The 57671-nt window shown below is 71.7% G+C and carries 50 protein-coding genes (1 of these 50 cut by a window edge); 31 read left to right on the top strand and 19 right to left on the bottom strand.

Annotated elements, in window-relative coordinates; all coding sequences use genetic code 11:
• The 3 genes in view from P3G67_RS14560 to P3G67_RS14550 are tightly spaced (each overlapping or abutting the next) and all read left to right on the top strand, a layout consistent with a single transcriptional unit that may run on beyond the window.
• A protein-coding gene (locus P3G67_RS14560) for a segregation and condensation protein A (protein WP_276093855.1) crosses the window boundary here: on the top strand, positions 1-412 show its final stretch. Its footprint begins 743 nt before the window's first position; the window shows 412 of its 1155 coding nt (coding positions 744-1155); its start codon lies off the left edge, out of view; its stop codon occupies positions 410-412.
• A complete protein-coding gene (scpB, locus tag P3G67_RS14555) occupies positions 405-1046 on the top strand; it encodes an SMC-Scp complex subunit ScpB (RefSeq protein ID WP_276093854.1) in 642 nt (213 codons plus the stop codon). Before P3G67_RS14560 ends, scpB begins: the two co-directional genes overlap by 8 nt.
• The gene (locus P3G67_RS14550; protein ID WP_276093853.1) at positions 1046-2071 is read left to right on the top strand and encodes a pseudouridine synthase; all 1026 of its coding nucleotides are present in this window, start codon (positions 1046-1048) and stop codon (positions 2069-2071) included. Before scpB ends, P3G67_RS14550 begins: the two co-directional genes overlap by 1 nt.
• A gap of 82 nt (positions 2072-2153) precedes the next feature.
• On the opposite strand, the gene P3G67_RS14545 is transcribed toward P3G67_RS14550, so the two are convergent.
• Positions 2154-2516, bottom strand: coding sequence for a DUF952 domain-containing protein (locus P3G67_RS14545; RefSeq protein ID WP_276093852.1), 363 nt, complete (start codon positions 2514-2516; stop codon positions 2154-2156).
• 88 nt (positions 2517-2604) lie between these two features.
• On the opposite strand from P3G67_RS14545, the gene P3G67_RS14540 reads away from it, so the two are divergent.
• The 4 genes from P3G67_RS14540 (at position 2605) to der (ending at position 6617) form a co-directional block, all read left to right on the top strand.
• Entirely contained in the window at positions 2605-3690 is a 1086-nt protein-coding gene (locus P3G67_RS14540; RefSeq protein ID WP_276093851.1) for a prephenate dehydrogenase, read from the top strand.
• An 86-nt stretch (positions 3691-3776) separates the two neighbouring features.
• Positions 3777-4460 (top strand): (d)CMP kinase, encoded by a 684-nt coding sequence (gene cmk / locus P3G67_RS14535; protein WP_276093850.1) that lies wholly within the window; start codon positions 3777-3779, stop codon positions 4458-4460.
• Between the two features lie 68 nt (positions 4461-4528).
• Positions 4529-5116 (top strand): lysophospholipid acyltransferase family protein, encoded by a 588-nt coding sequence (locus tag P3G67_RS14530; RefSeq protein WP_276093878.1) that lies wholly within the window; start codon positions 4529-4531, stop codon positions 5114-5116.
• Positions 5117-5159: 43 nt separating this feature from the next.
• Positions 5160-6617 (top strand): ribosome biogenesis GTPase Der, encoded by a 1458-nt coding sequence (gene der / locus P3G67_RS14525; RefSeq protein ID WP_269856157.1) that lies wholly within the window; start codon positions 5160-5162, stop codon positions 6615-6617.
• 27 nt (positions 6618-6644) lie between these two features.
• On the opposite strand, the gene P3G67_RS14520 is transcribed toward der, so the two are convergent.
• Both P3G67_RS14520 and P3G67_RS14515 read right to left on the bottom strand, forming a co-directional pair.
• Positions 6645-6977 carry a hypothetical protein gene (locus P3G67_RS14520; RefSeq protein ID WP_276093849.1) on the bottom strand — a complete coding sequence of 111 codons (333 nt, stop codon included), beginning with the start codon at positions 6975-6977 and terminating at the stop codon, positions 6645-6647.
• Between the two features lie 157 nt (positions 6978-7134).
• Entirely contained in the window at positions 7135-7938 is an 804-nt protein-coding gene (locus tag P3G67_RS14515) for a hypothetical protein (RefSeq protein ID WP_269856159.1), read from the bottom strand.
• A gap of 509 nt (positions 7939-8447) precedes the next feature.
• On the opposite strand from P3G67_RS14515, the gene P3G67_RS14510 reads away from it, so the two are divergent.
• The 4 genes from P3G67_RS14510 to P3G67_RS14495 all read left to right on the top strand — a co-directional run bounded on the left by P3G67_RS14510 (position 8448) and on the right by P3G67_RS14495 (position 11899).
• Positions 8448-9140 (top strand): transglycosylase family protein, encoded by a 693-nt coding sequence (locus P3G67_RS14510; RefSeq protein ID WP_276093848.1) that lies wholly within the window; start codon positions 8448-8450, stop codon positions 9138-9140.
• 292 nt (positions 9141-9432) lie between these two features.
• The gene (exaC, locus tag P3G67_RS14505) at positions 9433-10956 is read left to right on the top strand and encodes an acetaldehyde dehydrogenase ExaC (RefSeq protein ID WP_276093847.1); all 1524 of its coding nucleotides are present in this window, start codon (positions 9433-9435) and stop codon (positions 10954-10956) included.
• Entirely contained in the window at positions 10956-11366 is a 411-nt protein-coding gene (locus P3G67_RS14500; protein WP_276093846.1) for a DUF779 domain-containing protein, read from the top strand. Before exaC ends, P3G67_RS14500 begins: the two co-directional genes overlap by 1 nt.
• A gap of 317 nt (positions 11367-11683) precedes the next feature.
• Positions 11684-11899, top strand: coding sequence for an I78 family peptidase inhibitor (locus tag P3G67_RS14495; RefSeq protein WP_269856163.1), 216 nt, complete (start codon positions 11684-11686; stop codon positions 11897-11899).
• A gap of 83 nt (positions 11900-11982) precedes the next feature.
• Here the strand turns inward: P3G67_RS14495 and P3G67_RS14490 are convergent, their stop codons facing one another.
• Complete coding sequence (locus P3G67_RS14490) at positions 11983-13023, bottom strand: phosphatase PAP2 family protein (protein WP_391858256.1); 1041 nt, start codon at positions 13021-13023, stop codon at positions 11983-11985.
• Positions 13024-13565: 542 nt separating this feature from the next.
• Here P3G67_RS14490 and P3G67_RS14485 point away from each other — a divergent pair.
• Together P3G67_RS14485 and P3G67_RS14480 are read left to right on the top strand one after the other, a co-directional pair.
• On the top strand, positions 13566-15206 hold the full coding sequence (locus tag P3G67_RS14485) for an MFS transporter (protein WP_276093844.1): 1641 nt from the start codon (positions 13566-13568) through the stop codon (positions 15204-15206).
• Positions 15207-15266: 60 nt separating this feature from the next.
• A complete protein-coding gene (locus P3G67_RS14480; protein ID WP_276093843.1) occupies positions 15267-16502 on the top strand; it encodes an acyl-CoA dehydrogenase family protein in 1236 nt (411 codons plus the stop codon).
• A gap of 203 nt (positions 16503-16705) precedes the next feature.
• Here the strand turns inward: P3G67_RS14480 and P3G67_RS14475 are convergent, their stop codons facing one another.
• The gene (locus tag P3G67_RS14475; protein ID WP_276093842.1) at positions 16706-17149 is read right to left on the bottom strand and encodes a cell division protein SepF; all 444 of its coding nucleotides are present in this window, start codon (positions 17147-17149) and stop codon (positions 16706-16708) included.
• A 422-nt stretch (positions 17150-17571) separates the two neighbouring features.
• Here P3G67_RS14475 and P3G67_RS14470 point away from each other — a divergent pair, with 422 nt between their 5' ends.
• The 9 genes from P3G67_RS14470 (at position 17572) to P3G67_RS14430 (ending at position 28943) form a co-directional block, all read left to right on the top strand.
• Positions 17572-18837: a DUF5685 family protein gene (locus tag P3G67_RS14470; protein ID WP_276093877.1), complete on the top strand. Its 1266-nt coding sequence runs from the start codon at positions 17572-17574 to the stop codon at positions 18835-18837.
• A gap of 398 nt (positions 18838-19235) precedes the next feature.
• Complete coding sequence (locus tag P3G67_RS14465; protein WP_276093841.1) at positions 19236-21200, top strand: FAD/NAD(P)-binding protein; 1965 nt, start codon at positions 19236-19238, stop codon at positions 21198-21200.
• Between the two features lie 78 nt (positions 21201-21278).
• Positions 21279-22301: an LLM class flavin-dependent oxidoreductase gene (locus tag P3G67_RS14460; protein WP_276093840.1), complete on the top strand. Its 1023-nt coding sequence runs from the start codon at positions 21279-21281 to the stop codon at positions 22299-22301.
• A complete protein-coding gene (locus P3G67_RS14455) occupies positions 22298-23635 on the top strand; it encodes an NtaA/DmoA family FMN-dependent monooxygenase (RefSeq protein ID WP_276093839.1) in 1338 nt (445 codons plus the stop codon). The genes P3G67_RS14460 and P3G67_RS14455 overlap by 4 nt, the downstream gene beginning before the upstream one ends.
• Positions 23636-23796: 161 nt before the next feature.
• Positions 23797-24888, top strand: a complete 1092-nt coding sequence (locus P3G67_RS14450) for a S1 family peptidase (protein ID WP_276093838.1) — start codon at positions 23797-23799, stop codon at positions 24886-24888.
• 154 nt (positions 24889-25042) lie between these two features.
• Entirely contained in the window at positions 25043-26020 is a 978-nt protein-coding gene (locus P3G67_RS14445) for a slipin family protein (RefSeq protein WP_269856173.1), read from the top strand.
• A gap of 334 nt (positions 26021-26354) precedes the next feature.
• Positions 26355-27428: a S1 family peptidase gene (locus P3G67_RS14440; RefSeq protein ID WP_276093837.1), complete on the top strand. Its 1074-nt coding sequence runs from the start codon at positions 26355-26357 to the stop codon at positions 27426-27428.
• A 182-nt stretch (positions 27429-27610) separates the two neighbouring features.
• Entirely contained in the window at positions 27611-28327 is a 717-nt protein-coding gene (locus tag P3G67_RS14435) for a molybdopterin-dependent oxidoreductase (protein ID WP_276093836.1), read from the top strand.
• The gene (locus P3G67_RS14430; protein WP_276093835.1) at positions 28311-28943 is read left to right on the top strand and encodes a cytochrome b/b6 domain-containing protein; all 633 of its coding nucleotides are present in this window, start codon (positions 28311-28313) and stop codon (positions 28941-28943) included. The genes P3G67_RS14435 and P3G67_RS14430 overlap by 17 nt, the downstream gene beginning before the upstream one ends.
• On the opposite strand, the gene P3G67_RS14425 is transcribed toward P3G67_RS14430, so the two are convergent.
• Together P3G67_RS14425 and P3G67_RS14420 are read right to left on the bottom strand one after the other, a co-directional pair.
• On the bottom strand, positions 28917-29417 hold the full coding sequence (locus P3G67_RS14425) for a GNAT family N-acetyltransferase (protein WP_276093834.1): 501 nt from the start codon (positions 29415-29417) through the stop codon (positions 28917-28919). The two genes, P3G67_RS14430 and P3G67_RS14425, sit on opposite strands and share 27 nt — an antisense overlap.
• Before the next feature lie 53 nt (positions 29418-29470).
• Positions 29471-29977 (bottom strand): GNAT family N-acetyltransferase, encoded by a 507-nt coding sequence (locus P3G67_RS14420; RefSeq protein WP_276093833.1) that lies wholly within the window; start codon positions 29975-29977, stop codon positions 29471-29473.
• Positions 29978-30193: 216 nt separating this feature from the next.
• Here P3G67_RS14420 and P3G67_RS14415 point away from each other — a divergent pair, with 216 nt between their 5' ends.
• The 3 genes from P3G67_RS14415 (at position 30194) to P3G67_RS14405 (ending at position 35773) form a co-directional block, all read left to right on the top strand.
• Complete coding sequence (locus P3G67_RS14415; RefSeq protein WP_276093832.1) at positions 30194-33622, top strand: DNA polymerase III subunit alpha; 3429 nt, start codon at positions 30194-30196, stop codon at positions 33620-33622.
• Positions 33619-34710 carry a DNA polymerase Y family protein gene (locus P3G67_RS14410; RefSeq protein WP_276093831.1) on the top strand — a complete coding sequence of 364 codons (1092 nt, stop codon included), beginning with the start codon at positions 33619-33621 and terminating at the stop codon, positions 34708-34710. The genes P3G67_RS14415 and P3G67_RS14410 overlap by 4 nt, the downstream gene beginning before the upstream one ends.
• 205 nt (positions 34711-34915) lie before the next feature.
• Positions 34916-35773: an esterase/lipase family protein gene (locus P3G67_RS14405; RefSeq protein ID WP_276093830.1), complete on the top strand. Its 858-nt coding sequence runs from the start codon at positions 34916-34918 to the stop codon at positions 35771-35773.
• A 40-nt stretch (positions 35774-35813) separates the two neighbouring features.
• Here the strand turns inward: P3G67_RS14405 and P3G67_RS14400 are convergent, their stop codons facing one another.
• Entirely contained in the window at positions 35814-36731 is a 918-nt protein-coding gene (locus tag P3G67_RS14400) for a lytic polysaccharide monooxygenase auxiliary activity family 9 protein (protein ID WP_276093829.1), read from the bottom strand.
• 321 nt (positions 36732-37052) lie between these two features.
• On the opposite strand from P3G67_RS14400, the gene P3G67_RS14395 reads away from it, so the two are divergent.
• From P3G67_RS14395 to P3G67_RS14385, 3 genes are read left to right on the top strand one after another with little or no spacing between them, the layout of a single operon-like run.
• The gene (locus P3G67_RS14395) at positions 37053-38558 is read left to right on the top strand and encodes a carboxyl transferase domain-containing protein (RefSeq protein ID WP_276093828.1); all 1506 of its coding nucleotides are present in this window, start codon (positions 37053-37055) and stop codon (positions 38556-38558) included.
• Between the two features lie 48 nt (positions 38559-38606).
• Positions 38607-39626, top strand: a complete 1020-nt coding sequence (locus P3G67_RS14390) for an NUDIX domain-containing protein (protein ID WP_276093827.1) — start codon at positions 38607-38609, stop codon at positions 39624-39626.
• Positions 39623-39994, top strand: coding sequence for a GntR family transcriptional regulator (locus P3G67_RS14385; protein WP_269856184.1), 372 nt, complete (start codon positions 39623-39625; stop codon positions 39992-39994). Before P3G67_RS14390 ends, P3G67_RS14385 begins: the two co-directional genes overlap by 4 nt.
• Before the next feature lie 6 nt (positions 39995-40000).
• Here P3G67_RS14385 and P3G67_RS14380 read toward each other — a convergent pair whose 3' ends face one another.
• Together P3G67_RS14380 and P3G67_RS14375 are read right to left on the bottom strand one after the other, a co-directional pair.
• On the bottom strand, positions 40001-41413 hold the full coding sequence (locus P3G67_RS14380; protein ID WP_276093826.1) for a CoA transferase: 1413 nt from the start codon (positions 41411-41413) through the stop codon (positions 40001-40003).
• Positions 41414-41448: 35 nt separating this feature from the next.
• A complete protein-coding gene (locus P3G67_RS14375; RefSeq protein WP_391858255.1) occupies positions 41449-42579 on the bottom strand; it encodes a DUF5925 domain-containing protein in 1131 nt (376 codons plus the stop codon).
• A gap of 197 nt (positions 42580-42776) precedes the next feature.
• Between P3G67_RS14375 and P3G67_RS14370 the strand changes: the two genes are divergently transcribed.
• Positions 42777-44084: a xylan 1,4-beta-xylosidase gene (locus P3G67_RS14370; protein ID WP_449343251.1), complete on the top strand. Its 1308-nt coding sequence runs from the start codon at positions 42777-42779 to the stop codon at positions 44082-44084.
• A gap of 14 nt (positions 44085-44098) precedes the next feature.
• Here the strand turns inward: P3G67_RS14370 and P3G67_RS14365 are convergent, their stop codons facing one another.
• From P3G67_RS14365 to P3G67_RS14340, 6 genes are all read right to left on the bottom strand, one after another.
• The gene (locus P3G67_RS14365) at positions 44099-47761 is read right to left on the bottom strand and encodes a lipopolysaccharide biosynthesis protein (protein WP_276093823.1); all 3663 of its coding nucleotides are present in this window, start codon (positions 47759-47761) and stop codon (positions 44099-44101) included.
• Positions 47754-48566 carry a polysaccharide deacetylase family protein gene (locus tag P3G67_RS14360; protein WP_276093822.1) on the bottom strand — a complete coding sequence of 271 codons (813 nt, stop codon included), beginning with the start codon at positions 48564-48566 and terminating at the stop codon, positions 47754-47756. The genes P3G67_RS14365 and P3G67_RS14360 overlap by 8 nt, the downstream gene beginning before the upstream one ends.
• Entirely contained in the window at positions 48563-49615 is a 1053-nt protein-coding gene (locus P3G67_RS14355) for a glycosyltransferase family 2 protein (RefSeq protein ID WP_276093821.1), read from the bottom strand. Before P3G67_RS14355 ends, P3G67_RS14360 begins: the two co-directional genes overlap by 4 nt.
• Positions 49612-50460 carry a glycosyltransferase family 2 protein gene (locus tag P3G67_RS14350; RefSeq protein WP_276093820.1) on the bottom strand — a complete coding sequence of 283 codons (849 nt, stop codon included), beginning with the start codon at positions 50458-50460 and terminating at the stop codon, positions 49612-49614. Before P3G67_RS14350 ends, P3G67_RS14355 begins: the two co-directional genes overlap by 4 nt.
• Before the next feature lie 550 nt (positions 50461-51010).
• Positions 51011-52111 (bottom strand): GNAT family N-acetyltransferase, encoded by a 1101-nt coding sequence (locus P3G67_RS14345; protein ID WP_276093819.1) that lies wholly within the window; start codon positions 52109-52111, stop codon positions 51011-51013.
• The gene (locus P3G67_RS14340) at positions 52108-52482 is read right to left on the bottom strand and encodes a hypothetical protein (RefSeq protein WP_276093818.1); all 375 of its coding nucleotides are present in this window, start codon (positions 52480-52482) and stop codon (positions 52108-52110) included. The genes P3G67_RS14345 and P3G67_RS14340 overlap by 4 nt, the downstream gene beginning before the upstream one ends.
• Before the next feature lie 175 nt (positions 52483-52657).
• Between P3G67_RS14340 and P3G67_RS14335 the strand changes: the two genes are divergently transcribed.
• Together P3G67_RS14335 and P3G67_RS14330 are read left to right on the top strand one after the other, a co-directional pair.
• Positions 52658-53455, top strand: a complete 798-nt coding sequence (locus tag P3G67_RS14335; protein ID WP_276093817.1) for an SGNH/GDSL hydrolase family protein — start codon at positions 52658-52660, stop codon at positions 53453-53455.
• A 163-nt stretch (positions 53456-53618) separates the two neighbouring features.
• Positions 53619-53879, top strand: a complete 261-nt coding sequence (locus P3G67_RS14330) for a hypothetical protein (protein ID WP_269856194.1) — start codon at positions 53619-53621, stop codon at positions 53877-53879.
• Positions 53880-54197: 318 nt separating this feature from the next.
• On the opposite strand, the gene P3G67_RS14325 is transcribed toward P3G67_RS14330, so the two are convergent.
• From P3G67_RS14325 to hmgA, 3 genes are all read right to left on the bottom strand, one after another.
• The gene (locus P3G67_RS14325; protein WP_276093816.1) at positions 54198-55409 is read right to left on the bottom strand and encodes a type ISP restriction/modification enzyme; all 1212 of its coding nucleotides are present in this window, start codon (positions 55407-55409) and stop codon (positions 54198-54200) included.
• A gap of 88 nt (positions 55410-55497) precedes the next feature.
• Positions 55498-56247, bottom strand: coding sequence for a GntR family transcriptional regulator (locus P3G67_RS14320; protein WP_269856196.1), 750 nt, complete (start codon positions 56245-56247; stop codon positions 55498-55500).
• A 32-nt stretch (positions 56248-56279) separates the two neighbouring features.
• Positions 56280-57626 carry a homogentisate 1,2-dioxygenase gene (gene hmgA, locus P3G67_RS14315; RefSeq protein WP_276093815.1) on the bottom strand — a complete coding sequence of 449 codons (1347 nt, stop codon included), beginning with the start codon at positions 57624-57626 and terminating at the stop codon, positions 56280-56282.
• Positions 57627-57671 lie beyond the last annotated feature (45 nt).

The raw sequence follows: 57671 nt of genomic DNA, 5'->3' as shown, positions 1-57671 counted from the left end.
CCACGCGGAGCTGCTGCCCGAAGTGGCCCTCAGCATCGGCCCGGAGGGCTTCGCCAAGCTGGCCGTCAAGGCGATGCAGCCCAAGCCCCGGCCCACGGTGTACGTCGAGCACATCCACGCGCCGTTGGTCAGCGTGCGCGAACAGGCGGACATCGTCATCGCCCGGCTGCGCGAGCTGGGCGCCGCGTCGTTTCGGGAACTGACCGTCGACGCCGCCGACACCCTCACCGTGGTCGCACGCTTCCTCGCGCTGCTGGAGCTGTACCGGGAGAAGGCGGTCGCCCTGGAGCAGGAGCAGGCGCTGGGCGTCCTCCAGGTCCGCTGGACCGGCGGCGAGGGCACCGGACAGCCGCTGGTCACCGACGAGTTCGACCAGGAACCGGGGGTAGGGAAGGATGGCCGCGATGACTGAGCAGCACGAGGCGCCCGCGGCACCGCCGTCCGTCGCCGACCTCGCCGTGAAGCCGGCGCTTGAGGCGGTGCTGATGGTGGTGGACGAGCCCGCCACCGAGGAGCACCTGGCCAAGGTGCTGGAACGGCCGCGCCGCGAGGTCGCCGACGCGCTGCGCGAGCTGTCCGACGAGTACGCACGTGACCGGCGCGGCTTCGAACTGCGGCTGGTCGCGGGCGGTTGGCGGTTCTACACCCGGCCCGAGTTCGCGCCCGCGGTGGAGAAGTTCGTGCTCGACGGCCAGCAGGCCCGGCTCACCCAGGCCGCGCTGGAGACCCTCGCGGTGGTCGCGTACCGCCAGCCGGTCAGCCGCTCCCGGGTCTCCGCGGTGCGCGGGGTCAACTGCGACGGCGTGATGCGCACCCTGCTCCAGCGCGGTCTGGTGGAGGAGGCTGGGACGGAACCCGAGACAGGTGCGATCCTGTACAGGACGACGAACTACTTCCTGGAGCGGATGGGCCTGCGCGGCCTCGACGAGCTGCCCGAGCTCGCTCCGTTCCTCCCGGAGGCGGACGCCGTCGAAGCGGAGTCCCAGGAGGGGGTTCCGTCGTTCGACCCGGACGCACCCGACACGACCTCGAGTACGGAACACTGATGCGAAGCAGCGGCAGGAACAGCGGAAACCGGAACTACCGGGGAGCGGGCAACCAGCGCGACGACAAGTCCAAGCGCGCCGGTCGCCCCCGTCCCGAGGAGCGCCGCTACGACGTGGGCGGGAACGGTACCGCCGGATCCGGCAAGCAGGGCGGTAAGCCCGGCGCCGGCAAGAAGGCCGCCCAGGGCCGCAGGAGCGCCCCGGCCCGGCCGCGCGAGTACGACGCCCAGATCGAGGAGCGCAACCGCGCCCGGCACGACAAGCCGCAGCTGAAGCTGCCCAAGACCTTCCCCGGCGCCGAGCAGGAGGGTGAGCGGCTGCAGAAGGTGCTGGCCCGCGCGGGCATGGGCTCCCGCCGCGCCTGCGAGGAGCTGATCGAGCAGCGCCGGGTGGAGGTCAACGGCAGGATCGTGACCGAGCAGGGCCTGCGCGTCGACCCGGACAAGGACGAGGTCAAGGTCGACGGGCTCACCGTGGCCACCCAGGCGTACCTGTTCTTCGCGCTCAACAAGCCCGCCGGCGTGGTCTCCACCATGGAGGACCCGGACGGCCGCCAGTGCCTCGGCGACTACGTCACCAACCGCGAGACCCGGCTGTTCCACGTCGGCCGACTGGACACCGAGACCGAGGGCATCATCCTGCTCACCAACCACGGTGAGCTGGCCAACCGCCTGACCCACCCGCGCTACGGCGTCACCAAGACCTACCTCGCCGCCATCCAGGGCCCGCTCCCGCGCGACCTGGGCCGGCGGCTGAAGGAAGGCATCGAGCTGGAGGACGGCTACGCCCGCGCCGACAGCTTCCGGGTCGTGGAGAACACCGGCAAGAACTACCTGGTCGAGGTCGCGCTGCACGAGGGCCGCAAGCACATCGTGCGCCGCATGCTCGCCGAGGCGGGCTTCCCCGTCGACAAGCTGGTGCGCACCCGCTTCGGCCCGATCGCGCTCGGCGACCAGAAGTCCGGCTGGCTGCGCCGGCTGACCAACACCGAGGTCGGCATGCTGATGAACGAGGTCGGCCTGTAGGACGCCTCCGGGGCGCGCCGGGCCGCGGGTTCGCCCCGCAGCCAAGCCGCGCCCCGGCGAAGGACCGGCCGAGCCCGTCCGGCTAGGACCAGAGCTTGAGGCTGAGGGCCCGGCCTTCGGCGTCCCGTTCCACCTCCAGCATTCCGGCGACCGCGGTGCGGTTGATCCGGCCGTACACGTGCGGGAAGAGGACCGCGGGCGCGGTGCCCGGCGGGGGCGTCCCCGCCGGTGGCTCCCAGCGCACCGGGGAGTCCAGCGCGTCCTCGTCGATCAGCAGCACCATCAGCGGCCCGACCGCGTCCCGGTAGAACGAGTCGGCCACCGCCAGCGCCGTGGACTCGTCGGGCGAGCAGTGCACGAAGCCGTCCTCGGCGAGGGTCGGCGGCGCGTACGGCCGCTCCGGGACGCGCAGCCAGTCGTCCAGCGGGACCACATGGAAGATCATGCGCACCGTTCTACCGGACGCGGCGCCCGAAGCCCGCGTGGGTAGGACCGAAACGACCCCCGGAACGGCGCAGTGGAAAAATGGCGCCATGCGAACCGCCGCCGTCATCGGCACCGGACTGATCGGCACCTCCGCCGCCCTGGCCCTGGCCAGCCGTGGGGTCACCGTCCACCTCAGCGACCACAACCCGGACGCCGCCCGTACCGCCGCCGCGCTCGGCGCCGGAACCACCGACGCACCGCAGGGACCGGTGGACCTGGCGATCATCGCGGTACCTCCGGCGCACGTCGCCACGACGCTCGCCGAGGCGCAGCGTGCCGGGCTGGCCCGCGGCTACCTCGACGTGGCCAGCGTCAAGGGCGGCCCGCGGCGCGATCTGGAGGCGCTCGGATGCGACCTGTCGCAGTACATCGGCACGCATCCGATGGCGGGCCGGGAGCGGTCGGGACCGCTCGCGGCGACCCCGGACCTGTTCGAGGGCCGCCCGTGGGTGCTGACCCCGACCCGCGGCACCGACACCGAGGTGCTCAACCTGGCCCTGGAACTGGTCGCGCTGTGCCGTGCGGTGCCGGTGGTGATGGACGCCGACGCGCACGACCGCGCCGTGGCGCTGGTCTCGCACACCCCGCAGCTGCTGTCCAGCATGGTCGCGGCCCGCCTTGAGCACGCCGACGAGTCCGCGGTGCGGCTGTGCGGCCAGGGCATCCGCGATGTGACCCGGATCGCCGCCTCCGAGCCCGGGATGTGGGTGGACATCCTCTCCGCCAACCCCGGGCCGGTCGCCGATGTGCTCGCCGAGGTCGCGGCCGACCTCGGGGAGACGGTGGAGGCGCTGCGTTCCCTCCAGTCGGCCGACGAGGCCAAGCGGCAGGACGGCGCGGCGGGCATCGAGCGGGTGCTGCGGCGCGGCAACGCCGGACGGGTACGGGTGCCCGGCAAGCACGGCGCGGCGCCCACGGTGTACGAGTCAGTGGTGGTCCTCATCGGCGACCAGCCCGGCGAACTGGCCCGGGTGTTCGCCGACGCGGGCGCGGCCGGGGTCAACATCGAGGACGTGCGCGTGGAGCACGCCACCGGCCAGCAGACGGGTCTGCTGCAACTCATGGTGGAGCCGAAGGCGGTGCCGGTGCTCACCGCCGCGCTGCGCGAGCGCGGCTGGTCGATCAGGCAGTAGGCCGACGGGACGGCACCGCCCGCGCGGCCGGTAACCTTGTCGTTGGCGTTCTGCTCCCACCCGTGCACGAGGAAGGTCCCCCAGCTGTGGAAACTCCGGTGATCGTCGCCATCGACGGCCCGTCCGGCACGGGTAAGTCGAGCACGTCCAAGGCGGTCGCGGCCAAGCTGGGCCTGAGCTACCTGGACACCGGCGCCCAGTACCGGGCGATGACGTGGTGGATGCTGAGCAACGGCATAGACGTCGACAACGCGGCCGAGGTGGCCACCGCCGCCGACAAGCCCACCATCGTCTCCGGCACGGACCCGTCCGCCCCGACCATCACGGTCGACGGCACGGACGCCGCGGGCCCGATCCGCACCCAGGAGGTCACCGCGGCGGTCAGCGCGGTCAGTGCGGTGCCCGAGGTGCGCGCCCGCCTCGTGGAGCTCCAGCGTTCGGCCGCCGCCGCGGCGCCGAACGGGATCGTGGTGGAGGGCCGGGACATCGGTACCACGGTGCTGCCCGACGCCACCGTGAAGATCTTCCTGACCGCCTCCGCCCAGGCGCGCGCGGCCCGGCGCAACGGCGAGCTGAACGGCAAGGAGGCGGCCGACCTCGCCGCCACCCAGGCCGCGCTGGTCAAGCGGGACGCGGCCGACTCCGGCCGTAAGACCTCGCCGCTGGCCAAGGCGGACGACGCGATCGAGGTCGACACCACGGACCTCACCCTCGACCAGGTCATCGAGTGCATCGTCACCCTGATCGAGGAGAAGCGAGCGGCTCGGTGACGCGCACGCACGGCGTGACCCCCGGTCCCCGCGGCGCGGCCGTCGGCCGCGGGATCGGCATCGGCCTGATGAACGGCGGCTGGCGGCCCCGGGTGCTCGGCGCCTGGCGGTTCCCGGCCAGCGGTCCGGTCATCCTCGCGGGCAACCACGCCCACAACGTCGACGGCCCGATGCTGATCGGCACCGCGCCGCGGCCGGTGCACTTCCTGGTCAAGCAGGAGGCGTTCGTCGGCCCGCTGGGTCTGTTCCTGCGGGGCATCGGTCAGCTTCCGGTGGACCGCGGCCGCGCCGACCGGGCCGCGATCAGCGCGGCGCTCGGTGTGCTGGAGCGCGGTGGGGTGCTGGGGATCTTCCCCGAGGGCACCCGCGGCGCCGGCGACTTCGCCGAACTGCGGTCCGGGCTGGCCTACTTCGCGGTGCGCACCGGCGCGCCGGTGGTACCGGCGGCGGTGCTCGGCAGCGCACGCGCCGGACGGCTCATCCCGGCGCTGCCGCCGCTGCGCAGCCGGATCGACGTGGTCTTCGGTGACCCGTTCGATCCGACCGACGGAACCGGGCGCCGTACCCGCAGCGCGCTGGACACCGCCACCGCCCGCATCCAGAAGCAGCTGACCGCCCATCTGGAATACGCCAGGCGCGCCACCGGGCGCGACTGAGGAACCCCGAACACTTCGCTGACGGATGACGAGGAAAGACTTCATGGACACCACAGACGAGTACGGCGAGCACGGCGCGCTCGGCGACGCCGAGTACGCCGAGTTCATGGAGCTGGCGGCGGAGGAGGGCTTCGACCTCGAAGAGGTGGCCGACGACCTGGCGGCGGCCGGGCACGGCCCGCTGCCGGTGCTGGCCGTGGTCGGCCGCCCCAACGTGGGCAAGTCGACCCTGGTCAACCGGATCATCGGGCGCCGAGAAGCGGTGGTCGAGGACCGCCCGGGCGTCACCCGGGACCGGGTCACCTACGAGGCGCACTGGAACGGCCGCCGCTTCAAGATCGTCGACACCGGTGGCTGGGAGCAGGACGTCCTCGGCATCGACGCCTCGGTCGCCGCGCAGGCCGAGTTCGCCATCGAGGCCGCCGACGCGGTGGTGTTCGTGGTCGACTCCACCGTGGGCGCCACCGACACCGACGAGGCGGTGGTCAAGCTGCTGCGCCGGGCGGGCAAGCCGGTCGTGCTGTGCGCCAACAAGGTCGACGGCCCTTCGGGTGAGGCGGACGCGGCCATGCTGTGGTCGCTCGGCCTCGGTGAGCCGTACCCGGTCTCCTCACTGCACGGCCGCGGCACCGGTGACCTGCTGGACGCGGTGCTGGAGGTGCTGCCACAGGCGCCCGCGCAGACCTTCGGCGAGGCGCTCGGGGGGCCGCGCCGGGTGGCGCTGATCGGTAGGCCGAACGTCGGCAAGTCCTCGCTGCTGAACAAGGTCGCGGGCGAGGAGCGGGTGGTCGTCAACGAACTCGCGGGCACCACCCGCGACCCGGTGGACGAGCTGATCCAACTCGGCGGCAAGACCTGGAAGTTCGTGGACACCGCGGGTATCCGCCGCCGTGTCCACCTCACCGAGGGCGCCGACTACTACGCCTCGCTGCGCACCGCCGCGGCCCTGGAGAAGGCCGAGGTGGCGGTCATCCTGGTCGACGCCAGCGAGACGCTCTCCGTGCAGGACACCAGGATCGTCTCGATGGCGGTCGACGCGGGCCGGGCCTGTGTGATCGCCTACAACAAGTGGGACCAGCTGGACGAGGAGCGCCGGTACTACCTGGAGCGGGAGATCGAGCAGGACCTGGTGCAGGTCCAGTGGGCGCCCCGGGTGAACGTTTCAGCGCTCACCGGGCGCCATATGGAAAAGCTCGTTCCGGCGATCGAGACCGCGCTCGCGGGCTGGGAGACCCGGATTCCCACCGGCCGTCTCAACGCCTTCCTGGGCGAGCTGGTCGCCGCGCATCCGCACCCGATCCGCGGCGGCAAGCAGCCGCGCATCCTGTTCGGCACGCAGGCCGGGACCAAGCCGCCGCGGTTCGTACTGTTCGCCTCCGGCTTCCTGGAGGCGGGCTACCGCCGCTTCATCGAGCGCCGGTTGCGCGAGGAGTTCGGCTTCGAGGGCACCCCGATCCAGATCTCGGTGCGGGTGCGCGAGAAGCGCGGGCGCAAGAAGTAGCCGCCCCCCGCGATGCGCGGGCGCCGTTCAGCGCCCGCGCATCCGGTTGTCGTACGGGGCGATGGCCCCGGACGGGTTGGACTGCCCCGGAGGCAGCGCGGCGGGCAGTTGACCGCGGTAGCGGCCGTAGGTCTGAGTGATGGCCCGCTGTTCGTGCTGCGGCCAGGGGCGGCCGTCGTCGAACTGGAGTTCCTCCTCGCCGGTGCGGTCGCCTGGCAGCGCCCGGAACATCCGTCGGTACTCGGAGTACAGCGCGTCGTAGATCGGGGTGGCCGAGCCCGCGAGCGAGTCGTGCGGCGAGCGCATCGGCGGGATGTGGCTCTGGTACGGGACTCGGGAGAAGGTGTCATAGGTGTGCACGTATGTGCCAACGATTCCCGTACGTCCGAGATGCGGGCCGTACGGGGCGAAATGACCCTTCCCTAGGCAAAAGTCGTATGACGAGGGCCAATCGGGCACGACGAAGGCCGGAGTACCCCCGAACGGGGTACTCCGGCCTTGGTGGCGATCGGCTGGCTCAGGTACCGGCGAGCGGCATCGTGCCGCCGACCAGCCGACCGGTGCTCGCCGCCCGGTCCAGCGCGTCGCGCAACAGGTCCTCGCGCGGCTGGCGGCCGATGGTGCCGGCCGGCGCGGCGTAGACGAACACCTTGTTGCTGCGGTTGGCCGCGCTGCGCCAGCCCTCGCTGACCGGCAGCGGCTGGTGCGCCTGCCACCAGGCTGAGGCGTTGGCGGCGTTGGGGCTGCCCTGGAGGACGGCGTGCAGCTTGCCCATCGCCATCAGCACGGACCAGCCGGCCAGCTCGGGCGGCGGGATCTCCAGGTTGCCGACCGGGTGGAAGCCCGCCTCGCCGAGCAGGACCAGGAACTCGTCGTGGGACGAGTTGCCCGGGCGGGCCACCGGGCTGGTGGGCTCGACCACCAGCGCCGGGTGCAGGTTGTCCTGGCAGAGCACCAGACCGCAGGTGATGCCCAGGACGGCCTGCTCCTCAGGGGTCGGCTGGACTGAGGCGGGCGGCTGCTGCGGCGGCTCGGTGGCGGTGGTCTCGCCGGTGATGCTGCGCACGGCGACCTGTAGCTGCTCCTCGGAGACCGGTACGACCTGCGACGGGATGCATCTGGCGTGCGCGAAGGCGAGCACCGCGGTCTCCTCGCCGACGAACAGCACCGTGCTGGTGCGTTCATGGTCGGTGTTGCCGGGGGTGCGGCAGGAGGTGCAGTCGTACGGGCCAGGTGCGTTCTCGCCTGACGCCAGGCGGGCGGCCTCCTCGTCGCCGATCTCGGCGCGTACATCGTCGCTGACATCGAGCATGGGCGGCACGGGGTGACTCCTCGGGGGTGCGTTCGGCGCGAGCCCGGAGTTTCCCGGCTCGCAGTGACAACGGGCCATCTGTGGCAGGGGTCACGCGCGGACTGGGGCGGGTTCAACTAGTCGTATGCGTAGGGTGATCGGCCTCCCGGAATCCCTTACTCCGTGTAGATCTTGTGACGTTGTACACGCTTGTGAACGCGTGAAGAACCTCACAGGAAGGTTGCGTTCCGCTGTGCGGTATCGGGATGAAACGCCATCAAAGGGGTGCGAAACAAGGCCTGTTACCTCTGGTAACCGCCAACTGGCCTGGGCAGAACGGGCATTGGTTGATATCAGCGGCTTGTGCTCCCTAGATTCGGCGGCCGTGTGCACAGAGCACCGCCCGGGCAGTCCGCACGGAGGACGACCGCGTCAGCGCGGTCAGCGGACGGGCGGGACGGGCACGGGGCGCGAACGCGTCCGGTGGACGTCCCGTTGGCACGACAGGGGGAAGCCCGGGTCCGTTGAGAAGGGGATTCATGTCCGGACATCCGGAGCGCCGCAAGCACGCAGTGACGTCCAACACCGCGACCGGGCTGCGCCGCAGGGCGCGGGCCGCCATGTTCGCGGGGGCGGCTGTCGTGGCACCCCTGGCCGCGGTCGCGGTCAGCGCGGGGCAGGCGCAGGCCGCCGACTCTGGTGTGTGGGACCGCATCGCGAGCTGTGAGAGCGGCGGCGACTGGCACATCAACACCGGCAACGGCTACTTCGGCGGCCTTCAGTTCAGCGCCAGCACCTGGGCCGCCTACGGCGGTACGAACTACGCGCCGAACGCCAGCGAGGCCAGCCGCTCGGAGCAGATCGCGGTCGCCAGCAGGGTGCAGGCCGCACAGGGCTGGGGCGCCTGGCCGGTCTGCTCGTCCCAGGCCGGGGCGTACGGCGGCGCGCCCACCGAGTCGGCGCCGCGGTCCAGCGGCGCGAGCCACACCAGCGGCCACAAGGCCTACAAGCCGGCGCCCACCGAGCGCGGCGAGGAAGCGCCGAGCACCACCAGGTCCGCCACCCGCACCGCCGAGTCGGGCCACGGCGACTACACCGTCGCCTCCGGCGACACGCTCAGCGGCATCGCGGCGGCCCACGGCACCACGTGGCAGCACCTGTACGCCGCCAACAAGAAGGCCATCGGCGACAACCCGAACCTGATCATGCCGGGAGAGCGCCTCAACGTCTGATCCGTCCGGCTGGAATCGCCACATCCGCTCGCCGTCGCGGGGTACGAACCCACCGCGACGGCGAGCGACTTGTCTGCCGGGGTCCTGCGGCGCCGTACCGCCCCCGGGGACGGTACGGCGCTCAACTCCCGTAGCGCCGCCGGTCGTCGGCGAACCGTCCCTTGGCGCGATCCGTACCAGCTCATGGCCGAGGCGGCGGACCGGGGGTAGCGTGCGGTCGACCCAGGAACGTCGCTCCATCCAGGAACGTCCGGGCCGCCCCGCGCGCCCGAACCCCCAAGGAGGCAGCCGTATGACGGTCTATCAGGCACCTGGCACACCCGGCAGCGCCGTCACCTTCCGCTCCCGGTACGAGAACTGGATCGGCGGCGAGTGGACCGCCCCCGCCGCCGGCCAGTACTTCGAGAACCCGACCCCGGTCACCGGACAGACGTTCACCGAGGTCGCCCGCTCCACCGCCGCCGACATCGAACTCGCCCTGGACGCCGCCCACTCGGCGGCGCCCGCCTGGGCCCGTACCGCACCGGCGGAGCGGGCCGCGGTGCTCGGGAGGATCGCCGACCGGATCGAGCAGAACCTGACCCAGCTCGCGGTCGCCGAGGTGTGGGACAACGGCAAGCCGATCCGGGAGGCGCTCGCCGCCGATCTTCCGCTGGCCGCGGACCACTTCCGGTACTTCGCCAGCGCCATCCGGACGCAGGAGGGCTCGATCGCGCAGCTGGACGACGACACCGTGGCCTACCACTTCCACGAACCGCTGGGCGTGGTCGGCCAGATCATCCCGTGGAACTTCCCGATCCTGATGGCCGCCTGGAAGCTGGCGCCCGCGCTCGCGGCGGGCAACGCGGTGGTGCTCAAGCCCGCGGAGCAGACCCCGGCCTCGGTGCTGGTGCTGATCGAGCTGATCCAGGACCTGCTGCCGCCTGGGGTGGTCAACGTCGTCAACGGCTTCGGCGTCGAGGCGGGCAAGCCGCTGGCCGCCAACTCCCGGGTGGCCAAGGTGGCTTTCACCGGGGAGACCACCACCGGCCGCCTGATCATGCAGTACGCGAGCCAGAACATCATCCCGGTCACCCTGGAACTGGGCGGCAAGAGCCCCAACATCTTCTTCGCGGACGTGGCGCGCGAGCCGGACGAGTTCTACGACAAGGCGCTGGAGGGCTTCACCATGTTCGCCCTCAACCAGGGCGAGGTGTGCACCTGCCCGTCCCGGGCGCTGATCCAGGAGGCGTTCTACGACAGCTTCCTCAGCGACTGCCTGGAGCGGACCCGCTCCATCCGGCAGGGCAACCCGCTGGACACCGACACCATGGTGGGCGCCCAGGCCAGCAACGACCAGCTGGAGAAGATCCTCTCCTACGTCGACATCGGCGCCGCCGAGGGCGCCAAGCTGCTCGTCGGCGGCGAACGCGTCGACCTCGGCGGTGAGCTCTCCGGCGGCTACTACATGGCGCCGACGATCTTCGAGGGCCAGAACAGCATGCGGATCTTCCAGGAGGAGATCTTCGGCCCGGTCGTCGCGGTCACCCCCTTCGAGGGCTTCGACGAGGCGATCTCGCTCGCCAACGACACGCTGTACGGACTGGGCGCGGGCGTGTGGACCAGGGACGGCAACACCGCGTACCGGGCGGGCCGCGCCATCCAGGCCGGCCGGGTGTGGACCAACTGCTACCACGCCTACCCCGCGCACGCGGCCTTCGGCGGCTACAAGAACTCCGGCATCGGCCGGGAGGGCCACAAGATGATGCTGGACCACTACCAGCAGACCAAGAACCTGCTGGTGAGCTACGCCCCGCAGGGGCTCGGGCTGTTCTGATGGGCACGGCCAAGGCGTGCCGGGTCGGGTGCACCGAGGAGGCGGCGCGGCTGCTGCGCCGCCTCGCGGAGTCGCACGGCCCGTTGATGTTCCACCAGTCGGGCGGCTGCTGCGACGGCAGTTCGCCGATGTGCTACCCGGCGGGGGAGTTCCTCGTCGGGGACGCCGATGTGCACCTGGGGGACCTCGATGTGCCCGGCACGGTCCCGGTGCCGGTCTGGATGGCGCGGGACCAGTTCGCGTACTGGAGCCACACGCATCTGACGATCGACGTGGTGCCGGGGCGCGGCAGCGGGTTCTCGTTGGAGGCGCCCACCGGCCACCGCTTCCTGATCCGGTCGCGGCTGCTGACCGATGAGGAGCTTGCCGCGCTGGGCGGGCGGCCTGCCCAGGGCCGGTCCGCGTTGTGAACACGTGAACAGCGAGGGGGCGGTGTGGAGGAATAGTGGGTTCCGTTCCAGCCATTCCGCTTGGTGTTGGCGATTAACTCCGCATGCGGTTCTGAAATTGCGTGGCCGGTGCTGGAAACAGCCTTCCGGATAAACCGGCTGGCCGGTGCACGGATGATTTCTGGCGGGCGTGGCGGTGTTTTTCGCGGAGGGCGCGGCGGCGCTGAGTGAGGGTTGCTGGGGCGGCAAACACCGCGGCGCGCACTGTGACAGAAGCGTGACGATGCCACCGGCCCGCCCCTCGGCGGCGCCCGCCGAGGGGCCGTACGGTGGCGGACATGGCACCCTCACCGACCCCCGGTCCGGTCCCCGAGGACGACCTCGGCCAGTACGTCGGCATGCCCGCGCAGGAGGCCGAGCGCACCGCCGCCCGGCACGGCTGGACGACGGTACGGGCGTTGCCGCCGGACGCGGTGATCACCCTGGAGTACCTCGCCGGGCGGCTGAACCTCACGGTCCAGGACGGCGTGGTGACCCGCTGCTGGGCGGGCTGAACCCGAACACGCCGACGGCCCGCGGGGGAGTTGTGCGTACCGCTCCCCGCGGGCCGTCGACCTCTCGCGCTGTTCCTTTCGGCTCAGCCCTGGTTGCCCCGGCCGCGATGGGTGGCCGGGTGGGCCGCCCGTTCGACGTGCGGTGGGCGGCGGTTGCCGGGCGCGGGGACCGTCGCCCGGTCAAGGCGCGCGATGTGGCCGCGCATGCCGTGGTGCGCCGCCCTGGAGGCCGTGGCGGTCGCGGTGGCGGTGGCGGCGGTGGGGCGGGCGGGGGCGCCCGCGCCGACCGGCTGGAGCAGCGGGGCGTCGTCCGCGGCGTCGCGCGGCGGGATGACGCCGGAGCGGGCGGCGATCGGCGAGACCGTGACCGGCGTCGGCAGCCAACGGGACCGCAACTGCGTCCACTTCACCAGCAGCCACTGCTCGGCGCGGCTGATCAGCGGCTCGAACCAGGGCAGCGCAAGCAGCACCAGCAGCCCCGCGCACCAGCCGCTGAGCACATCGCTGACCCAGTGGGTACCGAGGTAGATCGTGGTCATGCCCACGCCCAGCGAGAGCATCGCGCTGACCACTGACAGCACCCGCCTGGCCCGCGGCGTGGTGGCCAGATAGGCAAGGATCCCCCAGGTCACCACCGCGTTCGCGGTGTGTCCTGAGGGAAATATGTCGCCGCCCCCGAACAGTTCGGCGGAGCCGATCGTGGTGGCGTAGTGCGGGCCGAGCCTGCCCAGGCCGTACTTGACCGCGCCCACCGTGATGTTGAGAAGCAGCAGCGCGGTGCCGAGTACCAGCAGCGGGCGCAGGGAGCGCTGCTTCCAGGTGCGCCAGCCCAGCCACGCCGCGACCATCACGGCTGTCGGGCCGCGCTGCCCGAGGACCACGAAGTAGTCCAGGAACGCGTGGAATTGGGGCCACTGCTTGTACGGCCGGAACAGCATGACCTGCCAGTCCAGCCGCACCAGTCGGGACGTGCCGAGCACGGCCGCGACTATGGCCGCGTAGGCCACCGTGGTGGTGCCGAACAGCACCTGGCGTGTTCGGCTCATCCCTGGGACCTCGTGGCCGCCCGGCCGCGTCGGCTCTAGCCGTGGCGCCGGGTCGGCGAGGATTCGGTCAGTACGCACACAATCGACGTTACAGCGTGTGACGGCTGTGTTTGGCCGAACGGGCCTTTTTGTGATGACGATGTGATGTGGCAACAGTCACGGATGTCGGGCAGCTCACATTTTCCACTTGTTCTGGACGTGGTTGAGCGATGCCGTTGCGGTGGTGTTCCGAATTTCCGTCCGCTGTTTTCCGTGCAATCCCCGGAATGGGAGCGGGTGATTTTCCGGAGCCAGGTTAAATCTGATGCGTCGTCAGATTTGGGCGCTGGTCGCGTTCCGTTTCAAGATCCTTAACCTGGGAAGGCCAACACCGGGTCAACACGCGGGGGCGGCGGGGTGACTCCTGGGTGTGACCAAGGCCACCCGCCGCGCACCCCCCACCGCTGGCCGGAAGCCGATGGTCGCGCCGGGAAGGCGTCCTGCGCCGGAAGCCGGGTCCTCCCACTCGCGTACCCTGGCGGCTCACCCGCCCCATTTCGCCGGGTGCCGCGGCCAACCGGGCGCGGGCGCCGGGCGGCGTCGCACGCGGGGCGCGAGCGCACACCAGTGGAGGTGCATGGATGACGGGGACGACCACGGTCGGCACCCCGACGGCGGCCGCAGTCCCACGGGCCAGACGGCCGCGTCCGGACACCGGCGGGGCCACCGGCCCCGCCAACCGCTGGACGATCCTGGCCGTGCTCTGCGTCAGCCTGCTGCTCGTCGCGCTCGACGCGACCGTGCTGCACGTCGCGGTCCCCTCGCTCAGCGAGGACCTGCGCCCCAGCGCGATAGCCCTGCTGTGGATCGTCGACGCCTATCCGCTCGCCGCCGCCTCCCTGCTCATCCTGTTCGGCACCCTCGGCGACCGTGTCGGCCGCCGCCGGGTGCTGCTGGTGGGCTACGGGCTGTTCGCCGCCGCCTCCGCGGTCGCGGCGCTGGCCACCACCCCGGCCGTGCTGATCGCGGCCCGCGCGCTGCTGGGCGTCGGCGGCGCCATGATCATGCCCGCCACGCTGTCGATCCTGCGGCAGGTCTTCCCCGACCGCAGGGAACGCGCCCTGGCCATCGGTCTGTGGAGCGCGATCGCGGCGGTCGGCGCGGCGGTCGGACCGGTGCTCGGCGGCTTCCTGGTGGAGCGCTTCTGGTGGGGCTCGGTCTTCCTGGTCAACATTCCGCTGCTGGCGGTGCTCTGGCCGGTGGCCCGCCGACTGCTGCCGGAGTCCACCGGCGCGCACGACGGGCCGTGGGACGTGCTCGGGGCCGGGATGGCGGCGCTGGGCATCCTCGGGGTGATCCTCGGCGTCAAGCGGCTCGGCGGCGGCGCCACGCCGTACCAGCCGGTGGTGATCGTTCCGCTGCTGGTGGGGGTGGCACTGCTCTGGCTGTTCGTACGACGGCAACGCGGGCTGCGGCACCCGCTGGTGGACATGCGGATGTTCGCCAGGCCCGCGTTCAGCACCTCGGTCGGCTGCATCGTGCTGGCGATGCTGGCGCTGGTCGGCCTTGAGCTGATCGCCGTCCAGTACCTCCAACTGGTGCTCGGCCTGGCCCCGTTGGAGACCGGGCTGCGGCTGCTGCCGCTCACTCTCGCCGCGATGGCCGCCGGGCTCGCCGGATCGCGGCTGCTGCACCGGCTCGGGCCGCGGCTCATGGTCTGCCTCGGCTTCGTGCTCACCGCCTGCGCCGTGCTGTCGCTGACCGTCATGGGACAGCACGACCGCCCCTGGCTGCTCACCACCGCGTTCGTCGCCCTCGGCTTCGGGCTGGAGACCACCTTGTTCGGGGCGTACGAGTCGATGCTCAGCGACGCCCCGGCAGCCCAGGCGGGCGGGGCCGCGGCGATCGGCGAGACCTCCTACCAACTCGGTGCCGGAACGGGCATCGCACTGCTCGGCAGCGTGATGAACGCCGGGTACGCGCCCGGCGTCCACGGCGTCCCCGGCGTTCCGGCCGCCGCCGGCAACGAGGCGGCGCACTCGCTCGGCGAGGCGTACGAGGTGGCCGACCGGATCGGCGGCGGTACCGGTGAGGCACTGCGCTCCGCCGCCCGCGGCTCCTTCGTGCACGGGCTGCACCTCACCCTGTCCGCCAGCGCCGTACTGCTGCTGCTCGGCGCGCTCGCCGCGCTCCGCCTGCCGCGCAGCGCCGAGACGACGGCGTGCGCGCAGGCCGAGGGCGCTGACCTTGAGGGTCTTTACGACGGGCGGACGCGGCCGTAGCGTCAGCGGCGACCAGGAAAGATCGATCAGCGACGATCGACCGTCCCAAGGAGCACCGGTATGGCAGTGGAGCGCGGCTCCTCGTTCGAGGGCGGTGGCCGGGCGGGCCGGAGTGGCGGCGCGTCGCCGTCCTTCGACCCGCTCGACCCGCTCGGTCTCGACGACCTGCTGAGCGACGAGGACCGCGCGGTGCGGGAGACGGTGCGCCGCTGGGCCGCCGACCGGGTGCTGCCGAACATCGCAGAGTGGTACGAGCGCGGTGAACTGCCCGGCATCCGCGAGCTGGCCCGCGAACTCGGCGCCATCGGGGCGCTCGGCATGTCCCTCGACGGGTACGGCTGCGCCGGGGCCAGCGCCGTCCAGTACGGGCTGGCCTGCCTGGAGTTGGAGGCCGCTGACTCCGGGATCCGCTCGCTGGTCTCGGTCCAGGGCTCGTTGGCGATGTACGCGATCCACCGCTACGGCTCCGAGGCGCAGAAGCGGGAGTGGCTGCCGCGGATGGCCGCCGGAGAGGTGATCGGCTGCTTCGGCTTGACCGAGCCCGACCACGGCTCCGACCCGGCCGGGATGACCACGTACGCCAAGCGGGACGGCACCGACTGGGTGCTGACCGGGCGCAAGATGTGGATCACCAACGGTTCGGTGGCCGGGGTGGCGGTGGTCTGGGCCCGTACTGACGAGGGCATCCGCGGTTTCGTCGTCCCCACCGACGCACCCGGCTTCTCCGCGCCGGAGATCAGGCACAAGTGGAGCCTGCGCGCCTCGGTCACCAGTGAACTCGTCCTGGACGACGTGCGGTTGCCCGCCGACGCGGTGCTGCCGGAGGTCAGCGGGCTGCGCGGGCCGCTGAGCTGTCTGAGCCACGCCCGTTACGGCATCGTCTGGGGTTCGATGGGCGCGGCCCGCAGCTGCTTCGAGTCGGCGCTGGACTACGCCAGGTCACGGGAGCAGTTCGGCCGCCCCATCGGTGCTTTCCAGCTCACCCAGGCCAAGCTCGCCGACATGGCCGTCGAGCTGCACAAGGGCATCCTGCTCGCCCACCACCTCGGCCGCCGGATGGACGCCGGGCGGCTGCGCCCGGAGCAGGTCAGCTTCGGCAAGCTCAACAACGTGCGCGAGGCGATCGAGATCTGCCGCACCGCGCGCACCATCCTGGGCGCCAACGGGATCTCGCTGGAGTACCCGGTGATGCGGCACGCCACCAACCTGGAGAGTGTCCTGACGTACGAGGGCACCGTGGAGATGCACCAGTTGGTCCTGGGCAAGGCCCTCACCGGACTGGACGCGTTCCGCTAGGCCCGCGGGCGGGCTCAATCCCGGGGCAAGACTCCGGGGCCCCGGGCGGACGGGTACCGCGGGTGCCGTCTCGGGGCCTTCTGGCGCCGGGACGGTGAGTGGCCGCGCGTCGGGGACCGGCGGTGCCGAACCGGCCACGACCCGCGGTGGGCGCGGCGGCGTGAGCCCCGAGCCCCTTTGGGGCAGCCCCCCGGCCTGCCCCTTCAGCTCTGGTTGAAGAAGCCGTCCGCGGAGCGGCTGCCCGCCGCACCGTCAACCACCCTGTAGTCGGCGGGGGTCAGCAGGAACACCCGCGTCGCCACCCGTTCGATGGAGCCGCGCAGGCCGAAGGTCAGACCTGCCGCGAAGTCCACCACCCGCTTGGCGTCGGCCGACTCCATGGCCGTGAGGTTGACGATCACCGGCACGCCCTCCCGGAACAACTCACCGATGCCGCGCGCGTCCCGGAAGCCGTCCGGGGTGACCGTGGCGATCCGCTGGCCCTGCTCCTCGGCGCTGACCGCGGCGACCCGCACCCGCGGGTCGGTGACCCATTCGCTGGACTCGGGCCCCTCGGTGTAGTCCGTGTACTCCTCGTCGTAGTAGCGCTCGTCGTCGCCTTCGTCGACGAGTCCAAGCCATGCGCTGGCCTTCCGCACCGAACCCATGGACGCCTCCTCTCACGCGCGGTCCGTACCGTCCGCCCTCCTATGGTCGTCCATGATGTGGATGATGCGCCAAGTGGAAAGCCGCCGTACTGGGGATTCGTGACGGTTCTGGTGCAACAGCCGCACATGGCGATGCGTCAGGTAATCGTAGGAATGCGGATTGTGACGGTGTGCGAGGAAGCCACCGTCAAGCCTCTCGGCGGGGGTGACGGTGCGCGTCCGTATGGCTCATCGATCGCCGTCCTTCGTGCCCGTCCGGGCGGTTCCCTTCCCGCCTTGGGCCGGGTTCACTCCCGTGCGCGGCCACGTTCCGGGTGGCCGGTAGCATGACGGGCCGATCGCGACCGGCGACGACCAGTTGTGACTGTTCGCGATCAAAAATGCGCGCGGTTGACTGTGCCTTTTTGGCTGATGGGGGAGAGTTGTTCGGGATCATACGGCCGTGTCGGCACCGGCTGTCCGAGGGCCTTGCCACCTCGTGGACGGCCCATCTGTGCGGCCTGTGCCTCGCGTTGCGCGACGACCACGGGCAGTTGGCCCGGGTCGCCACCAACTACGACGGGCTTATCATTTCCGTCCTGGTGGAGGCGCAGTCCCAACGCTCCGGCGACTGGCGGCGCACCGCCGGACCCTGCCCGCTGCGCGGCATGCGCACCGCCCCGGTGGCCAAGGGCGAGGGCGCCCGACTGGCCGCCGCGGTCTCCCTCGTCCTGGCCTCCGCGAAGGTACGGGACCACATCGCCGACCGTGACGGGCTGCTGGGGCGTCGCCCGGTGGCCGCCGCCGCCCGCCGGGTGGCGGGCAGTTGGGACCGCAGGGGCGCCTCGGTCGGCGCCGGAATCGGCTTCGACACCGCGGTCCTGGTCGACGCGGTGGACCGGCAGACCGGCATCGAGGCGCTGGCCGGCCCCGGCACCCCGCTGCTGGCCGTCACCGAACCCACCGAGACGGCCACCGCCGCGGCCTTCGAGCACACCGCGGTGCTCGCCGGACGGCCGGGCAACCGCGCCCCGCTCGCCGAGGCCGGACGGCTCTTCGGCCGGCTCGCGCATCTGCTGGACGCCGTCCAGGATCTGACGGCGGACCAGCGGTCCGGCGCCTGGAACCTGCTGACCGCGACCGGAACCAGCCTCGCCGAGGCGCGGCGGCTGTGCGACGACGCGGTGCACGGAGTGCGACTCGCACTGCGCGAGGTGGAGTTCACCGACGCCAGGCTGGCGCACGTGCTGCTCGTCCATGAGCTGCCCAGGTCGGTGGACCGCGCCTTCGGGACGCCGGGACACCGCTGCGCGACGCCGCCCGTGGAAGGCTCCCACCCGCCGCCCGGCGGCCCGTATGGCCCGCCTCGGCAGTACCCGTACGGCGGCCCGCGGCACGGCGACCAGTACCAGAACCCGCACGGCGACCCGTACCAGAATCCCTACGCGCCGGGCGGGCCCGGCGGCGGGTTCCCGCCGCCGGAGCCGCCACGCCGCCGCGACTGGTTCACCGGCTGCGCGATCTGGACCGGGCTTTGCTGCACTTGCCAGTTGTGCTGCCGCGACCCGTACCGCGACCCGTGGACCGGGCAGCCGAGGCAGGGCTGGTGCCGTGGCGACTGTGACTGCGACTGCTGTGATGCGTGTGAATGCTGCGAGTGTTCCTGCGAGTGCTGCCAGTGTGTGGAGTGCTGCAGCGGCTGCAACTGACGAACGGTGTGAAGGCGTGCGAAGCGTCCTGCGGTAGCCGGGGCGGAGCGACGGGCTGCCCGGAACATGGGCGGATCAAGGGGAGTTCGGGCCTCTACGCGGTCGGCTACCAGGTCAGCGGCAACACGAGGCGGACCACACTCGACCGAAGTCGATGTGGTCGCGGGTGACCGGCTGATGGGAACGCATGAGCACAGTGGAACAGTCCGGCGCGTGCCCGTCAACCGAGATGAGACGCGGTGCTCACCTTTCGGACAGGCTTGACAGCGGCCCGCACGACGGGCTTAGCCTCAAGCCAGGCCGTCGCCATGTCGTGACGGCCGGACCGCGTTGAGGGGCGCGGTCCGTGTGAAGGCAGTTCCCGTGCAGTTTCCGCCCGTATGCCACGGAGCCTTCACATGCCTGTGCCCTCTGACTCCCCGCCATATCCCGCGCGTCCCGTGCAGCCGGACGCCTCCGTGCCGTCGCTCGTCATCGTGGGCGCCGGACCGCGCGGTACCGGGCTGCTGGAACGGATAGCGGCCAACGCGCCTGATGTGTACGGCGGTTCACGCCTCGACATCCACATGGTGGACCCGTACCCGGCAGGCGCCGGACGGGTCTGGCGATACGAGCAGTCACCGCTGCTGTGGATGAACTCCATGGCCGAGGACGTCACGATGTTCCTCGACGAGTCCGTGGAGTGCGCCGGGCCGATCCGCCCCGGCCCCTCACTGGCCCAGTGGGCCGAGCGGGTCAGGGCGGGAAGCATCAGTCCGCCACCCGAACTCGCCGGGGAGATAGGGGAGTTGCGTGCCGACGGCTTCCCGTCCAGGCGGGTGCAGAGCGCCTACCTCGGCTGGGTGTACGAACAGGCGGTGGCCGCGCTGCCGCCCGGCGTCCGGGTGCACCGGCACCCGTACCGCGCGGTACGGGTCACCGGGCCGCTCGACGGCCGCCAGCGGGTCTGGCTGGACGGGGTGGCCGCCCCGCTCACCGCCGACCTGGTGGTGCTGGCCCTCGGCCACCTGGACTCCGAACCGGACCCGGAGCAGCGCGCGCTGTCCGCCTTCGCCGCTCGCCACGGCCTGGTCCACCTGCCGCCCGGGTACACCGCCGACACCGACCTGTCCGCGCTGCGCCCAGGCCAGACGGTCATCGTGCGCGGCTTCGGACTCGCCTTCATCGACCTGATGGTGCTGCTCACCGAGGGCCGCGGCGGACGCTACGAGAGCGACGCGCGAGGGCGGTTGACGTACCGGCCCTCCGGCCGTGAACCGCTGCTCCACGTCGGCTCGCGGCGAGGTGTCCCGTACCACTCGAAGATCGGCTACGGCTGGACCGGGGAGCGCACCCCGCTGCCGCGCTTCTTCGGCCCGGCGGCCGTCGACCAACTCCTGGCCGGGCCAGGGCCGTTGGACTTCCGGCGCGATGTGTGGCCGCTGATCGCCAAGGAACTCGGCTACGCCTTCTACCACCGGCTGTTCACCGCCCACCCCGAGCGCACCCGGGTCAACTGGCCGGACTTCGAGGAGAAGTACGCCGCCGCCGCGCCCGCCAGCGCCGAACTGGACGCGCTGGTCAACGACGGAGTGCCGGACCCCGCCGACCGGTTCGACCCGGACGCCCTGGACCATCCGCTGTCCGGACTGCGCTTCCCGGACGAAGAATCGTTCCAGCGCTACCTGTGCGACTACATCCAGGCCGACCTCGACCGCCGCGCCGACCCCCGGCACAGCCCGGACCTCGCGGTCTTCCTCGCCCTGCTGGCGGTCTACGGGCAGTTGGTGCGGATCATCGGCTCGGGCAGGCTCACCGCCCGCTCCCGGATCGCCGACCTGGACGGCTGGTGGCACGGCTTCTTCAGCTACTACGCCTCCGGGCCGCCCGCCCCCCGGCTGCGGCAACTGCTGGCGCTGTCCCGGGCCGGGGTCGTACGGTTCCTCGGCGCAGGCCTGACCGTCGAGGCGGACCGCGAGCGCGGGGTGTTCCGGGCCTCAAGTCCCGGCGTGCCCGGCAAGGTTGAGGCGACGGCGCTGGTCGAGGCGCGGCTGCCGGGGCCTTCGGTGCACCGCTCCCGCGACCGGCTGCTGCGCTCGCTGGCCGAGGACGGCGCGGGCGGCGAGGAGATGCTGCGCGACGGCGACCACCTGCTGCCCACCGGCCTGCTCGCGGTCGACCCGGCCGACGCCCGCCTCATCGGCCGCGACGGCCGCCCGCACCCGCGCCGCCTCGCCCTCGGCCCGCACACCAACGGGCGCGCCTACGCGGCCTTCGCCCGTCCCCGAACCAACGCCCCCGCGTTCCGGCAGAACGACGCCACGGCCCGGGCCGTCCTCGCCTTCCTCGGCGAGCGGCCCGGCACCGCACGGCTCAGTGCCTGAACGCCTCCAACCCGAAGGAACTCCATGCCACTGACCGACCCGGCCGCCGCCGCGCGCCGCTGACCAGGGGAGACAACGATGCCTGCCCCCACCCGGCCGCTGCACCTGGCCGCCGCCATCGACGCCCCCGACCAGTACCAGGCCGCGTACTACGTGGAGTTGGCCCGGCTCGCCGAACGCGGCTCGCTGGACTTCGTCACCCTGGACGACTCCCTGGCGCCGCCCGCGCCCGGCACGGGACGGCTCGACGCGCTCACCGTGCTGTCCAGGGTCGCGCCGAGAACCCAGCGGGTCGGACTGGTGCCGACCGTCACCACCACCCACACCGAGCCGTTCCATGTGTCCGCCGGCCTGGCCACCCTGGACTGGGTCAGCCGGGGCCGCGCGGGCTGGACCGTGCGGGTCTCGGCGACCGAGGCCGAGGCGGGCCACGTGGGACGCCGCCCGGTCGCACCACCGGTCGCGCTGTGGCGGGAGGCGGACGAGGTCGCCGATGCGGTGGCCCGGCTGTGGGACAGCTGGGAGGACGACGCGGAGATCCGCGATGTGGCGACCGGACGCTTCGTCGACCGCGACAAGCTGCACTACGTCGACTTCGTCGGCGAGCACTTCTCGGTGCGCGGCCCGTCCATAGTGCCCAGGCCGCCGCAGGGGCGCCCGGTGATCGCCGTGGACGCCACCGATGAGGCCGTACACGCCTTCGCGGCGCGCCATGCGGACGTCATATATATAAGGACCGAGGATCCGGATACCGCCCGCATCGTCCGGCGCGCCATACGGCAGTTGGCCGCCGGCGCCGGACGCGACCCGGACCGGCTCACCGTGCTCGCCTCGATCCAGGTCCAGCTGATCGACCCGGCGGACGCGGTGCGGCTCGCGGAGCGCATCGCCGACTGGTTCCGCGACGGCGCGGCCGACGGCTTCCACATCCGTCCCACGGCGCCGCTGCGCGACCTCGGACGACTGGTCGACGCCACCGTTCCGCTGCTGCAACAGCGGTGCCTGTTCAGGCGGTTCTATCCCGGTGACACCCTGCGCGACCACCTCGGCCTGCGCCGACCTTCCAACCGCTACGCTCGCCCGCAGGAGGCTTCCCGATGACCAGCGGTGTACACCGCGCCAGGAAGCGGATGCATCTGGCCGCGCACTTCCCCGGTGTCAACAACACCACCGTCTGGCAGGACCCGCGCTCGGGGAGCCAGATCGACTTCTCCTCCTTCCAGCACCTGGCCGAGACCGCCGAGCGCGGCACCTTCGACTTCTTCTTCCTCGCCGAGGGGCTCCGGCTGCGGGAGCACAAGGGCCGCATCCACGACCTGGACGTGGTCGGACGGCCCGAGGCGATCAGCGTGCTCGCCGCGCTCGCCGCCGTCACCGAGCGGCTGGGGCTCGCCGCCACGGTCAACGCCACCTTCAACGAGCCCTACGAACTCGCCCGCAGACTGGCCTCGTTGGACCACCTCAGTGAGGGGCGCGCGGCATGGAACGTGGTGACCTCCTCCGATGCGTTCACCGGGGAGAACTTTCGGCGCGGCGGATATCTTGACCGCGCGGACCGCTATACAAGGGCCGCCGAATTCCTTGCCGCCGCACGGGAGTTGTGGGACTCCTGGCCGCTGGACGAGGAGCCCAGGCCGTTCGCACACCACGGCCGGCACTTCGACATCCACGGTGAGTTCACCGTGCCCCGCTCCCCGCAGGGCCACCCCGTGGTCATCCAGGCGGGCGACTCCGCCGAGGGCCGCGAGTTCGCCGCCTCGGCCGCCGACGTCATCTTCACGCTGCACGGCACGCTGGAGGCGGGACGCGCCTTCTACGCGGACGTCAAGGGCCGCCTCGCGCGGTACGGGCGGCGGCCGGAGGACCTGAAGATCATGCCCGGGGTGACCTTCGTGCTCGGGGACACCGACGCCGAGGCGGCGGAGAGGGCGGCCGAGATCCGCCGCCAGCAGGTCTCCGGGCAGACCGCGATCGTCTTCCTGGAGCAGGTGTGGGGGCGCGACCTGTCCGGATACGACCCGGACGGCCCGTTCCCCGACGTCGATCCGGAGCCGGAAGGCCAGGTGACGATGGGCCGGGTACGGCACGGAGACCGGCTGGCGACCGCCGCCAAGTGGCGCGAGATATCCGAGCAGAAGCAGTTGTCTATACGGGAGACAGTCATCGAGGTGACCGGACGCCAGTCCTTCATCGGTACGCCGGAGACGGTGGCGGGTGCGCTGGACGAGTTCGTACAGACCGACGCCTGCGACGGCTTCATCCTGGTGCCGCACCTCACCCCCGGCGGGCTCGACGAGTTCGTGGACCGCGTGGTCCCGCTGCTGCGCGAGCGCGGTTCGTTCCGCACGGAGTACGAGGGCAGCACCCTGCGGGAGCACCTCGGGCTGCGGCAGCCCGCAGAGCCGGGGGATGGTACCGGATTGGACAACCACTGATATCGCGTCAAAATCGGTCGGCGAACTGACGCCGGGGGCCGTGCCGGCGGCCCCTACGGTTGGGAGGACATGCCATGCCATGTCCAAAAAGGCGCCCTTGTGCGGGAGTTGGGGCGTCCGGATACTCCGCGACAGCGCTCTCCACCGCACAGGAGGCATGAGTGAGGATCAAGCGCAGCGTCCACAACCGCCGCCCCGTCCACCACCGCCCCCGACTCGAAAGACGTGCCCTCGCCACGGCCGTCACCTGCGCACTGCTGGCCGCCGGAGTCATCGCCCTGCCCGCCGCCGACACCGCCGGGGCCGCCCCGGAGTACTCCGACGTGCCGGCCTCCGCCGCCGCCCTGGCCGGCACCCTCGGCAGCACGGCGACCGCGGGCTCGTACTACGACAACGCCGACCGGACCACCGTCGTCAACGTCACCTCCGAAGCCGCCGCGCGTTCGGTACGGGCCAGCGGAGCACGGGCCCGACTCGTCAGACACAGCACGGCACAACTGGACGCGGTGGGAGCGCGCCTGCGCTCCCTCGACATCCCGGGCACCGCCTGGTCGGTGGACCCGCGCAGCGACCAACTCGTGGTCAGTGCCGACCGTACGGTGAGCGGAGCACAGCTCGCCGCGCTGCGCGCCACCGCCACCCGGTACGGCGACGAGGTGCGGGTGCGGCGGGTGGACGGGCGGTTCGACCGGCTGCTCGCCGGCGGCGACCCCATCTACGGCGGCGGCTTCCGCTGCTCGGTCGGCTTCAACGTCCACAAGGGCGATGTGCGCTACTTCCTCACCGCGGGACACTGCGGGAAGGTCGCCGCCCAGTGGTTCGCCGACCCCGGACAGTCCAGGCTGGTCGGCACCACCGTCGACTACACCTTCCCCGGCCACGACTACGCACTGGTGCGGTACGCCAACGCCACGCCGTCCCACCCGGGGGCGGTCCGCGGCCAGGCGATCACCAGGGCCGCCGACGCGTACGTCGGCGAACCGGTCAAGCGGCGGGGCAGCACCTCCGGCGTGCACAGCGGGGAGGTCACCGGGCTGAACGCCACCGTCGACTACGGCAACGGCGACGTCGTCTCCGGCCTCATCCAGACCGATGTCTGCGCCGAGCCCGGCGACAGCGGCGGCGCCCTGTACTCCGGGGACACCGCGCTGGGCCTGACCTCCGGCGGCAGCGGCAACTGCCTGCTGGGCGGTACGACGTACTACCAGCCGGTGACCGAGGCCCTCGGCCACTACGGGGCGAGCATCGGCTAGCGGTCACCACCGCCGACCGGTCGACTACCAGGTGTAGTCGACCGGTCGGCGGTGTGCGTCCCACTGACGGTTGCCGCCGTGAGGCGTACCGTGAGGTACGAGGACATCTCACGATGCCCGCGGTTGGCTGGTACGGCGACGGCAGGGGGCCGTGATGGTCGTGGACGTGGTGTCGGCGGTGCTGGCGTTCGGCGTGGTGTACTTTCTCGCGGGCGCCCGCGTCATCCAGCAGTTCGAGCGCGGGGTGCTGTTCCGTCTCGGGCATGCGCACGAGAAGCTGCGCGGGCCCGGGTTCACCATGATCGTGCCGGTCGTCGACCGGCTGCGCAAGGTCAATCTGCAGATCGTGACGATGCCCATCCCGGCCCAGGAGGGCATCACCCGGGACAACGTCACGGTGCGCGTCGACGCGGTGGTGTACTTCAAGGTGCTCCACCCCCGCGACGCCATCATCAACGTCGAGGACTACCGGTTCGCGGTGCTCCAGGTGGCGCAGACCTCGCTGCGCTCCATCATCGGCAAGAGCGATCTGGATGATCTGCTCTCCAACCGCGAGAAGCTGAACGAGGGCCTGGCGCTGATGATCGACAGTCCGGCGCTCGGCTGGGGCATCCAGATCGACCGGGTGGAGATCAAGGACGTCTCGCTGCCCGAGACGATGAAGCGGTCGATGGCCCGGCAGGCCGAGGCGGCCCGGGACCGGCGGGCCCGGGTGATCAACGCGGACGCCGAGTTGCAGGCGTCGAAGAAGCTGGCGCAGGCCGCCGCGGCGATGTCCCACGAGCCCGCCGCCCTCCAGCTGCGGCTGCTGCAGACGGTGACGGCGGTGGCCGCCGAGAAGAACTCGACGCTGGTGCTGCCCTTCCCGGTGGAGCTGCTGAGGTTTCTGGAGCGAGCCGCGCAGAACCCGCAGCAGGACGCGGCGGCTGCCGTGGCCCCCGCGTCGGCGCCCGCCGCGTCGTCCGTCGTGATGCCCGAGCCGTCCACGGCGAACGAGATTCCCGGCGAACCGCCCGGTGTGGAGCCCTCGGTTGAGGCACAGCCCGCCGAACTGTCCGATGGCGAGCTGCCCGAGGTCCGGCTGGGCGAGGCCGAGCCGGACGCCGGAACCGTCACGGAGGACGGGAAGTAGGACCTGGCGCCAGGCCGCTGACCGTTAACCGGACACGGTCAGCGCTTATAGGACAGCGCTTACTGTCACAGGATTCTCACAGCTTCTTCATAGGTGGCCGATTCGTGGTGGTAGGGGCGGGGCTTTCGCGTGCCCAAAAGGGGCATGGGGGGTGATCCGTGTGTCCGTGGTGGGGGATTCCAGCCTTGGGGCAGACCGGAATTGGACCTTGCATGTCATCAAGTGGTATCGGGATACTCGTCGGCGCAGCTTGGCATGCACACGACTCATCCCTGCAACTCCTCCGGGCTCGGCCACCAGGTCGGCAGCCCAACCCCCCACAGGAGGTATCGAGTTGAGCAACCGGCGTATTCCCACCAGACGTATCGCCCTCGCCGGCGCGGGCGTTGCCGCGCTCGCGGCCAGCGCCATCCTGCTGCCCAACGCCAACGCGGCCACCGCCGCTCCGGCGGCCCTGAACCAGGCCACCGCCGTCAAACTCGCTTCCACCCTCGCGACCCATCTGGGTGACCGTGCGGCCGGTTCGTACTACGACGCCCAGGCCAAGCGGCTCGTCGTCAACGTCACCGGCCCTTCGGACGCCGACGCGGTGCGCGCCGCCGGTGCGGTGCCCAGGGCCGTCAAGTACTCCACCGCCCAACTGCACGCCACCACGGTCACGTTGAACAAGCAGGCCCGCATACCCGGCACCGCCTGGTCGGTGGACCCGCGCAGCGACAAGGTCGTGGTCACCGCGGACCCGACCGTGACCGGAGCCAACCGGAACAGGCTGGACAAGGCCGTCAGGTCACTCGGCGACAAGGTGACGTTCCGGCAGGCGAAGTCCCCGTTCAAGCCGTACATCCTCAGCGGCGACGCCATCTGGGGCAGCGGGGTGCGCTGCTCGCTCGGCTTCAACGTCACCAAGAACGGCGCCCCGTACTTCCTGACCGCCGGACACTGCGGCAACGCCTCGCAGACCTGGTCCGACAGCCAGGGCGGCTCCGAGGTCGGGCAGACCGTCGACTCGCAGTTCCCCGGCACGGACTACGCGCTGGTGCAGTACGACGACCCGAACAGCGACCACACCAGCGCGGTCGACACCTACGACGGCAACCAGCAGGCGATCACCCACGCCGCCGACGCCACCGTCGGCGAGCAGGTGGAGCGCAGCGGCAGCACCTCGGGCCTGCACAACGGCTCGGTCACCGGACTTGACGCCACCGTCAACTACTCGGAGGGCACGGTCTCCGGCCTGATCGACACCAGCGTCTGCGCCGAGCCGGGTGACAGCGGCGGTGCGCTGTTCGACGGCGACGCGGCCCTCGGTCTGACCTCCGGCGGCAGCGGCGACTGCACCTCCGGCGGTGAGACGTTCTTCCAGCCGGTCCCGGCGGCACTGAGCGCCGAGGGCGCGACCATCCCGTAAGGACCCGCACCATCCCCGAGCCCTTGTGATCCCCCCACCCGTCGAAGGCCGTCCGTGCGCACGTTGTGCGGGCGGCCTTCGGCGTGCAGGGCGGCCCCTCGTGCGCGGTCCAGAGCTTACGGATCTGTGACGGTGGCCGTTTCCGCTGGTCACCGTGGGGGTAATGGTGGTCGAATCGATACATGGGCAAGGACGGCAGCGGCGTACCCGTCGGGCGGCGGGTAGTGCTCGGCATGCTCGGGCTCGGCGCGGCGGGGGTGGCCGCCGGAGGGTATCTGCAGAACGGGCTGGACAACCTGCTGGCGTCCGTCACGGCCAAGGACCCGACCGGACTGTCCGGGCTGCTGCCCGGCGGCCAGGGCTTCCGCTTCTACTCGGTGGCCGACTCGATACCGCACCGCTCGGCCGCCGACTACCGGCTGACCGTGGACGGCCTGGTGGACCGCCCGACCACCTACACCCTGGAGCGGTTGCAGGCCATGCCGCGGACCCGGCTGGTACGGGACGTGCAGTGTGTGACCGGCTGGCGGGTGCCGCACTACGCGTTCACCGGGGTGCGGCTCGCCGACCTGCTGGCGGCGGTCGGTGTGCGGCCCGAGGCGAAGGCGCTCCGCTTCACCTGCTTCGACGGGGTGTACAGCGAGAGCCTCACCCTGGACCAGGCCGGACGGCCGGACATGCTGGTCGCCTACGAGATGGACGACAAGCCGGTGACCGCCGCGCACGGTGGCCCGGTACGGCTGTACGCCGCGCCCATGTACTTCTACAAGTCCGCCAAGTGGCTGTCCGGGATCACCCTCACCGACCGTGTGCAGCCCGGCTACTGGGAGCACTACGGGTACGACGTGGACGCCTGGGTGGGCCGGTCGAACGGACGCACCGATGTCCCAACCTCCTGAAGCCCTGCGCCGCTTCACCACCGCGGAGCGCTGGATCCACCGCACCACCGCCGTGTTGATGGGCATCGCGCTGATCACCGCCGCCTTCCTGTACCTGCCCGTGCTCGCCGAACTGGTCGGCCGCCGACGGCTGTTGGTGACCGTGCACGAGTGGACGGGGCTGCTGCTGCCGCTGCCCCTGCTCGCCGGTCTGGCCTTCCGGGCCGTCCGCGCCGACCTGCGCCGCCTGAACCGTTTCAACACGCACGACCGGCGCTGGCTGAGCGCCGCACTGCGGTACCGGACGGTCCCGCGCCCGGTCCCCGCGGGCAAGTTCAACGCCGGGCAGAAGCTGTACGCGGCCCTTGTCGCGGGGGCGGTACTGGTGATGCTCGGCACCGGCCTGATGATGTGGTTCACCCATCTCGCCCCACTGGTGTGGCGCACCGGTGCGACCTTCGTGCACGACTGGCTGGCGCTGGTCATCGCCATCCTGGTGCTGGGGCACATCTGGATGGCGGCCCATGACCCGGAAGCCCGCCGGGGCATGCGCACCGGCTGGGTGGCGCGGGCCTGGGCGCGTCGTGAACATCCGCTGTGGGAGAAGGAGTCACCCGGCGGCGAGCCGCATCCCTAGGTACTCCGTGCCGCCCGGCCCGGGCGTGCGCTGTCCGTCGGCCCGCCAGCCGTGGCAGGCGTAGAACGCCCGGGCACGGGCGTTGCGCTCCCAGACACATAGTCGCCCGTACGGCGCACCCGCGTCCCGTAGCGCCGCCACATACGCCGCGTGCAACCGGCCGCCGATGCCCAACCCCCAACTGCCGGGCCGCACATGGATCTGGTACAGCTCGCAGACCCCCTCGTTCGGCGTCCCCATCGACAGCACCCCCACCACCCGCTCGCCACGCACCGCGCACAACGTGAGGTGCCGCCCGCCGCCGATCGCCTGCCGCCATCCGGCGATCCGCTGCGCGTGCTCGGCCGGGTCGGCGAACTCCGCGTCGGCCAGTCCGCCCGCGCGGTAGTACGCGGTACGCGCCTGGGTGTGCACATCGACCATGGCGTCCAGGTCGCCGATGGCCGCGGTCCTGATGACGGTCGCCGCATCCATGGCCGTCGAGACGCGAAGGCGGCGGCCGGCGGTTCCATGCCGTGGCGGTGGCATCACCCGGCGGCGAGGTCCAGGCGCCAGTCGTTGCACCGCATGGTGCTGCCCGGAGGGTACTCGAAGTCGCACTCGCCCAGCAGCGAGAAGCCGAGCCCGCGGCACAGGGCGTTCGACGCCGGATTGCCGACGGACGGGAAGGCGTGGAGGTACCGGTGCTTCCGCTCCGCCCTGACCCGGTCCACGACCGCCGCCATGGCCGCGGCCGCTATGCCCCGCCGCTGAAACGGCGGCAGCACCCCCCAGCCTGTCTCGTACACGGTCCCCTCCCGCCACGGCCGCTCCCAGTACCCGACACTGCCGACCGGCTCGCCGTGTGGCAGCACCACCCGGAACATCCCGCCGGTCCGCACATACCGCTCGTGTCGTGCGAGGACCTGCTCCGCGTTCTCCGGGCCCCCGAGGTGCTCGGTCATCTCCGGTGCGTTGAGTCGCCGCAGCAGTTCGAGATCACCTTCTCCCCACGGCTCGATCCGCACCCGCACCTCGCGAGTCCGCTCCGCCATCCCGCCACCCCCGTCCGAACGCCGCCGCTGTGGGAGATCACATCACACGGGTCTGACATCGACTCCTCACCGCCGGGATGTTTTGTCGCTTTCGCGCCTTGCGAACACCACACCATATGTTCGAACGGACATTCGAAATCTGGTTTAAGGTGGACCTGAGAAGGCCCGATGGGCGGAAGCGGAGGGAGGGGCGCGAGTGGGAAGCGGGAGGTGTGCATGGCTGGCTTTACACACCTGCACGCCCTCTCCGGGTTTTCCATGCGGTATGGGGCCAGTCACCCGGAGCGGTTGGCGGAGTGCGCCGCTGAGCGGGGGATGGACGCGCTGGCGTTGACCGATCGGGACACCGTCGCCGGGGCGGTGCGGTTCGCCGGGGCGTGTCGGAAGGTCGGGGTGCGGCCGGTCTTCGGGGCCGGGCTCGCCGTGCCGGAGGTGCCGGAGCGGGGCACCGTGGACGGCGCGGCGCGGCGGCCCGCTCCGGCACGGGGCGGTGCCTTCGTCGACGAGTCGGCGCCGCGCGCGATCTTCCTGGCCCGGGACGGGGCGGCCGGTTGGGCCGCGCTGTGCCGACTGGTCTCCGCAGCCCACCGTGCCCCCGGGCGGCCCCGGCTGACCTGGCAGGACCTGACCGGCGAAGGGGTGACCGTACTGCTGGGCGCCGACTCCGGGGTCGGCCGGGAACTTGCCGCCGGCCGGCCCGACCGGGCCGCCCGGCTGCTCGCGCCCTGGCGGGAGGTGTACGGGGACGCGCTGCGCCTGGAGGCCGCGTACCACGGACGGCACGGCACCGGCCCCGGCTCGCTGCGCCTTGCCGCCCGTACCCTCGGCTTCGCCGCCGAGCAGGGGGTGCGGCCGGTGCTGAGCAACGCCGTGCGGTACGCCGACCCGGGCCAGGGCGAGGTCGCGGACGTCCTGGACGCGGCGCGCCTGCTGGTGCCCATCGACAACCGCAGGCAGGAGTCGCTGGACACCGGAGAGCGCTGGCTCAAGGACACCGCGTCCATGGTCAGGATCGCCGAGCGGATCGCCGAGGCCGCCGGATACCGCCGTGCCGTCGCGTACCGGCTGCTGGACGAGACGGCGCGCACCGCCGCGCAGTGCGCCGTCGACCCGGCGGACGACCTCGGCATGGGGCGGGTGCACCTCCCCGAGCCGGACCTGGTCGGCGCGGGAAACCGCAGCGCCGACCGGGTGCTGCGGTCCCGCTGCGCCGCCGCCATGGTGGTCAGGGGATACGACCGCAGCCGGAAGCACTGGAACCGGCTGGAACACGAGCTGGGCATCATCCAACGGCTGCGCTACGCCGGGTACTTCCTCACCGTCGCCCAGGTCGTGGACGACACCCGGGCCCTCGGCATCCGGGTCGCCGCCCGCGGCTCGGGCGCGTCGTGCCTGGTCAACCATCTGCTGGGAATCGCGGGCGCCGACCCCGTGGAGCACGGCCTGCTCATGGAGCGCTTCCTGTCGGACCGCCGGGCCGCGCTGCCCGACATCGACATCGACGTGGAGTCCGCCCGGCGGTTGGAGGTCTACCGGGCGATCTTCGACCGCTTCGGCGCCGACCGCGTGGCGACCGTCGCCATGCCCGAGACCTACCGGGTCCGGCACGCCGTACGGGACGTGGGCGCCGCCCTCGGCATGGACCCGATGGAGACCGACCGGCTGGCGAAGTCCTTCCCGCACATCCGGGCCCGAGACGCCCGTGCCGCGCTCGCCGAACTGCCCGAGCTGCGGGGGATCGACGCGGACCGGTACGGGCGGATGTGGGAGCTGGTCGAGGCGCTGGACGGGCTGCCTCGCGGGGTCGCCATGCACCCGTGCGGAGTGCTGCTCTCCGACGCCGGACTGCTGGACCGCACCCCGGTCATGCCGACCAGCGGCGAGGGCCTCCCGATGTCCCAGTTCGACAAGGACGACGTGGAGGAACTCGGGCTGCTCAAGCTCGATGTGCTCGGGGTGCGAATGCAGTCCGCGATGGCGCACGCGATCAAGGAGGTGGAGCGGGCCTCGGGCGAGCGGATCGACCTGGGCGCGGTACCGCCCGGCGACCGCGCGACCTACGACCTGATCAGGTCCAGCGAGACGCTCGGCTGCTTCCAGATCGAGTCGCCGGGCCAGCGCGATCTGATCGGACGGCTGCAACCCAGCACCTTCCACGACCTGGTGGTCGACATCTCGCTGTTCCGGCCCGGCCCGGTGGCGGCCGACATGGTGCGCCCCTTCATCGAGGCCAGGCACGGCCGCAGGCAGCCGCGCTATCCGCACTCCGACCTGGCGGAAGTGCTGAAGGAGACCTATGGAGTTGTCGTCTTCCATGAGCAGGTGATCGAGATCATGCGGATCATGACCGGCTGCGAACGGGACGAGGCCGACGAGAAGCGGCGTGCGCTGTCCGACCCCGACCTCCAGGGACGGGTGCGGGCCTGGTTCACCGCGCGGGCGCGCGGCCGGGACTACTCACCCGAGGTCATCAGGCACACCTGGGAGATCCTGGAGGCCTTCGGCTCCTACGGCTTCTGCAAGGCGCACGCGGTGGCCTTCGCCGTACCGACCTACCAGTCGGCCTGGCTCAAGTCCCACTATCCGGCGGCCTTTTACGCCGGAGTGCTCACCCACGACCCCGGTATGTACCCCAAGCGGCTGCTGCTCGCCGACGCGCGGCGGCGCGGGGTGCCGGTGCTGCCGCTGGACGTGAACCGGTCCGGTGCGGACTATCGAATCGAACTGGTGTCCGGTAAGTGGGGTCTGCGGCTGGCGCTGTCCGAGGTGCACGGCATCAGCGAGCAGGAGGCCGCCCGCCTGGTCGCCGGGCAGCCGTACTCCTCGCTGTCGGACCTGTGGCAGCGGGCCCGCCCCAGCCGCCCGGTCGCCGAACGGCTGGTCAGGGTCGGCGCGTTGGACGCCTTCGGCCAGAACCGGCGGGACCTGCTGCTCCAGACCGCCGAGCTGCACCGCGGCGGCAGGTCCGCCCGGGACGGCCAACTCCCGCTGCCCGCCGGGGAGACGGGGACCGGCGCGGCCCGCACCGGACTGCCCGACATGGACGACGGCGAACGGCTGAGCGCCGAACTCGGGGTGCTCGGCATGGACTCCTCACGGCACCTGATGGACGACCACCGCGCGTTCCTGGGGGAGTTGGGAGTGGTCCCGGCGAACCGGCTGGGCGCGGTGCGGCACGGTGAGACCGTCCTCGTCGCCGGGGCGAAGGCGGCCACCCAGACTCCGCCGATCCGCTCCGGGCGCCGTGTCATCTTCACCACCCTGGACGACGGCACCGGCCTGGTCGACCTCGCCTTCTTCGACGACAGCCACGCCGCCTGCGCGCACACCGTCTTCCACTCCTGGCTGCTGCTGGTGCGAGGGGTGGTGCAGCGGCGCGGCCCGCGCAGCCTCAGCGTGGTCGGTGCCGCCGCGTGGAACCTCGCGGAACTGGCCGAACTGCGCGGGGAAGGCGGGCTGGCGGCGGTCGCCGAGCGGCTGGCGGCGGTGGCGGGGCCGCAGGACGACACGGACGGCGCCGACGGCCGCCGAATCCACCTGCCCACCGGCTACCGGCTTCACCCGTGGGCCGACCTCCAGCCGCCCGGCGAAGGTGCCGCCACCGGCCGCAAGTTGTGGCACTCAAGCCCGGGGAGCGCGGGATGACTGGGCGTCAGGTATACGATGCGGTGACCCGGTTCACCGAGTCGCCCGCAACCGGCGCCGGGCGACGGCTCACCCTGGTGTCCGCACCGCGGGACGTGCCGCATGTGCTGTACGTCCATCTGCACTCCGCCGCGGGCGCCGCCCTGAGCGAGGAGTCCTACGGGGCGCTGCTCACCCTGCTCGGTGAGATCACACCGGTGGTGGAGGCGCTGCCGCCGGACGCCGCGCTCGCCGATGTGCGGGGCAGTCTGCGCTACTTCGGGCGCACCGCCGAGGAGTTGGCGGACCTGATCAGGGTGCGGGCGCTGGCCCGCCACGGCGTGGACTGCACCATCGGCGTCGCCGCCAACCCCGTACTGGCCAGGATGGTCGCGTACGACGGTCAGCGAGGCGCGGTGCGCACGCTGCCCGCCGAGCCGGACGCGGTCGCCGCCTTCCTCGCCGGTAAGCCCGCCGCCGCGCTGCACGGCGTGGGGCCCGCCACGGCGCGGCTGCTCGGCGACTACGGGCTGGACAGCGTCGGCCGGATCGCCGCCGTACCGCTGGGTACCCTGCAACGGATCCTCGGTGTAAGCGCCGGGCGCCGGGTGTACGAGCGGGCCCGCGGCATCGATCCGACACCGGTCACCCCGAACGCGCCGGCCCGCTCCATGGGCGGTGAACGGCGCTTCGACCGCGACGAGTTGGACCCGGTGCGGCACCGCCGCGCACTGCTGTCGCTCACCGACGAGCTGGGCGCGCGGCTACGGGGCGCGGGCCAGGTCGCCCGCTCCCTGACCCTCACCGTCCGCTACGCCGACCGCTCGACCACCACCCGAACCCGTGCGCTGCCCGAGCCGACCGGACACACCGCGGCGCTCACCGACGCCGCGTACCGCATGTACACGGCGCTCGGGCTGCAACGCGCCCGGGTGCGGGCGGTGGCGCTGCGCGCCGAGGGCCTCACGGCCGCCGAACTCGCCGCCCACCAGCTCACCTTGGACGCGGATGACGACAAGGCCCGCCGCATAGAGGAGGCCACTGACCGCGCCCGCGCCCGCTTCGGCGCAGGGGTGCTCGGTCCGGCGGCGGTGCTCGGCGTGGCGTAGCCGCGCGGCGGCAGGGGGGCAAGTGGCCAACCGGCAGTGACAGTTCCGCTAAGCCCTGGCCAATTCTTTACCGACGCGAAACTAGCGAGTGTTGTTACTTGCCCGTAACTATAACTTCACGCGGCATCTTGTGGTCCGGATCACAAAGCGTCAACTCGGGAGTTCTTCCCTGCCTCAGCCCTGCCTGATTTGTGAGGAGACCACGTTGAAGCTGCCCCTGAAGCGTCGGAGCCGGACCGTCGGCCTCATCTCCGCACTGGTGCTCGCGGCCGCCACCGCCGTCGCCACCCCCGCGGCGGCGGACGACGCGCCGACCAGCGGATGGAACAACTACGACTGCAAGCCGTCGGCCGCCCACCAGCGGCCGGTCGTACTCGTGCACGGCACCTTGGGCAACGGAACGGACAACTGGCTGGCGCTGGCACCGTACCTGGTCAACCGCGGGTACTGCGTCTTCTCCTTCGACTACGGACAACTGCCCGGAGTGCCCGTCTTCGACGGACTGGGACCGATCGCCCAGTCCGCACAGCAGCTGGCCGACGAGGTCGACAAGGTGCTGGCCGCCACCGGCGCGCAGAAGGTGGATCTGGTCGGCCACTCCCAGGGCGGCATGCTGCCGCGCTACTACCTGAAGTTCCTCGGCGGCGCCCCGAAGGTGGACACCCTGGTCGGCATCGCCCCCTCCAACCACGGGACGACCCTGGACGGCCTGACCAAGCTGCTGCCCTACTTCCCCGGCGCCGCCAAGTGGCTGGAGGAGAAGACCCCGGGGCTGACCGACCAGGTGGCAGGATCGCGGTTCATCCAGAAGCTCAACGCGGGCGGCGACACCGTCCCCGGAGTGCACTACACCGTGATCGCCACCAAGTACGACGAGGTCGTCACGCCGTACACCTCACAGTTCCTGAACGGTCCCGACGTGCACAACGTGCTGGTCCAGGACCTGTGCCCACTCGACCTCTCCGAGCATGTGACGATCGGCCTGATGGACCGGGTGGCGTTCCACGAGACGGCCAACGCCCTCGACCCCGCGCACGCCACCCGCACCACCTGCCTGTCCTGACACCGCGGACGAACCACTGGTGACCTGGAGGCCGCAACCGCTATGAGCGGTTGCGGCCTGCAGCCCTGCGCCGGGCGCCGGTCAGCACGACCACGCAGCCGACCGCGACAGCGGCCGCGCCGCCGAGGCCCAGCGCCGTGGTGCCGCCGGAACTCCCGGTCTCGGCAAGGGACGTGCCGCGCGGCTCGGCAGCCGAGCCGTTGGGGACGGGCCGGTTGGCGGCGGGGCGCATGCCCGGCATGTCCTTCATCGAGGACCTCGCGGCGCCCGCGGCCAGTTGGCGGTCGCTCGGCGCGGAGGCGGCGGGCGCGGCGCCACCCTGCTTTCCGCCGCCGAACACCACGTCCGAGCAGGTGTAGAAGGCTTCCGGGCTGTCCGAGCGCTGCCAGACGCTGTAGATGAGATGGCGCCCGGTGCGCCGCGGCACGTTGCCGCTGAAGGTGTAACTGCCCTCGCTCAGTGGCGGGTTGGTGGCCGTGGCGAAAGGCTGGTCCTCCAGGTCCGACCACTTCAGCGGCTTGGTGGGGTCGTACCCGTCCTTGGTGATGTACAGCTCGAAGGTGCCCTTGTGGGCGGCCGTCGCCTTGTAGGAGAACGTGAACGGACCGCCGCTCATGGGCGTCGCGGGCCAGTCGGCGCGCGCCAGGTCCAACCCCTTGAACTCGTCCACACCGGCGCTGCACAGCTTCCCGTCCGGGATGATCTGCCTGCTGCGGCCGCCCGCGTCGCCGAGCCGCACCGCGTTCCAGTCGTACAGCGCCTGCGTACCGCCGACCGCCACCGCGGCCCGGCACGCCGCCGAGGCCGGGTGCTCGGGCCCCTCCTGGTAGCAGGCGAGCACCCGGCTCACCGGCTTGTCCAACGAACCGTGCGCCCTGGCCGGTGTCGCGGTCAACGCCATGAACAGTAACGGCGACCCGACGACAACGGCGATGGCGGCCTTACGGCGTATGGGCATGATGGCTTCTCCTGTTGGTGGGGGAGGCTGCCCTGGAGGCGGCAGCACAATGGGAGAGACCTGCACGTTAGTGCCGTCCATCCGCCGGATCCGCGACTTACGGGCCCGTTAAGGCGGCGCTAAGCGCGGACACAGGAAGCGGCGAGCGCCCGCCTCGGCGGCAGCGCCGTGCCGAGCACGAATCCCCCGAACAGGGTGATCGGCAACAGCCCGACCGGGTGCGGATACCGCCATGACACCCGCCGCTACCCGCCGTGCCACCCCCGGCGCACGCCGCTCACTCCAGGCACCGTGGAAACGCGGCCATGGCAGGGTGATGCCATGACCGCACTGCACCTGTTCAAGACCGTCGTCGACCCCGGGACCTGGCGCAGCTGGGACGAACCGGTGCCGGTCCCCGCCCCCGTCGACGCCGACTACCGGGCAGACCTGGAACGGGCCCGGCAGCGCACCGGCCTGGACGAGTCGGTAGTGACCGGCGAGGGCCGGATCAAGGGCCGCCGGGTCGCCCTGGTGGCGTGCGAGTTCGGCTTCCTGGCCGGTTCGATCGGGGTCGCGGCGGGCGAACGGCTGGTAAGGGCGGTGGAACGCGCCACCCGGGAGGGGCTGCCGCTGCTCGCCTCCCCGGCCTCCGGTGGAACCCGCATGCAGGAGGGGACCATCGCCTTCCTCCAGATGGTCAAGGTGGCCGCCGCCGTCACGGACCACAAGGCGGCGGGCCTGCCCTACCTCGTCTATCTACGGCATCCGACGACCGGGGGAGTACTGGCGTCCTGGGGCTCACTGGGCCACGTCACCGCGGCGGAGCCCGGTGCGCTGATCGGATTCCTCGGCCCCCGGGTCCATCAGGCGCTCTACGGGGAGGAGTTCCCCCAGGGCGTACAGGTCGCCGAGAACCTGATGGCGCAAGGACTGCTGGACGCGGTTCTTCCGGCCGAACAACTCGCGGGGGCCGCGGCGCGGGCGTTGGACGTGCTGTGCGGGGGCCGGGAGCAACAGCGGCTGTCGGACGCGCCGCATACTGCGGAATCGGGGGCGGCGCCGTCCGACGCGCCCCCCGCGCCGCCCACCGCCGAATCGATCCGCCGCTCGCGGCGGCCCGAACGCCCGGGCCTGCGTGCCCTGTTGCGCACCGCCGGCCGCGCCGTCACCCCGCTGAGCGGCACCGGCGCGGGAGAGCGTGACCCCGGCCTGCTGCTGGCGCTCGCCCGGTTCGGGTCCGCGCCGTGCGTGGTGCTCGGCCATGACCGACACGGCCCGGACGGGCCGCAGTTGGGCCCGGCGGGCCTGCGTGAGGCACGGCGCGGTATGCGGATCGCCGCAGAACTCCGCCTTCCGCTGCTCACCGTCATAGACACCGCGGGCGCCGCCCTCTCCCAGGAGGCGGAGGAGGGCGGCCTCGCCGGAGAGATCGCCCGCTGCCTCGCCGACCTGGTGACGCTTCCCGCACCCACCCTGTGCCTGCTGCTCGGCCAGGGCGCGGGCGGCGGCGCGCTCGCCCTGCTGCCCGCGGACCGGGTGCTGTCGGCACGGCACGCCTGGCTCTCCCCGCTTCCGCCGGAGGGCGCCTCGGCGATCCTGTACCGGACGACCGAGCGCGCGTACGAGGTCGCCGACAGACAGGGCGTCCGCTCCGCCGACCTGCGGTCGCACCGCATCGTGGACCGCATCGTGGAGGAGGTCCCGGACGCCGCCGACGCCCCGGAACCGTTCCTGGCCGGGCTCGGCGACATCCTCGGCGCCGAACTCAACGCACTGCGCGCGATGGACGACGAGGCCCGGCTGGCCGCCCGTCGGGCCCGCTACAGGAGCCTGGGCCTGGGGTGAACTCCCCGGTCAGGGCCGGTTGTCAGTGGCGGGTGCGAAGATCCCGGCATGACTACGCAGAGTACTGGAGCGAGCGCGATGGAGTACGAGGTGTGTGATCCCGCCGCGCGGCGGGCGTGGGCGGCACGGTTGCGCGGCTGGCTGCCGGACCGCGCGGGCGATGTGCTCGTCCTGGGCCGTAAGGCGAACGAACTGGCGCTGCTGGCCGCCGAGTTGGGGCATCGGGTGACCTCGGTCGAACCGCCCGCCGAGCGGCGGTTCGACGCGGTGCTGGCCCGGCATGTGCTGTGCACGGTGCCGGATCCGGCGGCGGCACTACTCCGCTGGACGCGGCTGCTGCTGCCGGCGGGGCGGCTGGTGCTGATCGAGAAGGGGGATCCCGGCGGTATCCCGGCCGACACCCTCGCCGAACTCGCCGCCCCCCTCGCCTCGTACACACACGTCGAACAGCTGGGCCACGACGCCCTGTTGTGGGGTGGCCGGACCTCGAACGAGGAGTACGCCGCCGTGATCCGCACCGCCCCGCCGCGACGGCACGCCGAGATCGTGGACGTACACCTGATACTCCGCCAGGAAAATCGGGTGCTGCTCGCCCGCCGTTCCAACACCGGTTACGCGGACGGGCTGTGGAACGCGCCCAGCGGCCATGTCGAGGACGGCGAGGACGTGCGAACGGCGATGATCCGCGAGGCGTTCGAGGAGATCGCAGTGGTCATCGATCCGGCGGATCTGCGGGTCGCGCTGGTGATGCAGCACCGGGCGCCGAACGGGACCGCCCGCACCGGGTGGTTCTTCGAGGCGCGCCGGTGGAGCGGGGAGGTGGCCAACCGCGAGCCGCACAAGTGCGCGCGCGTCGAGTGGTTCGACCTCGACGCGTTGCCGGACGACATGGTCGCGTACTGCAGAGCGGGCGTTGACGCCTATCGGGCGGGAGACCGCTTCGTGTTGCACTGGCACCACGCGGGCGACTCGATCGGGTACCCACCGCGAAGCCCGGGCCGCGCGGTGGTGTTGCCGCACAATGAACCCGACACACGACCGTCACAGCCAGCTGGAGACCGTACGTGACACTCAAGATCAGCGTCGATCCCGACTCGGCCGCCGCGCCGTTCGAGCAGGTACGGGAACAGGTCGCCGCCCAGGCCCGTCGCGGTGCGCTCCCGGTGGGGTACCGGATGCCCACCGTGCGCGGCCTCGCCGAGGACCTCGGGCTGGCGGCCAACACGGTGGCCAAGGCCTACCGCGTACTGGAGGCGGACGGTGTGATCGAAACCCGCGGTCGGCACGGCACGTTCATCGCCGCCGCGGGCGACGCCGCGCAGCGCCAGGTGGCGGCCGCGGCGGCGGAGTACGCACAGCGCGCCCACCACCTCGGCCTGGACCGCCGCGCCGCCCTGGCCGCCATCGAGGACGCGCTGCGTGCCGTCTACGGATAGCGGCGGCTAGGCCCAGACGGGCTCGTCCGTGCCCCAACGGCCAGGCGCGGAAGCCCAGGTGGCCGGGCCGCCAGCGAAGGACACCGGGGGGAGGGCATGGACTAGACGGCCGATCGGCGCATCAGCCCGCGCGAGATGGCGTGCTGGATCGTACGGTTCGTACCCGGCCTCGTCGCCTGGTGGCTCGGCGGTCAGGCCGTGCGTCAGCCAGTGGCCCGTCGCCGCCAGGCTGAACCGCAACAGCGCACCGCCGCCCGCATCGTGCCGCTCGGTGAGCGCGCGCAGCACGGCGGCCGCCATCAGATGTCCGGTGCCGTGGTCGATGGCCTGCGCGGGCAGCGCACCGGGACGGCCATCCGGCCCCGCCTCCACCATGGCGATACCGCTCGCCGCCTGCACCAGGCTGTCGAACCCGCGCCGCTGTGCCCACGGCCCCTGATCGCCCCAGGCGCTCAACTCCGCGACGACAAGCCCCGGTCGGCGCTCCAGCAGGGCCGCCGCCGAAAGGCCGAGCCGGGCCAGGGCGCCCGGACGATAGCCGGTGATCACGACATCCGCGGTGTCGAGCAGTTCCTCGAAGACCGCGCGGTCCGGCTGGTGTGCCAGGTCGAGTCGGGTCGACCGCTTGCCGAAGCCGGTGTCCGCGTGGGCGTCCGCCGATTCCGGCAGCCGAGGCGAGTCGACCCGCAGGACGTCCGCGCCGAGCAGCGCCAACGTCCGGCCCGCCACCGGCCCGGCGATCACCCGGGTCAGATCCAGTACCCGGACCCCAGCGGCGGGCAGCAGCGCCCCCTCGGGCAGCGGACGTACCGGCCGCCGGGGCGCACCGTCCAACCGCTCGCCGCGCACCAGCGGCTGCGCTGCCGCCGCACGGCCCGCCGGGTGCTCGGCCCACTGCTCGGTGGTGCGCACCGCGACGGCGAGTCCGCCCGCCGCGTACACCCGCTCCTCCACCTCCTGCGCCACCGACTTCTCCAGTGCGCTGGCCAGTTGCTCGGCCAGTTCCTTGTCCTCGCCCTTGTCGCGGATGTCGAGCGAGGTGAGCAGCCGGGCGCGGTGGTGCGGATAGTTGGCGTGGGTGCGCACCCAGCCGTCGCGGGTGCGCCAGAAGCCCGACAGGGGCGCGAAGTTGACGGGCGCGCGACCGTCGATGCGCAGATGCCGTTCACTGGTGAACGCGGTGGCCACCGCACCGTCGTCCACCCGCACCGCCGGTACCGGGCGGCCGCTGCGGCGTGCCGCCAACTCCGCGGCGGCCAGTGAGCAGGCGGCGACGGTTCCCCGGGCCAACTCCCGTACCGGCAGCCGTGCGGGCAACCCCGCGCCGGGCCTGCCGTACGACACCCGCTCCAGCAACTCCGGTGCGCCGCCGAGGGCCGCCCAGACCTGCTCGGCGGCGTTCTGAGAATCATGCGTCATTCAGCCATGATGCTCCGTCCCATCATGGTTCCGCCTCACAGGTACAGGCCGTCGGCCGCCTCGGCCTGGTTGGGCAGCAGGAGCGGGGTGCCGCGGCGAAGCGCGTAGAGTTCCGCGAGGGTTGAGCCTTCGCGGCCCACGCCCTGTGACGTGCCGAGCCAGCCGATCGCCTCCTCGCGGGTCAGCGGACCCACCTCGATCCGGCTCAGGCAGCGGCCGGGCCGGACCACCGCCGGATGCAGCCGATCCAACTCCTCGTTGGTGGTGATGCCGACCAGCACGTTGCGGCCCTGGCCCAGCAGCCCGTCGGTCAGGTTGAGCAGCCGGGACAGTGCCTGGCCCGCGGTGTGCTTGGCCTGGCCGCGGATCAGCTCGTCGCAGTCCTCGAGCAGCAGCAGCCGCCAGCGCGGCGCGGCCCGGTCGTGCGCTTCGTGGTCGTCCTCCCCGATGGCCAGGTCCATCAGATAGCCGGGATCGTTGAACAGCCGCTCGGGGTCGAGCACGCAGTCCACCTGGCACCACTCCCGCCAGGACCGCGCCAGGGTGCGCAGGCACGAGGTCTTTCCGGTGCCCGGCGGCCCGTGCAGCAGCAGCAGCCGACCGGTGATGCCCTCCGGCGTCAGCTTCATCAGGCTGTCCATCGCCTCGGCCACCGTCGCGGTGTAGTTGCCCCGTACCTCCGCCCAACTCGACGCGCTGATGGCGCGGGTGTGCCGGACCGGGCCCCGGCGGTGCGAGAAGTGCCAGAAGCCCATCTGCACCAACTCCGGCCGCGCTTCCGGCTCGTCCTCGGCATCCTCCAGCGCCTCGTCGAGGATCCGCCGCGCCAGCTCGTCCTCGACCGCGGTGACCGTGACGTCCGCGCCGCGCTTCCACCGGGACACCAGGACCGTCCAGCCGTCGCCCTCGGCGAGCACCGCGCGGCGGTCCTTCTCGGCCGCCGACCGCAACACCCGCGCACCGTTCGGCAGCAGCGTCACCCCCGACCTGACCCGCTGCACCGAGTGGCCGCGGGCGTACGGCTGGGCACCGGAGGCGAACCGGCCGAGCAGCATGGCGTCCACGATGTCGGACGGCGAGTCGTTGCCCGCCGTGTTCAGCCGGATGGGCAGCGCCGCGTCGGGTAGGCGGTCATCGGGCGGGTTCATCGCGGACATGACGCCCATGATCCGGCAGAAGGGGCGGAGTCGCGCGGTATTTTCGCGGGTGATCGACAAGGAAAACCCTCACAGGGTTTACCAAAACGGTCGTTACGCATGCTTCTCGGCCTTACAGTGCCAAGGTGAGCGCTCGTCATGCGGCCGGCAGGCTCGGCCTCTTAGGTGCTGGGTGGCAACGCGTCATCGTGCTGTTCACCGTCGCGATGGCGGGACTTGGGCTGCTGCTGACCATGTTCGGCACCACGGGCCACGGCGCCGCGGAACGCTCCACCGGCACTCCCGCCCCCGGCGTCTACGGCGGCCCCGGCACCGGCGCGCCGCCCAGCGCCCGGCTCGGCTGGGGCTTCACCCATACCGAGTACAGCGCCGACCGGGGCACCGCGGCCGCCGAGGGCAGTGCCGACAAACTGCTGGCCGCCCAGCCGCTGCCGCAGAACCAGGCCATCATGGGCTGGGGCTCCGACAACCCCGAGCCGTCGCCCGGCCGGTACGACTTCAGCGGACTGGACAGCCGCATCGCCCTGATCCGCAGGACCGGCGGCACGCCCGTGATCACCCTGTGCTGCGCCCCCGACTGGATGAAGGGCGGCACCTCCGGCACCACCGACTGGTCGCGCATCGAGGCCGCGCCCACCCCGGACCACTACGCGGACTTCGCGGACCTGGCCGCCAAGGTCGCCCACCGCTATCCGGACGTGCACGACTTCATCGTGTGGAACGAGTTCAAGGGCTTCTGGAACGACAGTGCGCAACGCTGGGACTACGAGGACTACACGCGCCTGTACAACCTGGTCTATCGGGCCGTGAAGGCCGTCAACGCGCAGAACCTGGTGGGTGGCCCGTATCTGAACATGGACAGCGTCCCACCCGGCACCAAGGACAACGCCTCCTCGGTCAGCGGCCCCTGGGGCAGCCTGGACCAGCGCGTCCTCGACGCACTTGACTACTGGATGCGCAACAAGGCGGGCGCGGACTTCCTGGTGGTCGACGGATCGAGCACCACCCATGACGGCGCCCTGGTGCCCGACGACTTCAACGCCACCCAGAAGTTCCACGACCTGAGCCGATGGCTGCGCCAGGACACCGGGCTGCCCCTGTGGTGGGCGGAGTGGTACGTCAAGCCCGACCACACCGTCTGGCCGGAGAACCGGCTGATGGCGGTGCAGGCCACCGCCATGATGCAGCTGGCCGAGGGGGGCACGGACACCGCGTTCTACTGGAACCCGGAGTCCGAGAGCGGCGACTGCTCAGGCTGCCTGTGGACCGGCACCGAGGCCGACCAGCGGGGTGGAACCCCGCTGCCCATGCTGGACCTGCTGCGCCGGTTCGCCGCAGTCTTCCCGCCCGGCGCCCAACTGAGCACTCCCGCCGTGGACAACGCCAACGTCATTGCGCTGGGAAGCGGCAGGACGCTGCTGGCGGTGAACACCACCGACCAGCAGACCACCGCCCACATCGACGGCGCGACCGTCAACCTGGCCCCCTACGCGGTCAGTTGGACCACACGGTGAGCGCGCCGGGCACCTCAGCTCAACGTGGCGAAGCGGTCCGCCAGGGAGGCCAGGAACACCAAGAGCAGTGGCAGCGCCAGGTAGAAGGACACCTTCATGCCGCGCCGCCGCCGGTACTCCGGCACCACGACCCGTACCACCTCACGGGCGCCGAGCAGTACCACCAGCAGTACCGCGGCGATCGCGCCCACCACGGTCCAACGCGTCCAGGTCACCACCGGGCCGACCCTGCCGACCACCGGGCGCGGCACCGTGCCCTTGGGCGGTGCCGCCAACTGGTAGACGGCGGCGTCCGGGTTGGACATCACCTCCCGAACGTCCGAGCGGGCGTTCAGGGCGGCCACCACGCGGGTGCGCCAGTCGGCCGGGTAGCCCGCGTCCAACTGCAGATAGCCGGCGGTACCGGAGGTGATCAGCAGGTACGACTGCGGCCCCGCCGCCTTCAGGTCGGCGACCATGGCGCCGACCCGCGACGGATCACGTGGGGCCAGCACCCCGCGGTAGTCGACCTTCTCCATGTCCCGGGCCATCCACGGAAGGTTGGGCGTGGGATCGTTGGCCGGGTCCTTACTGGGCCACAACAGCCGGGCGGACGGCGAGTCATGGCCGTAGACGTAGTCCAGCGCCGCCACCTCACCGGTGCGCACCCGCTCGAACGGCTCGTTGCCCCAACGGGCCACCAGGAACCCGCCCATCAACACCAGTCCCGCCAGCAGCAGCGCCGTTAGCCCGGTCCACGAGCGCTCCGTCGAGGTGCGCGGGAAGAACGCGAGCGCCGCCAGCACACTCGCGCCCGGCAGCGCGAACAGGAAGACCCGCAGCGCCATCTCACCGCCGTATGACTGCATGCCGAACCCCAGGAACGGCACCAGCAGGAGGATCAGCAGCACCCGGTCGCTGATTCCGGAACGCCGCCTGCGCAGCCAGCCGAAGGCGGCCAGCGCCAGCACCGCCACCGCGAGCAACACCCTTGAGTACAGCACCAGTTTGTGCGTGGGGGATCCACCCTGGATGCGTCCGGAGACGCTGGAGGAGACGTTGCCGCCCAGCGAACCCAGGCCGCCGAAGAGGTCGTTGAAGTGCCCCGACCAGTACGGCTCGGCCAGGAAGCCGACCCAGGCCACCACCATGACCCCGCACAGCAGCGGCAGCCCGTACAGTGTCGAGCGCTTCCAGACCACCAGCGCGGCGGCCACCCCGAGCATCACGAACGGGGTGAGCTGGTGGCTGACCACGGACGCCGCGAACAGTGCCAGCGCGACGCCGAGCAGCACCACCCGGTCGGCCCGGCCCGCCGGACGCGCCTGCGCCTCACCCGGCATCCGCCCCGTGCCCCCGGTCTGCGGGGAGCGGAACCACACCAGCAGTACGGCCACGAACATGATGTAGAAGAGGTAGTTGACCGACTGCGGTGAGAAGTAGTCCTGGCCCACCCAGCCGCACAGCACGAACAGCCAGGCGGCACACCACTTGGCTCGCCAACTCGCCCGGATCGCGTGCAGCAGCAGCATCAGCGGTGCCAGGTAGAGCAGTTCGACCGCCAGCGGCCACCAGCGCAGCACCTCGGACAGATCGGTGATCCCGCAGGCCTTGGTGACCAGTGCGACGCCCGCGAAGAACCCCGGCCAGGAGAAACGCGCGTCAAGGTACGGGACCGCGTGGCCGGTCCGGTTGACGTACTCGATGAACCCCGCGTGCTGCCAGGCGGTCGGGAAGCGCGGCTGCGCCTCCAGTACCGCGGGCACGGCGTGCAGCGACACCACGGTCGCCAGCAGCACGGCCAGTAGCAGCCAGGGACGGCATCGGGGCAGCGCCAGCGCCCAGCAGAACGCCAGCACGAGCAGGGCCGCGCCCACCAGTGTGCGGAGCGGCAGTACCGAGACCAGGCCCAGGCCGGTCATCCGGTCCAGCGAGGCGTCGTCCATCCCGCGCAGCGGCAGCCAGTACAGCGCCAGCGCCGCGACCAGCGCCAGCCAGCCGCCGAACGCGGCCCAGGACCAGCCCGCCATCCGCTCCCGCAACGGAACCCGCGGTCGCTCGGTCGGCTGCGCGGGCGGTGGCGCCGACACCGGATGCGGGGTGGTCCCCTCGGCGCGCGACTCCTGGTGCGTCTGCGGTTGCGGGAGGACGTAGGGCCGCCGCTCCAGATGGTCGAAGTCCAACCGGACGCCGAGCGGCAGCGTGTCCTGGTCGACCGCGGCGCGCAGTGCCCAACGGGTGCCGAACACCAGGGTGTCGGTGTCCAACGGGGCCTCCTGCGGCGCTTCCGCCGGAGGAGGCGCGGCGGCGGAGACCGGAGCCGGGGCGCGCAGGATCCGTGCCAGACCGAAGCAGGCGATCACCGCGATCACCGTCTGACTGGCCAGTTCCGCCACACCCGCACCGACGATGCCCAGCGGCGGCAGCAGAAGCAGCGTCGATCCCAGCACCAGTGTGCACAGCAGCCCTTGGAGCATCGCGATCCGCGAGGTTCGGCTCTGCGCCCGCAGCACCCCGAAGTACGCCTCGAACAGCACCCGGGTGAGCGAGGCGACCGCCATGAAACGCAGCAGCGGCCCGCCCTTGGCCGCGTATCCCGCACCGAAGACATGCAGTATCTGTGGTGCGAAGACCGCCAGTGTCATGCAGATCGGAATCATGATGCGGGCCATCCGGCGCAGCGCCGCCCGGCAGTTCTCGGCGATCCGCGACGGGTCGTGCGCTCCTTCGACGGTGAGCGAGGCGCCCATGTTGATCGCCAGGAGGTCGACCGTGCCGCCGATGGTGGAGGTGATGTAGAAGTAGGCGTTGTCCTCCGCGCTGATCCGCGCCGCTACGATCACCGGCACCAGGTAGAGCGCGGCCAGCGCGAACAGCGAGCCGGTGTAGTCCCCGGCCAGGAACCGCCCGATCTCCCGCGCCGACGGCGGATCCGTCCTGTCCTGCGTCGCCTTGACATGGCGCGGGATCAGCCGGCGGAAGACCAGCCAGCCCAACGGCAGTACGGACAGCGCGATCGCCGCGACCCAGGAGACGAACACCCCGGTCGCCGGGATCACCGCGGCCAGCACCACCAGCAGGGCGAGCTTGGCGGTGGAGAACACCGTGTTGCCGAACGGCACCCACACCGCGCTGCGCAGCCCGGTCAGCACCCCGTCCTGAAGAGTGAGCACCGACCAGGCCACCACCGACCCGACGAACGCGAGCCCCGGCACCAGCCCACTGAGGAAGTGGTAGGAGGGACCCCACCACCCCAGCGTGAGCAGGAACACCCCCGCGGCGACCGCCACCACGAGCGAACTCGCCAGATACGTACCGGAGATGAGCCGCGAGGTGCGCCTGCCAGCGACCGGGATGAACCGGGCCAGCGCACCGGTGAGGGTGACCGCGGTGATCCCGGCGAGGAACTTCATCGCCGCGATCGCGGCCGAGCCCCGGCCCACCGCGTCATCGCTGTAGTAGCGGGCGGCGACCAGCCAGTAGCCGAGCCCGAGCACCGCGGAGACCCCGGTGTTGAGCATCAGCGCGTAGGCGTTGCGGAACAGCGGATCGCCTCCGCCGCGCCGTCCGGGAAGCCGCAACCGACCGCGTTTCGGCGGTCGTTCGGCGGCGACCCCGGAGTCCGCCGCTGCCCGGCCGGGTGCCCCCTGGCCGGTCGCGCTCGTAGCGGATGTCTCCTGGGTGGTCGTCTCAGACACGGGCTCCGCGTACCTTCCCCAGTGCTCGGCGGGTTCTGCGCACCATGGCATAACTCTTTGTCAACGCCCGGTCCTTGGCGAAGTTCCGGGCGACGGCGCGGCCCTCGACGAGTCGTTCGAACTCCGTTATGGACGTGGACCGGCGTACGGTGACCCGGCGCAGCGCGTACGGTCCCTGGGCCCGGGAGGCCAGCCGGTTGCCCACGGCGAGCGAGATGCCGAACCCGCCGGTGCGCACCATGCGCCGCACCCGCTGGCTTGAGTAGCCGTACGGATAGGCGAAGGAGACAGGTGGGGCGTCCAGTTCCTCGGTGAGGATCTCCTTGCAGCGCAGCACCTCGAACCACAGCCGCTCGTCGGAGAGCTGGTCCAGCTGCGGATGGCTGTGGCTGTGCCCGCCGATCTCCACGCCGGACCCCGCCAGTTCGCGTACCTGGTCCCAGTCCAGCATGGTGTCCAGCGCCCCCGGAGCCTGGTCCTGCGTGCCGCGCCCGCGCACCCAGCCGGTCGAGGTGAACAGCGTCGCCGCGAAGTCGTGCCGCCGCAGTTCCGGCAGCGCGTGCCGGTGCACGCCCTCGTACCCGTCGTCGAACGTGATGAGCACCGGGCGTTCGGGCAGCGCACGCCGTCCGTCCCGCCAGACGGCGGCCAACTGCCGGGTGGTGAGCGGTGTGAAGCCGCGCTCCGCCAGCAACTCCATCTGCTCGGCGAACGCCGACGGCGCCACCGAAAGCCCACGCGCGGCCCTCGCCGGGGCGTCGGCGACCGCGTGGTACATCAAGATGGGCACCCCACCTGTGGTCATGCCACCGCTCCCGGTCTGTGCTGTCCGCTGTGTGGGGCTTCCCGAGGCGCGTCGGCCCTCCCGGGATCCGTGCCCTGCGCTTCCGCCGCGGGGATGACGAACCGGCCGCCGTTGCGGGACCGTACGGTGCCGACGGCGTATCCGGCCGCCGTCGTCGCCAGTCCGGCCACGATCGCACCGGCCCGGGCCAGGCCGCTGACCCGGCCGAGCAGCGCGTCCCGTACGCCGCGGGCCACTCCGGACGGCAACACCCTTGTGGTGTAACGGCGTTCGGTCGCCAGCCCGGCCTCGGTGCCCACGCTGCGGGCCACCAGTGCCTTGGACAGGCCCTCGGCGTAGCAGCGGGTGCGGAAGTAGCCGAACCGCTCCCGCGCCGGTGGCACCCGGTGGTGGATGACCGCGCGGTCGTCGAGCAGCAGCAGCGCGTCCGGGCGGGCCCGCCGCAGCCGGATGCACAGCTCGGTCTCCTCGCAGCCCAGCGGACGCTTGTCGCCGTCCCGGCCGATCCCGGTGGCGAAGCCGCCAGCGGCGTCGAACGCCGTGCGCCGGAACGAGGCGTTTCCGCCCAGCACGTTGCGCACCGGTACCCGGCCGGGCGGCAGGCCCAGATAGGTGCAGCCCACCACCCACTCGAACTCGCGCGGGAACCACCCCGGGCGGCGTCCCGACGCCCAGGCGGGCATGGTCCTGCCGCCCACCGCCATCACCCGCGGGTCCTCGTAGGCCGCCACGAAGTGCCGCAGCCAGTCCGGTTCGGCCACCGCGTCGTCGTCCAGGAACGCGATGACCGAGCCGCTGGACGCGGTGATTCCGGTGTTGCGGCCCGCGGACAGGCCGCGCGGCCCGGCGTTGGGCAGCACGCTGACGGTGCGGTCGTCCGCGTACCGCTCGCGCAGCCGGGCCAGCAGCGTGGGGTTGTGGTCCACCACGAGCAGTGTTTCGTGTGCCGGGAGGCTCTGCGCCCGCACCGAGGCCACCGCGGCGAGGATGTCGCCCCAGCGGTCCTCGGTGTAGACGCAGATCACCACGGAGACGGTCTCCGTGCTCAAGAACCCTCCCCCAGGCTGGCGCTGGCGGGCAGCATCGCCGGGCGGGAGAGCAGCCGACGGGGTCTGTGCTCCCGCAGGATGACCTTCAGCACGCGCAGACCGTCCCGTACCGCCCGCAGGTTGCTGGCGCCGTGGATGCGCAGATGCTCATGGCTGGGAATCTCCTGTACCTTCAGGCCTGCCTTGACCACGCGGATGTTCATCAGGGTCTCCACCTCGAAACCGGCGCAGTCCAGCGCGATGTGGTCCAGGCAGTGTCTCCAGAAGGCGTTGTAGCCGTAGCACAGGTCGGTGTAGCGGGCGCCGAACTTGGCGTTGACCAGTGCGCACAGCACCCAGTTGCCGAGTTTGCGGATCGGGGTCATGTCGTCGGTGCCACCGCCGTTGGCGAAGCGCGAGCCCTTGGCGAAGTCGGCCCCGGAGACCAGGGCGGAGACATAGCTGACGATCTCGCTGCCGTCGGCCGAGCCATCGGCGTCCACCATCACGATGATCTCGCCGGTGGCCGCGGCGAAGCCGCTGATCAGGGCATCGCCCTTACCGCGGCCGCGCTGCTCGACGACGGTCACCGAAGGCCACAGTTCGCGGGCGACCTTCACGGTGTCGTCGGTGGAGTGCCCGTCGACCAGGACGACCTCGTGGATCCAGGGCGGGAGCGTGGCGAACACATGGGGAAGGTTCTCCGCCTCGTTCATCGCCGGGATGACGACGCTGACCGGCGGGGTGATCGCCAGGTGCGTGGAGATCGGCCGGAACTTCGCCGCAGCTGCGACGGTGGAGCGGTCCGTTGGTGGGTTCGAACTTAGCGATGGTCCGGGTACGGCCGGTTGAACAAACGAGCTCATGAGTCCGTTTCCCTCTCGTCCGGTCGACCGCCCGCGCCGGGCGGCCCGTGTCGTGGGTCCGGTTCGAAAGGGGGGTCTCACCTGCTCCATGCCGACTTCGCCCAGGGCGGTATCGCCCATGGGCGGGTCTGGCGCCTTGCGAGCCTGGTGAGTTGGCGTACGTGACCGGCCGCGCGGTGCGCGGCTCGGCACATGCGCAGTGTCCGAGCACGGCACCCCCCTACCGCGCCCCGCACCGGTTCCATCGCGGCCTGTTGAGCCCCCTCCCCTGAGGTCTCCTAGGGCCGCCCTTCCCTGATGGCTGATGCGGGTGGATGTCCGACGGTATTGATGATTAGGACTCTAAGGCAAGACCCGGCGTCGTGATTCACAATTGACGGAAAATACTACGCGGCTGTCCTTTTGATCTTGCCTCAGTGATCGAACTTGCGAGGAAGCGAATCATTCCTTTCGACTCGCTGGACAAACGAGCCGGGCACCGGGTTGTACGCGAAGTCGCCGCGATCCGGCGCGAAGGAGCGCTGGATGCGTACGGTGGCACGGGGGCGCGTCACCGTTCGGTCCGCAGCCGTCCCAGCAGTCGGAGCAACTGGTCGGCGCGGCCCAGGAGTTGGGGGCGCGCCAACACCGCGTTACGGGCCGCCCGCACCGGCGCACGCCTGACCAGGTGACCGATGGCGACCGGATGGCGCCTTGTCACCCAACCTTCGCTGACCGAAAGTTCACGCGTTTTGAGCGACTCTTTGTATTCTTTTTCACCGCGGCCGAGATCAAGGTAGGAGATACCATTCGCCGCAGCCGCCTCGGCCATTCTCAGATGCAACGTGAGGCCCGGCGAGTATTTGCCGAACGCGGTGTCGTACGCCGGGAACCAACAGGCGACCACCCGGTCGGATCGCAACCCGAAGTGCGCCGCCACCGGACGACCGCCCGCATAGAGCACGGAGAGCTGTCCGGCGAAGTCCTCGCCGCGGACGTTGAAGAGGTGCTCCACCAACCGCACGATCCACGGCCGGGCGAACCGGTCGCTCCGCCCCGTCCTGCGGTACTGCGCCGACTTCCAGCCCATCAACGTGCGCAACGCGGCCGGATCACGCTCGTCGTGCACGTACCGCAGCCCGCCGGCGTCCCGCTCCAGCTTGCGCTCCTTGGCGAGCGTGGTGCGCACGAACTTCGGCGCGTGGGAGCGCAGATAGCCCAGATACGCCTCGTACCCCTGCTCCACGTCGATCACCGGAGACGGGAACGAGCCGGTGGCGCCCACCTCGAAGGGCTTCTCGCCCTCAACCAGGTGGTCGAACTCCCAGATCGCCAACCGGCAGGCGCGCAGCAGCTCCCGCGCCTCCCACTGGAAACCCGGCCGGTGCACCAGCCCCTGGCAGTCGGACAACCCGAGGCCGACCGCCCGGCCCACCCCCAGCACGGTGCGCTGAAAGGGGAAGAACGCGGCCGGCTCGCCGTCCTCGTAGACCACCGCCACCCGAACCCCGCGCCGGAAGCGGTCCACCGCCAGGGTGAACTCCGGGGACAGGAAGGGGCTGGCGAGCGCCGGACTGCCGCAGACCCAGGCACGCGACTGGAGGCCGGTCCAGGCCGCCCGGTCGGCCTCGGTCAGCTCGGCGGGGCGCAGTACGCGTATCCGGGATGTCAAGGATCGCGCCTTCGCACCGTCACTCCGTAGCTGTGCCGGGCCAGTGGCAGCAGGAACAGCGTCGCGCTCAACGCCGCGACCACCGCGACGCCGCCGCGGATCGACCACAGGTGCAGCATCAGCATCACCTGGCCGACCAGCAGGTCCAGCACGATCGAGCCGATCGCGGCGACCACCACCCGGGTCAGCGGGTCAAGGCCGCGCAGCGTACTGGCGAGCGCGGCCCCCGGCGCGACGATCAGGAAGAAGAAGGTGAACGGTGCGCGCAGCGGCGAACTGATGTCGGCCAGTACGAGCGCGGCGCCGGCCACTCCCGTGCCGACGGCGGCACCAGCGAGAAGTGGCAGAGATTCCCTGGCAATTGGATGCATTGGCGACTTGCCCCCCGGGCTTCAATGTTGCGCAGTCCCGGCAGCCCGTCAAGCAGTCCGGGCCTCTTGGGACACACCATCACCGATCGGGGGAATCTCCGGGCGGGGTACCGCCGCGGTGGGCCGTCCGCTGCTACGACGGACGCGGCAGAAACACCCCGTCGAGAGAGGTTCCATGAGGATCACCCGGCTTGTCGCCACCTTGTCCGCCCTGCCCCTCATCGCGGCCCTCAGCCTTTGGGGGACGAGCGGCGCGGGCGCGGCCGGGCCCGGCTATGTGGCCCTCGGCGACTCGTACTCCGCCGGGGTGGGCGCGGGCGGCACCACCGCGGCCAGCGGGGAATGCCGCCGGAGCACCCGTGCCTATCCGGAGCTGTGGGCGGCCGCCGCCGCTCCCGCCTCGTTCGCCTTCACCGCCTGCGACGGAGCCACCACGGTGGACGTCCTCAACGGCCAACTGGGGGCGTTGGGTTCGGCCACCGGTCTGGTCAGCATCACGGTGGGCGGCGATGACGCGGGCTTCGCGCAGGTGATGGCCACCTGCGCGCTCTCCGCCGACCTGCTCTGCGTCCAGCGGGTGGACCGGGCCCGCGGCTTCGTGCGCGACTCCCTGCCGGGACTGCTGGACACCGTCTACTCGGCGATCCGCGCCCGGGCGCCGCACGCGCGGGTGGTGGTGCTCGGCTATCCGCGTTTCTACCAACGCGGCGGCGGCTGTCTGGCCGGGCTGGGGGAGGCCAAACGTACGGCCATCGACGGGGGGATCGACCAGTTGGACTCCGTCATCGCCGACCGCGCGGCCGCGCACGGCTTCGCCTTCGGTGACGTTCGCGGAGTCTTCGCCGCGCACGAGATCTGCGGCCAGGACCCCTGGCTGCACAGCGTGACGCTTCCGGTCGGTGATTCGTACCACCCGACGGCGGTGGGCCAGTCGCACGGGTACCTTCCGGTGTTCACCGCGGTGGCTGGCTGACATTGGCATCGGCACTCGGTCAACTACCGTGCGTACGCGCGGCGTCGGGTGGCAACACGCCTGTTCGGCAGGTGAATCCGAGGCCGTGGATGCGCGGGTGACGCGGCGGGGCGATAGGGTTACGCTGCCCGGGCCGGGTGCCTCGTACGGGTGGGGAGAAGTAATGGAGCAAATAGTGCGCAGCAGGCCACGTGTGCCTGCGATCAACTGTGGGAGCAGCGCGACCAGTGCGCGTCTTGACCGTCATCTGGCGGTGCTCGGCGGCCCCGTCGTGCCGCAGCGTGAGACCGCGGACGCCACACTGCTGATGCGTGAGTTGACGGCCCGGGACACCTGCCCGGCCAGGGAGAACCGCGGCGCCCGCGTCTCGCTGTTCGCGCCGCTGCGCCGGCTGCGCCGGTCGCTGTTCGGCAGCCGCGGCTGACCCGCTGCCGACCGGACCGACGGGACCCCCGTGCCCCTCGGTCCGACCGGCGCACCCTTCCCCGAGGCCATCCGGCGCCCCAACCCGGCAGGGGGCGCCGGTACCGCGCGGCGCGGGCATCACCCGAGTGATCCCCGTTCGCGCCGCTCACCGGCCGTGGCGCGCGAACCGCCCCGCATGGCCCACCTGGCAAGGGAGTTGGGGAGCGGCGACTACCCACACCTGGCGGCGGCCGTGGGCACCGCGCCCACCGACCCGGACACCACGTTCGGGCGCGTACTGGGCAGGATCCTCAACGGGTACGCGGTGAGGCAACCGCTAGAGGAGGGCGAACTGGCCGCCAGGCCCTTCCTCCGGGTGATCGAGCACGGAGGCGGGGCGGCGAGCCGAGGCCGGAACGGGGAGTACGCCCGCGGCGCGCAGCTCGGCCGTACCCGTGCGCGGGCCCCTGTCGAGAGCGGCGGCCAACGCCGTCTGCCGCGTTCGCAGTTCCGAGAGCAGCGCCAGTACGGTTACCAGTTCCAGCAGGTCCGAGGTCCACTCCTGCGGCCACGCGCCCGGCCCGATGGCCGCCAGTGTGCCGGGTTCGGCGGCGCCCGCACGTGCCTCGAACCACGCCTCCAGCACCCGCACGCCACCCGCGTGGAACTCCCAGGCCCCGCGGGGTACCGGTGAGATGCGCCCCTCGCCGACGAGCAGCGCTTCCTCCTGTTCGTCGTACCGCAGCGCGTCCGGCCGGGCGGGCAACGGCGCGCGCACATACGGCCGTCGGCCGCCGGGCAGCCGTGGCCGTACCCCGCTGCGCGCGCCACGGGTCTGCACGTCCAGCGCTGTGCGCCCCAACTCCACACCGACGTCCCACAGTTCACCGTTCGCCGGAAGCGGCACCACGCGGCCCACGGGGGACTGGCGGGCGCACACCGTGATCCACGCCAGCAGGTCCTCGGCGGAAACCTGCCGTTCGCACCGCTTGCCGAGATGGTCCAGCAACCCGGGGGCGACATTGGGCTCCACCCCGCCGGGACGGCGGTACAGCGGGCGGATCCGGCCGGGGCGCCCGGCGGGCGAGTGGCCGTCCGGCAGCAGCGTGCTGCACACCACCGCCGGGCCGGGCACCTGCGGTACGTGCGCCTGCTCGACGGCGAAGACCTGCCGCTCGTCCGCCACCCGCCACAGCTCGGTCCGCGCGGTGTCCAGCAACCGGTGGTCGGGGATCAGCCACTGCTGGTCGTACGGCCCGTGCAGCACCCGCAGCGGCTCGGGGCACGGACCCTGCTCCTCGGCGAGCGTGCCCGTCGGCGCCGGATGGCCCGGAAGCTGCGCCACCGTGCTGTGCACGCTGCGTGCCCGGGTCGGGTGGAACAGCGCGTCGCGCTGCTCCACCGTACCGGCCCGCAGCAGGGTCTCCCAACGGGCGCGCAGTGACCGGGGGTCCGGAGCCAGCACCCAGCTCCTGCCGAACCGCGGCGGCGCGGTGGACCACGGCATCAGGTCGTCGAGCAGGGGCGCGTCGTCGCTCACCGCACGCATGGTAGTGGGACCGGGCCGCGCTTTCCCGGGGGATGGCCCCAGGCTCCCCAGGGCGGCACGCCGGGCCCGGCCGTCGCCGCAGGGCGGATCAGTACCGCGCCTCCATGGTGACCGAGAAGGAGAACCGGTCGCCGCGGTAGTGGATGCGCACCACGTCGACCGTACGGCCCTCGTCGTCGTAGGTGATCCCGGTGTAGTGCAGGATCGGGCTGCACAGTGGTACGTCCAGCAGTCGCGCGGTCTCCGGGTCGGCCAGCCTGGCCTCCACGGTGTCGGTGATCCGGCTGATCCGTACCCCGAGGCGGTCCCGCAGCACCTTGGTCATCGGCCAGTGTTCCAGGTCGGCCAGGTCGATGCGGGCGGCCAGTTCCGGAAGGACGTGGTTGTCCGCCCAGTTGGTCGGTTCACCGCTGTCGTCCCGGCGCAGCCTGCGGTAGGAGACCAGCTCGGTCGCGTCGGGGAAGTGCTCGCTGATCTCGGCGGGGACCGGCACCGCGCCATGGCCGAGGATCGTGGCCCGCATGCCCGACTGCTGGGCCACGATCGCGTCGACGGAACCCAGCAGCCGGACCGGAGCGCCCCGCCGGGCCCCCGGTTCGATGAAGGTGCCGCGCCGCCGGTGGCGGCTGATCAGCCCCTCCTCCTCAAGGGACTTGAGCGCCTGCCGCATGGTGAGCACGCTGACCCCGTAGTGCGCGGCGAGGTCGTCCTCGGTCGGCAGCCGTAGCGGCGCGTCCGCGCTGCGTCCGAGTATCGAGGCGCGCAGCGACTGCGACACCTGGTACCACAACGGGAGTTTGCGGTTCAGGGTGATCGAATCGGGGGCGAAAGAGGTCAAGTCCGCTCCGGCGTACGTGGGTTCGCGGGTGGCTAGGCCCTGAAGTGTCGTTCCAGACCCTGCCACACCGCGTCGTAGTCCTGTTGGCGGTGGTCCGCGTGCAGGGCCTGCGCGGTCGGTACCACCGGCCAGCGGGTCTCGAACATGAACGCGAGCCCGTCGTCGACCTTCTGCGGCTTCAGCTCCGCGGCGCTGGCCTTGTCGAAGGTCTCCCGGTCGGGACCGTGCGCGGACATCATGTTGTGCAGTGACGAGCCACCCGGCACGAAGCCCTCCGCCTTCGCGTCGTACGCGCCCTCCACCAGGCCCATGAACTCGCTCATCACGTTCCGGTGGAAGTACGGCGGCCGGAAGGTGTCCTCGCCCACCAGCCAGCGCGGTGCGAACACCACGAAGTCCACACCAGCCAGCCCCGGGGTGTCGGTCGGCGAGGTGAGCACGGTGAAGATGGACGGGTCCGGGTGGTCGTAGGAGATCGAGCCGATCACGTTGAACCGGTGCAGGTCGTAGACGTACGGCAGGTAGTTGCCGTGCCAGGCGACGACGTCGAGCGGGGAGTGGTCGTAGGCGGCGGTCCACAGGTTGCCGCCGAACTTGTTCACCACCTCGACCGGCCCTTCCCGGTCCTCGTACGCGGCGACCGGGGCCAGGAAGTCCCTCGCGTTCGCCAGGCCGTTGGCGCCGATCGGGCCGAGGTCGGGCAGCCGGAAAGGCTGGCCGTAGTTCTCGCAGACGTAACCGCGGGCGTCGGCGTCCAGCAGTTCCACCCGGAACCGCACCCCGCGCGGAATCAGCGCGATGTGTCCCGGCTCGGCGCGCAGCAGCCCGAACTCGGTGCGCAGCAGCAGCCCGCCGCGCTGCGGGACGATCAGCAGCTCGCCGTCGGCGTCGGAGAAGATCCGGTCGGTCATGGAGCGGTTGGCCGCGTACCAGTGGATGCCGATTCCGCTGCGTTGCAGCACATCGCCGTTGCCGCCGACGGTCACCAGGCCGTCCAGGAAGTCGGTCGGCTCCTGTGGAACGGGCAGCGGGCTCCAGCGCAGCCGGTTGGGGTCCGGCACGCTCTCGGTGAACGGCGCGCTGCGCAGGTGCCTGCTGTCGATCCGGTAGAACGGCGGATGCGCGGCCGAGGGCCGGATGCGGTAGAGCCAGCTGCGCCGGTTGTGGTGGCGCGGCTCGGTGAAGGCGCTGCCGGACAGCTGCTCCGCGTACAGCCCGAGCGGTGCGCGCTGCGGTGAGTTGCGGCCGACCGGCAGCGCGCCCGGTACCGCCTCGCTGGCGTGCTCGTTGCCGAAGCCGGAGGAGTAGGCGAGCGCCTCGGCGGCCTTGCGGGCCGCCTCCGCGTCGCTGTTCCCTTTCCCGTCCTGCGTGCCGCCCATGCCGTGCTCCCGCCCTCCGAGTACTGAATCCTATGGACGACCGTA

The sequence above is a fragment of the Streptomyces silvisoli genome (genome assembly GCF_029269905.1).
GTDB lineage: Bacteria > Actinomycetota > Actinomycetes > Streptomycetales > Streptomycetaceae > Streptantibioticus_A > Streptantibioticus_A silvisoli_A.
The sequence above is the reverse complement of the archived record's forward strand: the minus strand, read 5'-3'. Positions and strand labels throughout refer to the sequence as shown.

Coding starts and splice junctions, on each gene's coding strand:
- P3G67_RS14380 (WP_276093826.1), bottom strand. CDS start 41,413: ATGACGCATGATTCTCAGAACGCCGCCGAGCAGGTCTGGGCGGCCCTC.
- P3G67_RS14480 (WP_276093843.1), top strand. CDS start 15,267: ATGGCAGTGGAGCGCGGCTCCTCGTTCGAGGGCGGTGGCCGGGCGGGC.
- der (WP_269856157.1), top strand. CDS start 5,160: ATGGACACCACAGACGAGTACGGCGAGCACGGCGCGCTCGGCGACGCC.
- P3G67_RS14400 (WP_276093829.1), bottom strand. CDS start 36,731: ATGCCCATACGCCGTAAGGCCGCCATCGCCGTTGTCGTCGGGTCGCCG.
- P3G67_RS14390 (WP_276093827.1), top strand. CDS start 38,607: ATGACTACGCAGAGTACTGGAGCGAGCGCGATGGAGTACGAGGTGTGT.
- P3G67_RS14375 (WP_391858255.1), bottom strand. CDS start 42,579: ATGGGCGTCATGTCCGCGATGAACCCGCCCGATGACCGCCTACCCGAC.
- P3G67_RS14495 (WP_269856163.1), top strand. CDS start 11,684: ATGGCACCCTCACCGACCCCCGGTCCGGTCCCCGAGGACGACCTCGGC.
- scpB (WP_276093854.1), top strand. CDS start 405: ATGACTGAGCAGCACGAGGCGCCCGCGGCACCGCCGTCCGTCGCCGAC.
- P3G67_RS14425 (WP_276093834.1), bottom strand. CDS start 29,417: ATGGATGCGGCGACCGTCATCAGGACCGCGGCCATCGGCGACCTGGAC.
- P3G67_RS14350 (WP_276093820.1), bottom strand. CDS start 50,460: ATGAGCTCGTTTGTTCAACCGGCCGTACCCGGACCATCGCTAAGTTCG.
- P3G67_RS14410 (WP_276093831.1), top strand. CDS start 33,619: ATGACTGGGCGTCAGGTATACGATGCGGTGACCCGGTTCACCGAGTCG.
- P3G67_RS14430 (WP_276093835.1), top strand. CDS start 28,311: ATGTCCCAACCTCCTGAAGCCCTGCGCCGCTTCACCACCGCGGAGCGC.
- P3G67_RS14415 (WP_276093832.1), top strand. CDS start 30,194: ATGGCTGGCTTTACACACCTGCACGCCCTCTCCGGGTTTTCCATGCGG.
- P3G67_RS14455 (WP_276093839.1), top strand. CDS start 22,298: ATGACCAGCGGTGTACACCGCGCCAGGAAGCGGATGCATCTGGCCGCG.
- P3G67_RS14485 (WP_276093844.1), top strand. CDS start 13,566: ATGACGGGGACGACCACGGTCGGCACCCCGACGGCGGCCGCAGTCCCA.
- P3G67_RS14395 (WP_276093828.1), top strand. CDS start 37,053: ATGACCGCACTGCACCTGTTCAAGACCGTCGTCGACCCCGGGACCTGG.
- P3G67_RS14465 (WP_276093841.1), top strand. CDS start 19,236: ATGCCTGTGCCCTCTGACTCCCCGCCATATCCCGCGCGTCCCGTGCAG.
- P3G67_RS14340 (WP_276093818.1), bottom strand. CDS start 52,482: ATGCATCCAATTGCCAGGGAATCTCTGCCACTTCTCGCTGGTGCCGCC.
- P3G67_RS14545 (WP_276093852.1), bottom strand. CDS start 2,516: ATGATCTTCCATGTGGTCCCGCTGGACGACTGGCTGCGCGTCCCGGAG.
- P3G67_RS14540 (WP_276093851.1), top strand. CDS start 2,605: ATGCGAACCGCCGCCGTCATCGGCACCGGACTGATCGGCACCTCCGCC.
- P3G67_RS14370 (WP_449343251.1), top strand. CDS start 42,777: ATGGCGGGACTTGGGCTGCTGCTGACCATGTTCGGCACCACGGGCCAC.
- P3G67_RS14435 (WP_276093836.1), top strand. CDS start 27,611: ATGGGCAAGGACGGCAGCGGCGTACCCGTCGGGCGGCGGGTAGTGCTC.
- hmgA (WP_276093815.1), bottom strand. CDS start 57,626: ATGGGCGGCACGCAGGACGGGAAAGGGAACAGCGACGCGGAGGCGGCC.
- P3G67_RS14335 (WP_276093817.1), top strand. CDS start 52,658: ATGAGGATCACCCGGCTTGTCGCCACCTTGTCCGCCCTGCCCCTCATC.
- exaC (WP_276093847.1), top strand. CDS start 9,433: ATGACGGTCTATCAGGCACCTGGCACACCCGGCAGCGCCGTCACCTTC.
- P3G67_RS14330 (WP_269856194.1), top strand. CDS start 53,619: ATGGAGCAAATAGTGCGCAGCAGGCCACGTGTGCCTGCGATCAACTGT.
- P3G67_RS14420 (WP_276093833.1), bottom strand. CDS start 29,977: ATGGCGGAGCGGACTCGCGAGGTGCGGGTGCGGATCGAGCCGTGGGGA.
- P3G67_RS14460 (WP_276093840.1), top strand. CDS start 21,279: ATGCCTGCCCCCACCCGGCCGCTGCACCTGGCCGCCGCCATCGACGCC.
- P3G67_RS14530 (WP_276093878.1), top strand. CDS start 4,529: ATGAACGGCGGCTGGCGGCCCCGGGTGCTCGGCGCCTGGCGGTTCCCG.
- P3G67_RS14510 (WP_276093848.1), top strand. CDS start 8,448: ATGTCCGGACATCCGGAGCGCCGCAAGCACGCAGTGACGTCCAACACC.
- P3G67_RS14360 (WP_276093822.1), bottom strand. CDS start 48,566: ATGACCACAGGTGGGGTGCCCATCTTGATGTACCACGCGGTCGCCGAC.
- P3G67_RS14325 (WP_276093816.1), bottom strand. CDS start 55,409: ATGCGTGCGGTGAGCGACGACGCGCCCCTGCTCGACGACCTGATGCCG.
- P3G67_RS14445 (WP_269856173.1), top strand. CDS start 25,043: ATGGTCGTGGACGTGGTGTCGGCGGTGCTGGCGTTCGGCGTGGTGTAC.
- P3G67_RS14500 (WP_276093846.1), top strand. CDS start 10,956: ATGGGCACGGCCAAGGCGTGCCGGGTCGGGTGCACCGAGGAGGCGGCG.
- P3G67_RS14475 (WP_276093842.1), bottom strand. CDS start 17,149: ATGGGTTCGGTGCGGAAGGCCAGCGCATGGCTTGGACTCGTCGACGAA.
- P3G67_RS14550 (WP_276093853.1), top strand. CDS start 1,046: ATGCGAAGCAGCGGCAGGAACAGCGGAAACCGGAACTACCGGGGAGCG.